Annotated in this window: 45 protein-coding genes and 1 pseudogene (1 of these 46 running past the window's edge); 30 read left to right on the top strand and 16 right to left on the bottom strand. The window is 63.1% G+C overall.

The genetic code is table 11. The features are described 5' to 3' along the window. Positions 1-198 precede the first annotated feature (198 nt). The 12 genes from ACTJKT_RS02245 to ACTJKT_RS02190 all read left to right on the top strand — a co-directional run bounded on the left by ACTJKT_RS02245 (position 199) and on the right by ACTJKT_RS02190 (position 20378). On the top strand, positions 199-1563 hold the full coding sequence (locus ACTJKT_RS02245) for an APC family permease (protein ID WP_440786039.1): 1365 nt from the start codon (positions 199-201) through the stop codon (positions 1561-1563). 9 nt (positions 1564-1572) lie between these two features. Beyond that, entirely contained in the window at positions 1573-2673 is a 1101-nt protein-coding gene (locus ACTJKT_RS02240; RefSeq protein WP_440786038.1) for a DmpA family aminopeptidase, read from the top strand. A gap of 299 nt (positions 2674-2972) precedes the next feature. Further along, the gene (locus ACTJKT_RS02235) at positions 2973-4421 is read left to right on the top strand and encodes a serralysin family metalloprotease (protein ID WP_440786037.1); all 1449 of its coding nucleotides are present in this window, start codon (positions 2973-2975) and stop codon (positions 4419-4421) included. A 106-nt stretch (positions 4422-4527) separates the two neighbouring features. After that, positions 4528-4911, top strand: a complete 384-nt coding sequence (locus tag ACTJKT_RS02230) for an AprI/Inh family metalloprotease inhibitor (protein ID WP_440786036.1) — start codon at positions 4528-4530, stop codon at positions 4909-4911. 239 nt (positions 4912-5150) lie between these two features. After that, positions 5151-6968, top strand: a complete 1818-nt coding sequence (locus ACTJKT_RS02225; protein WP_440786035.1) for a type I secretion system permease/ATPase — start codon at positions 5151-5153, stop codon at positions 6966-6968. A gap of 14 nt (positions 6969-6982) precedes the next feature. After that, on the top strand, positions 6983-8299 hold the full coding sequence (locus ACTJKT_RS02220) for an HlyD family type I secretion periplasmic adaptor subunit (RefSeq protein WP_440786064.1): 1317 nt from the start codon (positions 6983-6985) through the stop codon (positions 8297-8299). A gap of 2 nt (positions 8300-8301) precedes the next feature. Continuing rightward, positions 8302-9657: a TolC family outer membrane protein gene (locus tag ACTJKT_RS02215; protein ID WP_440786034.1), complete on the top strand. Its 1356-nt coding sequence runs from the start codon at positions 8302-8304 to the stop codon at positions 9655-9657. Positions 9658-9729: 72 nt separating this feature from the next. Then, positions 9730-12717: an autotransporter serine peptidase EprS gene (gene eprS, locus ACTJKT_RS02210; RefSeq protein WP_440786033.1), complete on the top strand. Its 2988-nt coding sequence runs from the start codon at positions 9730-9732 to the stop codon at positions 12715-12717. Positions 12718-12893: 176 nt separating this feature from the next. Next, positions 12894-15977 (top strand): autotransporter domain-containing protein, encoded by a 3084-nt coding sequence (locus tag ACTJKT_RS02205; protein WP_440786032.1) that lies wholly within the window; start codon positions 12894-12896, stop codon positions 15975-15977. A 37-nt stretch (positions 15978-16014) separates the two neighbouring features. Then, on the top strand, positions 16015-17715 hold the full coding sequence (locus ACTJKT_RS02200) for a polyurethane esterase (protein ID WP_440786031.1): 1701 nt from the start codon (positions 16015-16017) through the stop codon (positions 17713-17715). Positions 17716-17822: 107 nt separating this feature from the next. Next, positions 17823-19676, top strand: a complete 1854-nt coding sequence (locus ACTJKT_RS02195) for a polyurethane esterase (RefSeq protein ID WP_440786030.1) — start codon at positions 17823-17825, stop codon at positions 19674-19676. Positions 19677-19997: 321 nt separating this feature from the next. Continuing rightward, the gene (locus tag ACTJKT_RS02190; RefSeq protein ID WP_440786029.1) at positions 19998-20378 is read left to right on the top strand and encodes a hypothetical protein; all 381 of its coding nucleotides are present in this window, start codon (positions 19998-20000) and stop codon (positions 20376-20378) included. Positions 20379-20398: 20 nt separating this feature from the next. Here ACTJKT_RS02190 and ACTJKT_RS02185 read toward each other — a convergent pair whose 3' ends face one another. Beyond that, positions 20399-20623 carry a YgdI/YgdR family lipoprotein gene (locus tag ACTJKT_RS02185; RefSeq protein ID WP_097303666.1) on the bottom strand — a complete coding sequence of 75 codons (225 nt, stop codon included), beginning with the start codon at positions 20621-20623 and terminating at the stop codon, positions 20399-20401. 218 nt (positions 20624-20841) lie between these two features. Between ACTJKT_RS02185 and ACTJKT_RS02180 the strand changes: the two genes are divergently transcribed. Together ACTJKT_RS02180 and ACTJKT_RS02175 are read left to right on the top strand one after the other, a co-directional pair. Beyond that, positions 20842-22494, top strand: coding sequence for a VRR-NUC domain-containing protein (locus tag ACTJKT_RS02180; protein WP_440786028.1), 1653 nt, complete (start codon positions 20842-20844; stop codon positions 22492-22494). Next, on the top strand, positions 22491-24779 hold the full coding sequence (locus tag ACTJKT_RS02175; protein ID WP_440786027.1) for an ATP-dependent DNA helicase: 2289 nt from the start codon (positions 22491-22493) through the stop codon (positions 24777-24779). The genes ACTJKT_RS02180 and ACTJKT_RS02175 overlap by 4 nt, the downstream gene beginning before the upstream one ends. On the opposite strand, the gene ACTJKT_RS02170 is transcribed toward ACTJKT_RS02175, so the two are convergent. After that, positions 24764-25972: a serine hydrolase domain-containing protein gene (locus ACTJKT_RS02170; protein ID WP_440786026.1), complete on the bottom strand. Its 1209-nt coding sequence runs from the start codon at positions 25970-25972 to the stop codon at positions 24764-24766. The genes ACTJKT_RS02175 and ACTJKT_RS02170 overlap by 16 nt on opposite strands. Positions 25973-26044: 72 nt before the next feature. Here ACTJKT_RS02170 and ACTJKT_RS02165 point away from each other — a divergent pair, with 72 nt between their 5' ends. Continuing rightward, a complete protein-coding gene (locus ACTJKT_RS02165; protein WP_440786025.1) occupies positions 26045-26671 on the top strand; it encodes a TetR/AcrR family transcriptional regulator in 627 nt (208 codons plus the stop codon). 26 nt (positions 26672-26697) lie between these two features. Here ACTJKT_RS02165 and ACTJKT_RS02160 read toward each other — a convergent pair whose 3' ends face one another. From ACTJKT_RS02160 to ACTJKT_RS02135, 6 genes are all read right to left on the bottom strand, one after another. Then, entirely contained in the window at positions 26698-27111 is a 414-nt protein-coding gene (locus tag ACTJKT_RS02160) for a TIGR03067 domain-containing protein (protein WP_440786024.1), read from the bottom strand. Positions 27112-27151: 40 nt separating this feature from the next. Then, the gene (locus ACTJKT_RS02155; protein ID WP_440786023.1) at positions 27152-27799 is read right to left on the bottom strand and encodes a response regulator; all 648 of its coding nucleotides are present in this window, start codon (positions 27797-27799) and stop codon (positions 27152-27154) included. Positions 27800-27873: 74 nt separating this feature from the next. Next, a complete protein-coding gene (locus tag ACTJKT_RS02150; protein WP_440786022.1) occupies positions 27874-31089 on the bottom strand; it encodes a response regulator in 3216 nt (1071 codons plus the stop codon). A 112-nt stretch (positions 31090-31201) separates the two neighbouring features. After that, positions 31202-32392, bottom strand: coding sequence for an EAL domain-containing response regulator (locus ACTJKT_RS02145; protein WP_440786021.1), 1191 nt, complete (start codon positions 32390-32392; stop codon positions 31202-31204). Further along, a complete protein-coding gene (locus tag ACTJKT_RS02140) occupies positions 32379-35207 on the bottom strand; it encodes a response regulator (protein WP_440786020.1) in 2829 nt (942 codons plus the stop codon). Before ACTJKT_RS02140 ends, ACTJKT_RS02145 begins: the two co-directional genes overlap by 14 nt. A gap of 150 nt (positions 35208-35357) precedes the next feature. Further along, on the bottom strand, positions 35358-36179 hold the full coding sequence (locus tag ACTJKT_RS02135; protein ID WP_440786019.1) for an aldo/keto reductase: 822 nt from the start codon (positions 36177-36179) through the stop codon (positions 35358-35360). Between the two features lie 207 nt (positions 36180-36386). Here ACTJKT_RS02135 and ACTJKT_RS02130 point away from each other — a divergent pair, with 207 nt between their 5' ends. Next, entirely contained in the window at positions 36387-36602 is a 216-nt protein-coding gene (locus tag ACTJKT_RS02130) for a TOBE domain-containing protein (RefSeq protein ID WP_009044054.1), read from the top strand. A gap of 380 nt (positions 36603-36982) precedes the next feature. Then, positions 36983-37492, top strand: coding sequence for a hypothetical protein (locus tag ACTJKT_RS02125; RefSeq protein WP_016705135.1), 510 nt, complete (start codon positions 36983-36985; stop codon positions 37490-37492). Positions 37493-37572: 80 nt separating this feature from the next. Here ACTJKT_RS02125 and ACTJKT_RS02120 read toward each other — a convergent pair whose 3' ends face one another. Next, complete coding sequence (locus tag ACTJKT_RS02120) at positions 37573-38163, bottom strand: helix-turn-helix domain-containing protein (RefSeq protein ID WP_440786063.1); 591 nt, start codon at positions 38161-38163, stop codon at positions 37573-37575. A 53-nt stretch (positions 38164-38216) separates the two neighbouring features. Further along, on the bottom strand, positions 38217-38378 hold the full coding sequence (locus tag ACTJKT_RS02115) for a hypothetical protein (RefSeq protein ID WP_189635865.1): 162 nt from the start codon (positions 38376-38378) through the stop codon (positions 38217-38219). Positions 38379-38506: 128 nt separating this feature from the next. Between ACTJKT_RS02115 and ACTJKT_RS02110 the strand changes: the two are divergent. After that, positions 38507-38976: pseudogene (locus ACTJKT_RS02110) on the top strand (IS5 family transposase); the annotation flags it as partial. Positions 38977-39091: 115 nt separating this feature from the next. Here ACTJKT_RS02110 and ACTJKT_RS02105 read toward each other — a convergent pair. The 5 genes from ACTJKT_RS02105 to ACTJKT_RS02085 all read right to left on the bottom strand — a co-directional run bounded on the left by ACTJKT_RS02105 (position 39092) and on the right by ACTJKT_RS02085 (position 45945). Next, positions 39092-39271, bottom strand: a complete 180-nt coding sequence (locus tag ACTJKT_RS02105) for a transposase (RefSeq protein ID WP_440786018.1) — start codon at positions 39269-39271, stop codon at positions 39092-39094. Positions 39272-39322: 51 nt separating this feature from the next. Then, positions 39323-43174, bottom strand: coding sequence for a hypothetical protein (locus tag ACTJKT_RS02100; RefSeq protein WP_440786017.1), 3852 nt, complete (start codon positions 43172-43174; stop codon positions 39323-39325). A 140-nt stretch (positions 43175-43314) separates the two neighbouring features. Then, positions 43315-43890 carry an N-acetylmuramidase family protein gene (locus tag ACTJKT_RS02095; protein WP_440786016.1) on the bottom strand — a complete coding sequence of 192 codons (576 nt, stop codon included), beginning with the start codon at positions 43888-43890 and terminating at the stop codon, positions 43315-43317. Between the two features lie 11 nt (positions 43891-43901). Beyond that, a complete protein-coding gene (locus ACTJKT_RS02090; RefSeq protein ID WP_440786015.1) occupies positions 43902-44576 on the bottom strand; it encodes a hypothetical protein in 675 nt (224 codons plus the stop codon). A gap of 649 nt (positions 44577-45225) precedes the next feature. Then, positions 45226-45945, bottom strand: a complete 720-nt coding sequence (locus ACTJKT_RS02085; RefSeq protein WP_440786014.1) for a hypothetical protein — start codon at positions 45943-45945, stop codon at positions 45226-45228. A 503-nt stretch (positions 45946-46448) separates the two neighbouring features. Between ACTJKT_RS02085 and ACTJKT_RS02080 the strand changes: the two genes are divergently transcribed. Continuing rightward, positions 46449-46676 carry a transposase gene (locus ACTJKT_RS02080; protein WP_440786013.1) on the top strand — a complete coding sequence of 76 codons (228 nt, stop codon included), beginning with the start codon at positions 46449-46451 and terminating at the stop codon, positions 46674-46676. A gap of 28 nt (positions 46677-46704) precedes the next feature. Here ACTJKT_RS02080 and ACTJKT_RS02075 read toward each other — a convergent pair whose 3' ends face one another. Further along, complete coding sequence (locus ACTJKT_RS02075; protein WP_440786012.1) at positions 46705-47616, bottom strand: cupin domain-containing protein; 912 nt, start codon at positions 47614-47616, stop codon at positions 46705-46707. A 104-nt stretch (positions 47617-47720) separates the two neighbouring features. Here ACTJKT_RS02075 and ACTJKT_RS02070 point away from each other — a divergent pair, with 104 nt between their 5' ends. The 11 genes from ACTJKT_RS02070 to ACTJKT_RS02020 all read left to right on the top strand — a co-directional run. After that, entirely contained in the window at positions 47721-48281 is a 561-nt protein-coding gene (locus tag ACTJKT_RS02070; RefSeq protein WP_440786011.1) for a carboxymuconolactone decarboxylase family protein, read from the top strand. A gap of 63 nt (positions 48282-48344) precedes the next feature. Next, positions 48345-49415, top strand: a complete 1071-nt coding sequence (locus tag ACTJKT_RS02065; protein ID WP_440786010.1) for an acyl-CoA dehydrogenase family protein — start codon at positions 48345-48347, stop codon at positions 49413-49415. Further along, positions 49412-50212 (top strand): ABC transporter ATP-binding protein, encoded by an 801-nt coding sequence (locus ACTJKT_RS02060; protein ID WP_440786009.1) that lies wholly within the window; start codon positions 49412-49414, stop codon positions 50210-50212. The genes ACTJKT_RS02065 and ACTJKT_RS02060 overlap by 4 nt, the downstream gene beginning before the upstream one ends. 153 nt (positions 50213-50365) lie before the next feature. Beyond that, positions 50366-51565 (top strand): ABC transporter substrate-binding protein, encoded by a 1200-nt coding sequence (locus tag ACTJKT_RS02055; protein WP_440786008.1) that lies wholly within the window; start codon positions 50366-50368, stop codon positions 51563-51565. Then, positions 51565-52332, top strand: a complete 768-nt coding sequence (locus ACTJKT_RS02050; RefSeq protein ID WP_440786007.1) for an ABC transporter permease — start codon at positions 51565-51567, stop codon at positions 52330-52332. The genes ACTJKT_RS02055 and ACTJKT_RS02050 overlap by 1 nt, the downstream gene beginning before the upstream one ends. Before the next feature lie 132 nt (positions 52333-52464). After that, positions 52465-53355, top strand: coding sequence for a universal stress protein (locus tag ACTJKT_RS02045; protein ID WP_440786006.1), 891 nt, complete (start codon positions 52465-52467; stop codon positions 53353-53355). A 24-nt stretch (positions 53356-53379) separates the two neighbouring features. Then, positions 53380-54066 carry a phosphoribosyltransferase gene (locus ACTJKT_RS02040; RefSeq protein ID WP_440786005.1) on the top strand — a complete coding sequence of 229 codons (687 nt, stop codon included), beginning with the start codon at positions 53380-53382 and terminating at the stop codon, positions 54064-54066. Positions 54067-54223: 157 nt separating this feature from the next. Further along, complete coding sequence (locus ACTJKT_RS02035) at positions 54224-55123, top strand: polysaccharide deacetylase family protein (RefSeq protein WP_440786004.1); 900 nt, start codon at positions 54224-54226, stop codon at positions 55121-55123. Positions 55124-55316: 193 nt separating this feature from the next. Beyond that, positions 55317-55565, top strand: coding sequence for a hypothetical protein (locus tag ACTJKT_RS02030; RefSeq protein WP_440786003.1), 249 nt, complete (start codon positions 55317-55319; stop codon positions 55563-55565). Between the two features lie 578 nt (positions 55566-56143). After that, positions 56144-57343, top strand: a complete 1200-nt coding sequence (locus ACTJKT_RS02025) for a DUF1624 domain-containing protein (RefSeq protein WP_440786002.1) — start codon at positions 56144-56146, stop codon at positions 57341-57343. An 80-nt stretch (positions 57344-57423) separates the two neighbouring features. Beyond that, positions 57424-57671, top strand: partial view of an OprD family porin gene (locus ACTJKT_RS02020; RefSeq protein WP_440786001.1) — the 5' portion only. 1096 nt of this gene lie beyond the right edge of the window; only the first 248 of its 1344 coding nucleotides appear in the window; its start codon is at positions 57424-57426; its stop codon lies off the right edge, out of view.

Below are 57671 nucleotides of genomic sequence, written 5' to 3'. Positions count from 1 at the left end.
TGGCGTGCTGCTTTGCGCCAGCTGGAAGCACGGTTTCGGCGATTTGCCCGGCCACGTCAAGGGGGAGTACTCCAATAGGGGAATTGGCCCTGTGCCCCCGGCTGCCTAAAGTGGCCTCCATCAAGTGCGACCCAGAGCGCATCCGCCTGACGTTCTTCGTTTCTGCCTCAAACCAAAAATAACCACGAGGATAACGACATGAGCTCTCCCTGCGCGCCGGAAGGCGCCCTGAAACCCACGCTGAGCGTGTTCGATGTAGTGGCCATTACCGTGTCGGGCGTGACCCCGGCCAGTTCGGTCTTCGTCATCGCGCCGTTCGCCATTCACCAGGCCGGCAGCGGGGTGTTCCTGGCCTTTGTCATGGCGGGGCTGCTGGCCTTGATGTTCGCCTTCTGCTACGCCGAACTGGGGCGCGCCCACAACAGCGCCGGCGGCGAATATGTGTACGCCAAGCGGGTGTTCGGCGGCATGGCCGGGTACGCGACCTTTCTCACGGTGCTGGTGATGCTACTGTTCATTCCGCCGGTGCTGGCCACTGGCGCTGCGACTTACCTGAACAATGCCCTGGGCACGCGCTTCGATTCGCAGACCGTGGCCCTGGTGATAGTGATCTGCAGCTATGCGCTGGGCATCCTCAATATCAAGCTCAACGCCTGGATCACCGGCACCTGTCTGCTGCTGGAGATTGCCGCCTTGCTGGTGATCGTCTTCCTGGGCTTCGGCAATGCCTCGCAGCCGGCGAGCATCCTGCTGCAGCCGCAGATCGTCGAGAACGGCGTGCTGCAGTTGGCGCCCTGGGCCCTGGTGATCGGCGCGGTGGGCATCGGCCTGTTTTCCTACAACGGTTACGGCCCGGCGGTGCTGCTGGCCGAAGACATGAAATGCAAGGGGCAGGGCGTGCACAAGGCGGTGCTCTGGTCGCTGGCGCTGGTGGTGATCATCGAGCTGGTGCCGCTGACCGCGCTGCTGATCGGCGCGCCGTCCCTCAGCGCCATGCTCGCCAGTCCCGATCCCATCGGCTACCTGCTCACCAGCCACGGCAATGAAACCCTGGCGCGGGTGGTCAGCGCCGGGATCTTCCTCTCGGTGTTCAACGCCATTGTCGCCATCGTGATCCAGATCGGCCGGGTGGTGTTCTCCAGCGGCCGCGATGCCTTGTGGACGCCGGGCATCAATCGCCTGTTCACGCGGATTCATCCGCGCTGGGACTCGCCGTGGCTGGCCACGCTGTTCCTCGCCGTTCCCTCGGCGGTACTCAGCTTCAGCTCGAACCTGGCCGACCTGACCTCGTTCAGTGTGCTGCTGATCATGCTGGTGTACCTGATCGTCGCCCTCTGTGCGCTGATGAGCCGGGTGCTGCTGCACAATCGCGAGCATCCGTACCGCATGCCGCTGTGGCCGTTGCCGGCGCTGCTGGCGGTGATCGGCGCCGGTTATCTGTTGTTCAATCTGTTCCTGGACGCTTCGCTCAGGGACATCATGGTGATCGTCGGCCTGCTGGCGCTGTCGGTGATCCTGTATGGCACCAACGGCCGGTTCAGCCCGGCGTTCCAGAAACTCTAAGGAGAAGTCATGCGCGCACGTCAATTGGGGATCAGCCTGGGCCTGGGTACTCCCGGCCCCTTCAATGCCATCACCGATGTTCCGGGGGTACGGGTGGGCCACAGCACCCTCAGGACGACGGTCGACGGCAAGCAGGTGCGTACCGGGGTGACCCTGATCCAGCCCCGCGAAGGGTTTGCCCGGCTGCAACCCTGTTTCGCCGGCTGCCATGTGCTCAACGGCAACGGCGATGCCACCGGGCTGGAGTGGATCCGCGAGGCGGGCCTGCTGACCACGCCGCTGGCCATCACCAACACCCACAGCGTCGGCGTGGTGCGCGATGCGCTGATCGCCGAGGAACACCGGAGCCTGGCGGACCCCTCGGAGTACTGGTGCATGCCGGTGGTGATGGAGACCTACGACGGTCTGCTCAACGATATCTGGGGCCAGCATGTCGGCCCGCAGCAGGTGCGCGAGGCCCTGGACAATGCCGAGTCCGGGCCGGTGCGCGAGGGCGCGGTGGGCGGCGGCACTGGAATGATCTGCCATGAGTTCAAGGGCGGGATCGGCACGGCCTCGCGCCGGGTGCCGGGGGAGCAGGGCGGCTACACGGTCGGCGCGCTGGTCCAGGCCAACCACGGCAAGCGCGAGGAGTTGCGGGTCGACGGCTATCCGGTGGGACGGCAATTGACCGGTATCCCGTCGCCCTTCGCCCAGCGCGGCACGCCGGGCATGGGCTCGATCGTGGTGATCCTGGCCACCGACGCGCCCTTGCTGCCGCACCAGTGCCAGCGCCTGGCGCAGCGCGCGTCGATCGGTATCGCCCGCACCGGCGGCGGCACCGAGGATTCCAGCGGCGATATCTTCCTGGCCTTCGCCACCGGCAACCGCGACCTGCCGCCTGCCGCCTACGGGCGCCAGGGCGTGCCGTTCAGCACGCCCCTGGCGATGCTCAACAACGATTACATCTCGGCCCTGTTCAGCGCCGCCGCCGAGGCGGTGGAGGAGGCCATCGTCAACGCCTTGCTGGCGGGCGAGCCGATGACTGCCGACAGTGGCGCGAGCGTTCCGGCACTGACCGGGGAAACCTTGTTGGAAGCCATGAAACTAACTGGATGGAACAAACCCTGATCAACTAAAAACTGCGACGCAGTCTACAAAACTATCTGTACTGTTATTTAATATTTAAATTCGAGATTGTCCGACAATTACCAGCGAGTATTGAGGCTTAAAGAATATTTCGACTCACCAGTCATTGTTTTCGGGAGTTTGCTGGAACAGCGAAAATCAGGCGTCAAAAAGTAGTGGACGCCTGATTTCAAATTGTGTCAGGTTGCTTACGCCCGGATAGGGCGAGTGATAGGACGATCTCGCCAGGGATTGTCGCTATCGGACAAAAACTGTTCCATTGATTACAAGGAAGTGTGTTTATGTCGAAAGTTAAAGCGAAAGCTATTGTGACCGCCGAACAAGAACTCGTGCCCTTGGCCGCGGCAAGTTCAGCGTACAACCAGATCAATAGCTTCAGCCATCAGTATGACCGGGGTGGCAATCTGACGGTCAATGGCAAACCCTCCTACACAGTCGATCAAGCAGCTACCCAGATACTGCGTGACGGTGCCTCCTATAAGGACCTCAACGGCAGCGGCAAGATCGAACTGACCTATACCTTCCTCACCTCGGCCTCCTCGAGCACCATGTACAAGCATGGCATCTCCGGGTTCAGCCAGTTCAGCACCCAGCAGAAAGCCCAGGCCGTGCTCTCCATGCAATCCTGGGCCGATGTGGCCAACGTCACCTTCACCGAAAAGGCTTCCGGTGGTGACGGTCACATGACCTTCGGCAACTACAGCGGCGGTCAGGACGGCGCGGCGGCCTTCGCCTACCTGCCGGGCACCGGCGCTGGTTACGACGGTACGTCCTGGTACCTGATCAACAGCAGCTACACCCAGAACAAGAACCCCGATCTGAACAACTACGGCCGGCAGACGCTGACCCACGAGATCGGGCACTCTCTGGGCCTGGCCCACCCTGGCGACTACAACGCCGGGAACGGCAACCCGACCTATAACGACGCGGAATATGGACAGGACACCCGCGGTTACAGCGTCATGAGCTACTGGAGCGAAAGCAATACCAGCCAGAACTTCAGCAAGGCCGGCGTCGAAGCCTATTCGTCCGGCCCGCTGATGGACGATATCGCGGCGATCCAGAAGCTCTACGGGGCCAACACCACCACCCGTACCGGTGACACCACCTACGGCTTCAACTCCAACACCGGTCGCGATTTCCTCAGCGCGACCTCGTCGGCGGACAAGCTGGTGTTCTCGGTGTGGGACGCGGGCGGCAAGGACACCCTGGACTTCTCCGGTTTTACCCAAAACCAGAAGATCAACCTCAATGAGACCTCGTTCTCCGACGTTGGCGGCCTGGTGGGCAACGTGTCCATCGCCAAGGGCGTCACCGTCGAGAACGCCATCGGCGGTTCCGGCAGCGATCTGCTGATCGGCAACCAGGTGGCCAACGAGCTCAAGGGCGGTGCCGGCAACGACATCCTCTACGGCGCTGGCGGGGCGGACAAACTCTGGGGCGGCGCGGGTGCCGATACCTTCGTCTTCGGTGCCAGCTCGGACTCCGCTCCGGGCGCGGCCGACCAGATCCTGGATTTTGTCAGCGGCCTGGACAAGATCGATCTGACCGGCATCACCAAGGGCGCTGGGCTGCACTTCGTGAGCGCGTTCACCGGTAATGCCGGCGACGCGATCCTCAGCACCTCGGCTGGCAACAGCACCTTGTCGGTGGACTTCTCCGGGCACGGCGTGGCGGACTTCCTGGTCAGCACCGTCGGCCAGGCGGCCTACACCGACATCGTCGCCTGAGTCCTTGCGGTAAGATAAAAGGAGGAGGGTGGCGCTCAGGCGCCGCCCTCTGACCTTGCATTGACTGGCGAACTGCCTGAGGCTGTGGCCCGGAGTGACCCCCCCTATGATTCGAACTGCCTTGATCGCTAAGGCCGGCGCGTACCTGATCGCGACGCTGATGATGTTTTATGGAGAGACAAGCATGGCAAGCAGCCTGAGATTGGCGGACCCCGCGGAACTGGCCGGACACTGGCAACTGTCGCAGCCGGCACAACCTGCCAACCACTGTGCCCTGGACCTCGAGCTGAACGGCACCCTGGGCGCCGGCGCCGAGTGTTTTTCCGCCTGGTTGGGCGATTCGGCCATCGGCTGGTTTCCCGAGCCGGATGGTATTGCCGTGACCGGCAAAGAAGGCTCGAAGATCATCTTTCTAAGTCGCCAGAAAGAAGGCTTATATCAAGGCACTTTGAAATCAGGCATCACCATTATATTGCAGCGTGCACCCTGAATAATCGCGGCTGTATGCATCTTTAAATGTATCTGTATGGATAAGCGTATAAGGCAGTGCCATATACGCGATGTCCTTCGTTCGATTAAAGACAACTAAATAACTAGAACTCCGTTTCGTCTGGCGGTAGAGTCCTTTCGCCTGTCCGCCACAATTAATCCAATAATGTCCCGACTCAAGTACGGGCGGTTTATTTGTCCTGCGCCCCTGGCACGGGATATACAGCTCAGGAAAGACCAATGAAGATGGCGAAGACCACTGCACCGCTGTTCAAGGCACTGGGCGATTACAAAGGCATTCTGATCAGCGTCGGGTGTTTCACCGCCCTGATCAACGTGCTGATGCTGGTCCCCTCGATCTACATGCTCCAGGTCTACGACCGGGTACTTTCCTCGCAGAACGAAACCACCCTGGCGATGCTGTCGCTGATGGTGGTCGGGTTCTTCGCGTTCATCGGCCTGCTGGAGGTGGTGCGCAGCTTCATCGTCATCCGCATCGGCAGCCAGCTGGAGCGGCGTTTCAACCTGCGGGTCTACCAGGCGGCGTTCGAGCGCAACCTGTTTCGCGGCGAAGGGCATGCCGGGCAGTCCCTGGGCGACCTGACCCATATCCGCCAGTTCGTCACCGGGCCTGCGCTGTTCGCCTTCTTCGATGCGCCCTGGTTCCCCATCTACCTGTTCGTGATCTTCCTGTTCAATACCTGGCTGGGGGTGTTCGCCACCGCGGGCGCGGTCTTGTTGATCGCCCTGGCGTACCTCAACGAGGCGATGACCAAGAAGCCTTTGGGCGAGGCCAGCGGTTATTCGCAGAAGTCCACGCAACTGGCCACCAGCCATCTGCACAACGCCGAGACCATCCAGGCCATGGGCATGCTCGGCGCGCTGCGCAAGCGCTGGTTCGAGGTGCACTCGCGTTTTCTTGGCCAGCAGAACCAGGCCAGCGACACCGGCGCGGTCATCAGCTCGCTGAGCAAGACCCTGCGCCTGTGCCTGCAATCGCTGGTGCTGGGCCTGGGGGCCTTGCTGGTGATCAAGGGCGACATGACCGCCGGGATGATGATCGCCGGCTCGATCCTGATGGGCCGGGTGCTGAGCCCGATCGACCAGTTGATCGCCGTGTGGAAGCAGTGGAGTTCGGCCAAGCTGGCCTACCAGCGCCTGGACTCGCTATTGCAGGAATTCCCGCCGAGCGACACCGCCATGTCGCTGCCCGCGCCCAAGGGCCAGGTGAGCTTCGAGCAGGTCAGCGCCGGCCCGCCGGGCAAGCGCATGGCGACCTTGCAGCAGGTCAGTTTCAACCTCGGGGCGGGGGAGGTGCTGGGGGTGCTCGGCGCTTCCGGCTCCGGCAAGTCGACACTGGCGCGGGTACTGGTGGGCGTATGGCCGACCCTGGCCGGCACGGTGCGCCTGGACGGCGCCGATATCCATCGCTGGAACCGCAACGAGCTGGGGCCTTACATCGGTTATCTGCCCCAGGACATCGAGCTGTTTTCCGGGAGCATCGCCGAGAACATCGCGCGCTTTCAGGAGGCCGACCCGCAGAAGGTGGTGCAGGCCGCGCAACAGGCCGGCGTGCACGAGCTGATCCTGCGCCTGCCCCAGGGCTACGACACCTTGCTGGGCGATGACGGCAGCGGCCTGTCTGGCGGCCAGAAGCAGCGTGTGGCCCTGGCCCGGGCGCTGTATGGCCAGCCGCGCCTGGTGGTGCTCGACGAACCGAACTCCAACCTCGATACCGTGGGCGAAAGCGCCCTGGCGTCCGCCATCGCGCAGATGAAGGCCCAGGGCACCAGCGTGATCCTGGTGACCCACAGATCCTCGGCGCTGGCCCAGGCCGACAAGCTGCTGGTGTTGAACGAAGGGCGCCTGCAGGCCTTCGGCCCGAGCCAGGAAGTGCTCAAGGCGCTGTCCAGCGGTGCCCAGGCTCAGGCGCAAACCCAAAACCAGGCTCAGCCCCAGGAACAGCAGCAGCGGGAAAAAACCTCGGCCCCGACGGCCCCGGGCGGCTTGAGCATGAGCCGCCAGTATCAGGCCCCGACACGGAACCCAGGCGCATGAGCAAGGACAGCGAAATGATGATCGAACAAGGTTACGCGCCGGAGCGTCCCGAGCGCGATGCGCGGTTTTTTGCGCGTATGGGTTGGGTGCTGGCGCTGGCCGGCGCCGGCAGCTTTTTTCTCTGGGCGGCCCTGGCGCCGCTGGACCAGGGCATCCCGGTGCAAGGCACGGTGGTGGTCTCGGGCAAGCGCAAGGCCGTGCAATCCATGAGCGGCGGGGTGGTCAGCCGGATCCTGGTGCGTGAAGGCGAGGCGGTGAAGCAGGGCCAGCCGCTGTTCCGCCTGGACCAGACCCAGGTCGAGGCCGATGTGCAGTCGCTGCAAGCGCAGTACCGCATGGCCTGGGCCAGCCTGGCGCGCTGGCAGAGCGAGCGCGACAACCTCAAGCAGGTGAACTTTCCCGAGGCCCTGAGTGCCGATCCAGACCCACGCCTGGCCCTGGTGCTGGAAGGCCAGCGGCAACTGTTCAGCAGCCGGCGCGAAGCCTTCGCCCGCGAGCAGGCGGGGATCCGCGCCAGTATCGAAGGCGCCACCGCGCAACTGGCCGGGATGCGCCGGGCGCGCACCGACCTCAACAACCAGGCCGAGTCCCTGCGCCAGCAACTGGCCAACCTGCAGCCCCTGGCGGACAACGGCTACATCCCGCGCAACCGCCTGATGGAGTACCAGCGCCAGCTGTCCCAGGTGCAGCAGGAACAGGCGCAGAACACCGGCGAAAGCGGGCGGGTGGAGCAGGGCATTCTCGAGTCGCGGCTCAAGTTGCAGCAGCACAGCGAGGAGTACCAGAAGGAAGTGCGCAGCCAGCTGGCCGACGCCCAGCTGAAAAGCCTGACCCTGGAGCAACAGCTGACCTCGGCCGGTTTCGACCTGCAGCACAGCGAGATCCTCGCGCCGGCCGACGGCATTGCGGTCAACCTCGGGGTGCACACCGAAGGCGCCGTGGTCCGCCCCGGGGAGAACCTGCTGGAGATCGTGCCCCAGGGCGAACGCCTGGAAGTGGAAGGGCACCTGCCGGTGAACCTGATCGACAAGGTCGGCAGCCACTTGCCGGTGGACATTCTCTTCACCGCCTTCAACCAGAGCCGCACGCCGCGGGTGTCCGGCGAGGTCAGCCTGATCTCCGCCGACCAGATGGTCGATGAAAAGACCGGCGTGCCTTATTACGTGCTGCGCAGCAGCGTCAGCGACCAGGCCATGGAAAAGCTCAACGGCCTGGTGATCAAGCCGGGCATGCCGGCGGAGATGTTCGTCCGCACCGGCGAGCGCTCGCTGCTCAACTATCTGTTCAAACCCCTGCTCGACCGGGCGGGTTCCGCATTGACCGAGGAATAAGGATGTTCCGTCGCATGAGTCAGCTTTCCATCTTCGGAGCCACAGTCGCTTTGCTGGTATGCACCAACGCCCAGGCCATGGGGCCGTTCCAGGTCTACGAACAGGCCCTGCGCAACGACCCGGTGTTCCTCGGGGCGATCAAGGAGCGCGATGCGGGCCTGGAGAACCGCATCATCGGCCGCGCCGGGCTGCTGCCGAAACTCAACTACAGCTACAACAAGGGCCGCAACAACTCCCAGGCCACCGTGCCCGACGGTCGCGGCGGCACCAGCCACGATGACCGCAACTACGACAGCTACGGCTCCACCTTCACCCTGCAACAGCCGCTGATCGACTACGAGGCCTATGCCTCCTACCGCAAGGGCGTGGCCCAGGCGCTGTTCGCCGACGAGAACTTTCGCGGCAAGAGCCAGGAGCTGCTGGTGCGGGTGCTGACCTTCTACACCCAGGCGCTGTTCGCTCAGGATCAGATCGAGATCGCCCAGGCCAAGAAGAAGGCCTTCGAGCAGCAGTTCCAGCAGAACGAGCACATGTTTCGCCAGGGCGAGGGCACCCGCACCGACATTCTCGAAGCGGAATCGCGCTACGAGCTGGCCACCGCCGAGGAGATCGAGGCCCGCGACGAGCAGGACGCGGCGCTGCGCGAGCTGGGCGCGTTGATCGGCGTGCCGACCGTGGACATCCGCGACCTCGACCCGCTGCGCGATCGTTTCGAGTCCTTCACCCTGTCGCCGGCCAACTACGACGCCTGGCATGAGCTGGCGATCAGCAACAACCCGAACCTGGCCTCCCAGCGCCACGCCGTGGAAGCGGCGCGTTACGAGATCGAGCGCAACCGCGCCGGCCACCTGCCGCGGCTCAGTGCCTATGCCACCTCGCGCCGGGTCGAGTCGGAAAGCGGCAACACCTACAACCAGCGCTACGACACCAACACCATCGGCATCGAAATCAGCATGCCGCTGTACGCCGGTGGCGGCGTCTCGGCGGCCACCCGCCAGGCCAGCCGGACCATGGAGCAGGCCGAGTACGAGCTGGACTCGCAGACCCGCACCACCCTGATCGAGCTGCGGCGCCAGTTCAGCGCCTGCCTGTCCGGGGTCAGCAAGCTGCGGGCTTATCAGAAGGCGCTGACCTCGGCCGAGGCGCTGGTGATCTCGACCAAGCAGAGCATCCTCGGCGGCGAACGGGTCAACCTCGACGCGCTGAACGCCGAGCAACAGCTGTACACCACACGCCGCGACCTGGCGCAGGCCCGTTACGACTACCTGATGGCCTGGACCAAGTTGCACTACTACGCAGGCACCCTGCGTGAAGATGACCTGGCCCGGGTCGACGAAGCCTTCAGGCCCGGCTCATGAACTGACAAAAAGGCGGCCGCGGGCGGCCCGACCTGACATTTTCGACAAAAACAAAAAACGAGAAGTCATCACATGGATAGACGTTTTTATCAGCTCAAGGCGCTGAGTCGCCGCTCGTTGCTCGCACGCTCGATCTTATTGGCCGCGGCACTGCCCGGCATGGTCCAGGCGCAGTACCAGGAAACCGGCCAGTTGGGGCTGCCGGCCAGCTGGCAATCGGCCGAATACACCCAGGACTGGGGCCTGGAACGCATGCGCGCCAGTTCCGCCTATGCCGCCGGCATCACCGGCAGCGGGGTGAAGATCGGCGCCCTCGACTCGGGTTTCGACGCCAGCCATGGCGAAGCATCGCCCGAGCGCTTCCACGGGGTCACCGCCAGCGGCACCTACGTCGACGGCACGCCGTTCAGCGTCTCCGGGGTGCTCAACGGCAACAACGACAGCCATGGCACCCATGTCACCGGCACCATGGGCGCGGCCCGCGACGGCGTTGGCATGCACGGCGTGGCCTTCAATGCCCAGGTCTACGTGGGCAACACCAACAAGAACGACAGCTTCCTGTTCGGCCCGACCCCGGACCCGCAGTATTTCAAGGCGGTGTACGGTGCCCTGGCGGATGCCGGGGTGCGTGCCATCAACAACAGCTGGGGCAGCCAGCCGCCGGGTATCAGCTACCAGACCCTGGGCGACCTGCACGCGGCCTATGCCCAGCACTATGGCCAGGTCACCTGGCTGGACGCGGCGGCCGAGGTATCGCGCCAGGGCGTGATCAACGTGTTCAGCGCCGGCAACAGCGGTTACGCCAATGCCAGCGTGCGCGCGGCGCTGCCGTACTTCCAGCCGGAGCTGGAAGGGCACTGGCTGGCGGTGTCCGGCCTGGATGCCAATAACCAGCAGCGCTACAACCAGTGCGGCGTCGCCAAGTACTGGTGCGTGGCCGCGCCCGGGCGGCTGATTTCCAGCACCGTGCCCGGCGGCGGTTACGCCACCAAATCCGGCACCTCGATGGCCGCGCCCCATGCCACGGGCGCGCTGGCCCTGGTGATGGAGCGTTATCCCTACCTGAACAACCAGCAGGCCCTGGAGGTGCTGCTGACCACCGCCACCCAGCTGGACGGTTCGATCACCGAGGCGCCCACCCGCCTGGTCGGCTGGGGCGTGCCCAACCTGGAGCGGGCAATGCGCGGCCCCGGGCAGTTGCTGGGGGCGTTCGACGCCAACCTGGGCGCCGGGCAGGGCGATGTCTGGAGCAACGACATCTCGGACAAGGCGCTGCTGCAACGCCAGGGCGAAGACGCCGCCGAGCACGCGGCCTGGCAACAGACCCTGAAGGACAAGGGCTGGGAGAACGGCCTGGGCGCCGGCGCCAGCCAGCAGGACAAGACCGACTACGCCGTCGGCATGGCCCGCGACGCGGCCGCGGCGCAACGGCTGTACGAAGGCAGCCTGATCAAGTCCGGCGCCGGCTGGCTGGTGCTCAGCGGCAACAACAGCTATCGCGGGGCGACCACAGTCAATGGCGGCTTGCTGACAGTCAATGGCTCGCTGGCCTCCAGCGTCACGGTCAATGACGGCGGCACCCTCGGCGGTTCCGGCCGCATCGGCTCGCTGCTGGCCAACAGCGGCGCCACCGTGGCTCCGGGCAATTCCATCGGCACCTTGCAGGTGGCGGGGGACGTGACCTTCCAGCCGGGCTCGACCTATGCCGTGGAACTGTCGCCCACCAGCAGCGACCGCATCGTTGCCGGCGGCAAGGCCACCCTCAACGGCGCCGGGGTCACCCTGGCCCTGGAAAACAGCCCGCAACTGCTCAGCCTCGAACAGACCCAAAGCCTGATCGGCAGCCAGTACCAGATCCTCCAGGCGGCGAACGGGATCGACGGCCGCTTCGGCTCGGTGGAACCCAACTACCTGTTCCTCGGCGGCAGCCTCGATTATTCCGCCAGCGGCGTACAGCTGAGCATCGGGCGTAACGACACCTCGTTCGCCAGTGTCGGCCTGACCCCGAACCAGCGGTCGGTGGCGGCCGCCGCCGAACAGCTGGGGGCCGGTAACCCGGTGTATGAAAGCCTGCTGCGCTCGCCGAGTGCCGGCGCGGCGCAACAGGCGTTCCAGCAGCTGTCCGGGGAAATCTATCCGGCGCTGGGCTCGATGCTGCTCAACGACAGCCGTCAGCTGCGCGATGCGGTCGGCGAGCGCCTGCAGGTTCCGGGCGCGGTGGTGCAAAGCGAGGGCAACCTGTGGCTCAAGGTATTGGGCGCCTGGGGCAAGAACGACGGCGACCACGACACCGAGTCCTACAACACGTCCATCGGCGGGTTGCTGCTGGGGGCCGACGGCGCGCTCAGCGACAGCACGCGCCTGGGCGCCTTCGCCGGCTACAGCGACAGCTCCCTGAGCATGGGCGGCGGCACCCATTCCAAGGCCTCGGTGGACAGCTATCACCTGGGCACCTACCTCGGCCACGAGTTGGGCGCCTGGCGCCTGAGCGCGGGCGCGGCCCACAGCTGGCACCGCGCCGACGTCAAGCGCGACCTGCAGTTCGTCGAAGTCAGCGGCAAGCAGAAAGCCAAGGTCGACGCCCGCACCAGCCAGGTCTTCGGCGAGGCAGCTTATCGCCTGGACCTGCCGGCGCTGGCCCTGGAACCCTTCGCCAACCTGGCTTACGTGCACCTGCACCGCGACAGCTTCAGCGAGAAGGGCGATGCCGCCGCGTTGAAAGGCGGCAGCGACAGCCGCGAAGCCGCACTCAGCACCCTCGGCCTGCGCGCCCTGAAAAGCCTCGAGCTGTCCGGGCAAACCCGCCTGGACCTTTCCGGCTCCCTGGGCTGGCAGCACAACCTGAGCAACACCCGGGCCGAAGAGCACCTGGCCTTTGCTTCCGGCGGCACGCCGTTCAGCGTCGAAAGCACCTCGCTGCCGCGCAATGCCGCGCTGGTCGGTGCCCATGCCAGCCTGGCGCTGAGCCGCGACCTGCGCCTGAGCCTGGACTACAACGGCCAACTGGCCAGTCGCGAGAAGATCCACGGGGCAGGGCTGAGCCTGAACTGGCAGTTCTGACCCGGCTTGTGACAGCGCCGTGCTGACGCAAGGTCGCGTCGGCACGGCAGCAGCTATCGGCACAGCAGGGGTCGCCGTTGGCGGGCCGGCTGTTCGGTAAAACCACCCGCGTCGGGTCTGACGTGGTGTTTCTAGCAAGGCAACTATTTCCAGCAAGGCAACTAAGGAAGGTACCGATGAAATACAGCTTTACGGGGGCTGCTCCGGCAGCCAATAGCCTGGTGCGCGCCTCCTGTGGCGCTTTGATCTGTGGCCTGGCCGCGGCGGGTAGCGCCCAGGCCGCGCCTTATGTGGAAAGCGGCCAGCCGGGCGATCCCGGCAGTTGGCGCAGTGCCGAGTTCAATGCCGAGTGGGGCCTGGGGGCGATCCATGCCGAGCAGGCCTATGCCGCCGGTTATACCGGCAAGGGCGTCAAACTGGGGATCTTCGATCAGCCGGTGTATGCCCAGCACCCGGAATTCAGCGGCAGCGACAAGGTGATCACCCTGGTCACCAGCGGCATCCGCGAATACACCGACCCCTACATTCCGGTCAAAGCCGGCGATGCCTTCCGTTATGACGGCACGCCCTCGGTGGGTTCCGACGGCAAGCTCGGCTCCCACGGCACCCACGTCGGCGGCATCGCCGCCGGCAGCCGCGACGGCGGGCCTATGCATGGCGTGGCCTTCGACGCGCAGATCATCACTGCCGAGAATGGCGACCCGGGCCCCGAGGACGGGATCATTCTCGGCAACGACGGCGCGGTCTACCGGGCTGGCTGGGACGCCCTGGTGAACAGTGGCGCGCGGATCATCAACAACAGCTGGGGCATCGGCATCACCGACCGCTTCGACCAGGGCGGTCGCGACCCGGCCTTTCCGCACTTCACCGTGCAGGACGCCCAGTTGCAGTTCGACCAGATCCAGCCGCTGCTGGGCACCCGCCAGGGTGGCGCCTACAGCGGGGCGATCGACGCAGCTCGCGGTGGCGTGCTGACCATCTTCGCCGCGGGTAACGACTACAACCTGAACAACCCGGATGCCATCGCCGGCCTGGCCTATTTCGTGCCGGAGATCGCGCCGAACTGGATGACGGTAGCGGCCCTGCAGAAGAACCCGGACACCGCCAGCCCCAATTCCTACACCCTCAGCACCTTCTCCTCGCGCTGCGGCTACACCGCGAGCTTCTGCGTCTCGGCGCCGGGTACGCGGATCTACAGTGCGGTGATCGGCGGCACCAACCTGGACGACATGACCATCGGCTACGCCAACAAGAGCGGTACCTCCATGGCCGCGCCCCACGTGGCGGGCGCGGCGGCGGTGCTGATGGAGCGCTTTCCCTACATGAGCGCTTCGCAGATCGCCACGGTGCTGAGAACCACCGCCACCGACATGGGCGATCCGGGCATCGACGCGCTGTACGGCTGGGGCATGATCAACCTGCAAAAGGGCATCGACGGCCCGGGCATGTTCGTCACCGAAGCGGACATTCCCCAGGAGTTCCGTGTCGAAGGCGCCTACGGCTCCGGCCAGTTCGTCGTCGACCTGCCTGGCATCGGCGCCGTGGTGGATGCCGGCAAACCCACCCAGCGCCTGTGCAACGGCCTGTCTTGCGGCCTGGATGTCTGGAGTAACGACATTTCCGGACACGGCGGCCTGACCAAGCAGGGCATCGGTACCCTGGTGCTCACCGGCAACAACAGCTACAGCGGCCCGACCCTGGTCAATCAGGGACGCCTGGCCATCAATGGTTCGCTGGCGTCCGCGGTGACGGTCAATGACAGCGGCATTCTCGGCGGCAACGGCAGCATCGCCGCCCTGACCGCCAACCGCGGCGGTACCGTGGCGCCGGGCAACTCCATCGGCACCTTGCAGGTGGCCGGCGACGTGACCCTGCAGCCAGGTTCGACCTACGCGGTGGAGCTGTCGCCGACCAGCAGCGACCAGATAGTCGCTGGCGGCAAGGCCACCGTCGAAGGGGCCAACGTGACCCTGGCCCTGGAGAATAGCCCGACCCTGCTCAGTGCCAGCGAGGCGCGCAGCCTGCTGGGCCGGCAATACAACATCCTGCAGGCGGCCGGTGGCATCGACGGTCGTTTCGCTTCGATCGCGCCGAACTACCTGTTCCTCGGCGGCAACCTCGATTACACCGCCGGCGGCGTGCAGTTGCAGGTGGTGCGTAACGCAACCGCCTTCAGCGATGTCGGCCTGACCCCGAACCAACGCTCCGTGGGTGCCGCCGCCGAGCAACTGGGGGCGGGCAATCCGGTGTACGAAAGCCTGTTGCTGTCGGAGAACGCCGCCAGTGCGCAACAAGCCTTGCAGCAACTGACCGGGGAGATTCATCCGGCCATCGGCACGCTGCTGATCAACGACAGCCGCCAGCTGCGCGATGCGGTGGGCGACCGTCTGCGTCAGGACGGCCTGCTCGATTCATCGGCACCCTCGGCCAGCGACAACAACCTATGGTTCAAGGCGCTGGGGGCCTGGGGCAAATCCGACGGCGGTTATGACCATGCCGACTACACCAGTTCGATCGGCGGTCTGCTGATCGGTGTCGATGGCCTGGTCGCCGAGGACACCCGTCTCGGCCTGTTCACCGGTTACAGTGACAGCTCCCTGAGCATGGGCGATGGCACCCATTCCTCGGCCTCGGTGGACAGCTATCACCTGGGGGCCTACCTGGGTCACCAGCTGGATGCCCTGCGCCTGAGCGTCGGCGGTTCCTACAGCTGGCATCGCATCGATGTGAAGCGCGACCTGCAATACGGCCAGTTCTCGGATCGGCAGAAGGTCAAGCGTGACGCCCAGACCGCCCAGCTGTTCACCGAAGCGGCGTGGCAAGTGACACTGCCAGGCGTGGCCCTGGAGCCCTTCGTCAACCTGGCCTACGTGCATGTGGGCAGCGACAGCTTCCGCGAAAAAGGCGGGGCCACCGCTCTGCGCAGTGGCGATGACAACCGCGACGCGGTGCTCTCGACCCTCGGCCTGCGGGCCAGCAAACGCTTCGCCCTGTCCGATGCCCGCCAGCTGGAACTGGCCGGTACCCTCGGCTGGCAGCACAACCTGAGCGACACCAGTTCGGACCAGCACCTGGCTTTTGCCAATGGTGGTTCGTTCAACATACAGAGCGTTGCGCTGGATCGTAACGCTGCTGTGGTCGGGGCGCGCGCCGGCCTGTTGCTGGGGCGCGATACCCGGGTAAACCTGGACTACAACGGCCTGCTGGGTTCTCGGGACAAGAGTCACGGGGTCGGCCTGACCCTGGACTGGCAGTTCTGAGGCCTGCGGGCCAATGACCATAAGAGTGAGACACAACATGGGTGTATTCGATTACCGGAATTTCAAGGGCGAGGCGGGCAAAGCGTTGTACAGCGATGCCCTGGCGTTGACCCTCTATGCCTACACGCCCACCGGGCAGCCGCTGGCGTCGGGCTGGACGGCGATTGGTGCCGAGCGGCTGGGCTACCAGGGCAAGGTCGGGCCCCAGGGCACCTTCTTCGGTGAGCAACCAGGCTTTACCAGCGCCGAAGTGGAAGTGCTGGGGCGTTACGACGAGGCCGGCAAGCTGCTGTCGGTCGGCATCGCCTTTCGCGGCACTGGCGGGCTGGGCTTCAGCGATACCCTGGGCGACATCAAGAACAACCTGCTGGCGGCGGTCGGGCCGGTGGGCTACGCGACGAACTACAGCAAGAATGCCTTCGACAAGCTGTTCGCCAGCGTCGCCGAGTTCGCCAAGGCCCAGGGCCTGAGCGGCCAGGATGTGCTGGTCAGCGGCCACAGCCTGGGCGGCCTGGGGGTCAACAGCCTGGCCGAGCTGAGCGGCGAGCACTGGGGCGGTTTCTACGCCGACGCCCGCTATGTGGCGTTCGCCTCGCCGACCCAGAGCCCGGGGGACAAGGTGCTGAACATCGGCTACGAAAACGACCCGGTGTTCAGGGTGCTCGACGGCACCACCTTCAACGCCTCGTCCCTGGGCAGCCATGACAAGGTCCAGGCGTCGGCGACCAACAACATCGTCAACTTCAACGAGCACTACGCCTCGACCCTGGAGAACCTGCTGCCGCAGAGCATCCTCAACCCGCTGTCGTGGAAGGCCCACGGTTCCGCGGGTTATGCCGATGGCTTGAACCGGGTGGTGGAATCCAAGTTCTACGACCTGACCAGCAAGGACTCGACCCTGATCGTCTCCACCTTGTCCGAGGGCAGCCGAGGCACGACCTGGGTCGAGGACCTCAACCGCAACGCCGAGCCGCACAAGGGCAGTACCTTTATCTTCGGTACTGACAGTAACGATCTGCTCAAGGGCGGGCGCGGCAACGACTTCATCGAGGGCCGCGACGGCAACGACACTTTCCGCGACGACGGCGGCTACAACATCCTGCTGGGCGGCAAGGGGCATAACGTCTTCGACCTGCAGCAGTCGCTCGGCAAGTTCAGCGTGGTCAACGACGGCGACGGCAGCCTGTATGTGCGCGATGCCTATGGCGGCATCAGCATGACTCGCGACATCGGCGCGCTGGTGAGCAAGGAGCCGGGTTTCGCCTGGGGCCTGTTCAGCAAGGAGGTGACCCACAGCGTGACCGACCAGGGCCTGCTGGCCGGCAACCAGCTGACCCACTACAACCACTCGCTCAATGGCGATGCCTATGGCAATGCGCTGGTGGCCAGCGTCGATGGCGACTGGCTGTTCGGGCATGGGGGCGACGACGTGCTGCGCAGTGACAAGAACGACGTGACCTTTGTCGGCGGCGCCGGCAACGATGTCATGTACTCCAGCGGCGGCGGGGCCAACACCTTCCTGTTCAGCGGCGCCTTCGGCTTCGATGCGATCCATGGCTACCAGGGCAGCGACAAGCTGGTGTTCATGGGCGTGGCGGGCGCGGGGCAGGGCTACGACTACACGCAGCACCTGTCGCAGAGCGGCCAGGACACCTTGCTCAGCGTCGGCGACTACGCCGTGACGCTGGTCGGGGTCGCGCCGGACAGCCTTTCCGCAGGGGGGATCGTCTTCGCCTAGATAAAAAACAGAAGCAGGCATTGCACTAAGGGCGGGGCGCCAGCGGAAGGCGCTCCGTCCGCGTGAGCTATCTCGAATAAGGTTCAACAACAAAGAGAGGCAATACCATGGGTGTGTATGACTACAAAAACCTCGGCACAGAAGACTCAAAGGCGCTGTTTTCCGATGCGCTGGCGATCACGCTGTATTCCTACCACAACCTCGACAACGGCTTTTCCGCCGGTTATCAGCAGTACGGTTTCGGCCTCGGCCTACCGGCGACCCTGGTCACGGCGCTGATCGGCAGCAGCGATTCGCAAGGGGTGACTCCCGGACTGCCGTGGAACCCCGACTCGGAGAAAGCCGCACTGGAGGCGGTGCAAAAGGCCGGCTGGACGCCGATCGGCGCTTCCCAGCTGGGCTACGACGGCAAGACCGACTTCAGGGGCACCTACTACGGGGAAAAGGCCGGCTACACCACGGCCCAGGCCGAAGTCCTCGGCAAGTACGACGACCAGGGCCACCTGACCTCCATCGGCATTGCCTTTCGCGGCACCAGCGGGCCGCGCGAGGTGCTGATCAGCGATTCCATCGGCGATGCGATCAACGATCTGATGGCGGCGCTCGGGCCAAAGGACTACGCGAAAAACTACGCTGGCGAAGCCTTCGGCAAGCTGCTCGCCGATGTCGCGGCCTTCGCCCAGGCCAACGGCCTGACGGGCAAGGACATCCTGGTCAGCGGCCACAGCCTGGGCGGCCTGGCGGTCAACAGCCTGGCGGACCTGAGCGGCGATCACTGGTCGGGGTTCTACAAGGACTCCAGTTATGTGGCCTACGCCTCGCCGACCCAGAGCGCGGGGGACAAGGTGCTGAATATCGGCTACGAAAACGACCCGGTGTTCCGCGCCCTCGATGGTTCCTCGTTCAACCTGGCGACCCTCGGCGTGCACGACACGGCGCAGGAGTCGGCGACCAACAACATCGTCAGCTTCAATGACCATTACGCCTCGGCGGCCTGGAACCTGTTGCCGTTCTCCATCCTGAATATTCCGACCTGGCTGTCGCACCTGCCCACCGGTTACGGCGACGGCATGACGCGGATCCTCGAGTCGAAGTTCTACGACCTGACGAGCAAGGACTCGACCATCATAGTCGCCAACCTGTCGGATCCGGCACGGGCCACCACCTGGGTCCAGGACCTCAACCGCAATGCCGAAACCCACAAGGGCAGCACTTTCATTATCGGCACCGACAGCAACGACCTGATCCAGGGCGGCAAGGGCAACGACTACCTGGAAGGCCGCGCCGGCAACGACACCTTCCGCGACGCCGGCGGCTATAACATCCTGCTGGGCGGGCAGGGCAACAACACCCTGGACTTGCAACAGTCGGTGAAGAACTTCAGCTTCGCCAACGACGGCGCCGGCACCCTGTATGTGCGCGATGCCAATGGCGGCATCAGCATTACCCGCGATATCGGTGCGATCACCAGCAAGGAGCCGGGGTTCCTCTGGGGCCTGTTCAAGGACGACGTGACCCACAGCGTCACCGACAAGGGCCTGCAGGCGGGGAGCAGCCTGACCCAGTACGCCTCTTCGGTGAAGGGCGATACCGCGGCCAATACCCTGACCGCCCACGCCAGCGGCGACTGGCTGTTCGGCCTGGACGGCGATGACCACCTGATCGGCGGCAAGGGCAACGATGTGTTGGTCGGTGGCGCGGGCAACGACCTGCTGGAGGCGGGCGGGGGCAGCAATACCTTCCTGTTCAGCGGCGACTTCGGCCAGGACCGCGTGCTGGGCTACCAGAGCAGCGACAAACTGGTGTTCCTCGGCGTCGAAGGCGTGGTCGCCAACGACGACTTCCGCGCCCATGCCAGCACGGTGGGCAACGATACCCTGCTGACCTTCGGCAGCGACTCGGTGACCCTGGTGGGCGTGAGCCTGGACAGCCTCAACGGCGCGAGCATCACCATCGCCTGAAGCCTGGCCGCGCGAGGTGGCGATTTTGCCTCGCGCGGTCACGGGTTTTCCTTTCTGCGTCCCTCGACAGCATTTTTCGCAAAGGTCAGCGGTATTCAGCCGAAGAGTGACCCGTCAGTCGAAAAACCACTCCAATACCTACCCTCTGTGCACGGAGCTCGATAAAACATCGGCCTGTCGCCAGGCGGGGCGATGGCGCGCGTGCGCTCCAGGGCGATTAAAGTCCGCGGGGGCTGGCGCGTTATCAAGGCAGGCGACTGCTGCCCAGGCAGCGGCCGATGCTCATTCAACGGCAACAGTGAACAGCAGGAGAAACACAAGGTGAGTGATAACCAGAGGTATGGCATCGGTCTGGCGCTGGTCCTGATAGCAGGCAGCGTTATGGCCGAGGACTTGCCTCAGCAATCGATCCTGAAGCGCTACGGCGTGCTACCGGCCGCTGCGCCGGCCACCAGCAAAGAGGTGGAGCCCGAACCGAGCAGCCGCTTTCATATCGACGCGGAACGGCCTTGGGCGAACGTGACCTTGGGGGAGGGTAAAAAGCCTGAAACCACCGGCAATATCAGCATCGATAATGCGGAGGCCCGGGAATTCGAGCGGTGTCGGCGGGTGCGCAGCGAGCTGCAGAAACGTGGGGAACAGCACTACATTTCCTGCGATAACAGCGTGCCGGGGCAGAGTTCGGCACCCTGGTCGCCCTGAGGGCGACCAGGTTCGACCGGTCAGTCCTCTTGGCGGACGGTGGCGACATCGGCCGCCTTGATGCGGATTTTCTTGCCGGCGATGTCTTCGAATTCGTAGAACCCGTCATCGGTCTTGGCGTTAGGCATGTCCTTGGTCAGGTATTGCGTGCCGTTCTGCAGCGTCACCACGGTCGGCGAGGCGCAGCCGCCCAGTGCCAGGAAGGCTGCAACGGCCAACGGCAGGCCCAGGTATTTGACGTTCATAGACAAACCTCTCTTCATCAATCTTTGTGAGTCCACCCACGACTGGCGGCTCGCGACTATATGGCTATCCGCCCTTGGTGTGATTAACCGCAAGAAAGTTCTGCGGCCCCGTAAAAAAACCTGTAACGCCACTTATCCAATAGTGTTTGCCAGGGCAGGCTGGCAGCTGTTATCTGTATGCATAACCAGTATCAACCTCTTTGCGGCGCGCCTGTCCTGTGACTTCCAACCCTCTGGAAAACCCTCTTTACTACCTGCACAACTTCCAGCAGGTGCTGGCCTGGCTCGAACTGCGCTACGCCGATGTGCTGTCACCTGAAGAGCATAGCTTCATCGGCGACTTCGCGGCCCTGGCCCAGCCATCCCAGGCCCTGCTGGTGCGCATGATCATGCGCAAAGGCTGTCATTTTCGCATGTCCCGGCTGGTCTATGAAGAAATCGGTGATACCCGCGCGGCCGTCGCGCCGCTGGTGCGCCTGGGCTGGGTCGACGAACAGGCGCCGCTGACCCTGGAAGAGCTGTTCAACCTGTTGCAGAAGGCGGAAATCCTCCACGGCTTTCGCGCGGCGATCGAGCAGCCCAAGGCCCGCAAGTCCGACTGGCTGGCGGCGCTGGCGCCGCTGTTCGACGAACCGCGGAGCCTGGGCCAATGGTGCCCGGGGCTGGAAGACGGGGTGTGCAGCCTGACCATCATGGCGCTGTGCGATCGCTTGCGCCTGATGTTCTTCGGCAACCTGTATCAGGACTGGTCGGAGTTCGTCCTGGCCGACCTGGGCATCTTCACCTACGAGAAGGTCGAGTTCCGCGACGACGCCCGGGCGCTGCGCAGCCGCGCCGACGTCGAGGGTTTCGTCTACCTGGAGGACTGTCGGCAGCGCTTCGAAAGCGGTGAGGCGCTGGACGAGGTGCTGGCCAGCATCCAGGCGTTCGCCAGCGACAATCCCTGGCTGCAGCGGCGCCGGGCCAAGCTGCTGTTCCTGCTGGGGCAGCACTGCGAGCGGCTAGCCGAATGGCCGCTGGCGGCCGCCATCTACCAGGCCTGCGCCGACCCCGGGGCGAGAGCGCGGCTGATCCGCGTCTTCGAGCGCAGCGGCGATTACCCGCAGGCGTTGGCCCTGGCCGAGGCGGCGGCGCTGGCCCCGCACAACGCGGCCGAGCAACAACAACTGCTGCGGCTGCTGCCCAGGTTGCGGCGCAAGCTCGGTGGCCCGGCCACGCCACGTGGCGGCAGCCAGCCGATGCTGCGCCTGGACCTCAGCCTGCCGCGGGCCGATCCGGAGCTGTCGGTGGAATTCCATGTGCAGGCCCATCTCCACGAAGAGCAGGCGCCGGTGCACTACGTGGAGAACAGCCTGATCAATTCGCTGTTCGGGCTGCTCTGCTGGCCGGCGATCTTCGCGCCGCTGCCCGGGGCGTTTTTCCACCCGTTCCAGCGCGGGCCGGCCGACCTGTTGAGCGAGGACTTCCACAGCCGGCGCGCCGAGCTGTTCCAGGCCTGCCTGGCGGAGCTGGATGACGGGCGTTATGCGCAGAGCATCCGCCAGCGCTACCTCGACAAGTGGGGCGTGCAATCGCCATTCGTGTTCTGGGGCGCCCTCAGCGAAGAACTGCTGGAGCAGGCGTTGGCCTGCCTGCCGGCCGAGCACCTCAAGCACTGGTTCGATCGCCTGCTGCAAGACATCAAGGCCAACCGCGCCGGCATGCCGGACCTGATCCAGTTCTGGCCGCAGCAGAAAACCTACCGGATGATCGAGGTCAAGGGCCCTGGCGACCGCCTGCAGGACAACCAGCTGCGCTGGCTGGAGTTCTGCCGGCAGCACCAGATGCCGGTGGCGGTCTGCTACGTGCAATGGGCGGAGCAGGACGGGTGAACTACCGCATCGCGGTACGGGCGCTGTGCGAATTCACCGCCAAGGTCGGCGATCTCGACCTGCGCTTCACCCCGTCGCCCACTGCGCTGGAAGGCATCCAGGGCCACCGCACGGTGGCGGCGCGGCGCAGCGCGAACTACCGGAGCGAGGTGTCCCTCGAAGGCTGCTTCGGCGCGTTGACCGTCAAGGGCAGGGCGGACGGCTACGACCCGGACGCCAACCTGCTGGAGGAGGTCAAGACCTACCGCGGCGATCTGCAACGCATGCCGGCCAACCATCGCCAGCTGCATTGGGCCCAGGCGAAGATCTATGGCTGGCTGCTGTGCCAGCAGTTGCAGTTGAGCAGCATCCGCCTGGCGCTGGTGTATTTCGACATCCTCAGCGAGCGCGAGACTTCGCTGGTGGAAGAGCATGAGGCCGAGGCCCTGGAGCAGTTCTTCAACCGCCAATGCAGCCTGTTCCTGCAATGGGCCGAGCAGGAACTGGCCCACCGGCATGCCCGCGACCAGGCCATGACGACGCTGGGTTTCCCCCATCCCGACTTCCGTCCGGGGCAGCGCAGTCTGGCCGAGTCGGTGTACAAGGCGGTGAGCACCGGGCGTTGCCTGATGGCCCAGGCGCCGACCGGGATCGGCAAGACCCTGGGCACGGTATTCCCCATGCTCAAGGCGATGCCGGGGCAGCAGCTGGACAAGCTGTTCTTCCTCACCGCCAAGACTCCGGGACGCAAACTGGCGCTGGACGCCGCCGGGGTCTTGTTCGAGCGCAGCCCCGGGCTGCCGTTGCGGGTACTGGAGCTGGTGGCCCGGGACAAGGCCTGTGAGCACCCGGAGCTGGCCTGCCATGGCGAGTCCTGCCCGTTGGCCAAGGGGTTCTATGACCGTCTGCCGGCGGCGCGGCAGGCGGCGAGCCAGGTATCCCTTTTGGATCAGCAGGCAGTGCGCGAGATCGCCCTGGCACATGGGCTGTGCCCGTATTACCTGAGCCAGGAAATGGCCCGCTGGAGCGATCTGCTGGTGGCGGACTACAACTACTATTTCGATTTCAGCGCCTTGCTGTTCGGCCTGGCGCAGGCCAACCAATGGAAGGTCGCCGCCCTGGTGGACGAAGCCCATAACCTGGTAGAACGCGGGCGCTCGATGTACAGCGCCAGCCTCGACCAGTACCAGTTGCACAACGTGCGCCAGCTAGCCCCGGAGCCGCTGAAAAAACCGCTGCAACGACTCAACCGGGAGTGGAATGCCTTGCACAAGGAGCAGCTGCGACCGTACCAGGCCTATGACCAGGCACCGACCCCCTTGCTCAAGGCGCTGTCGCTATGCATCTCGGCGATCGGCGATTACCTCAACGACCACCCGCAAGGGCTGGACAGCCGGCTGCAGGGCTTCTATTTCGATGCCCTGCAATTCGCCCGGGTGGCCGAACTGTTCGACGGGCAGTTCCTGTTCGATATCAGCAAGCGCGAACTCAATGCCCGCCGCAGCCTGTCCGAACTGTGCCTGCGCAATGTGGTGCCGGCGGGATTCCTGGCGCCGCGACTGAGCGCGGCGCGCACTACGGTGTTGTTCTCGGCGACGCTCAACCCCTGGCATTACTACCGCGACCTGCTGGGGCTGCCGGAGAGCACGGTGTGGGTGGATGTGGAGTCGCCGTTCAGTGCCGCGCAGTTGGACGTGCACATCGTCAGCCGGATCTCCACCCGTTTCGCCCATCGCCAGGCGTCCCTGGCGCCCATCGTCGAGCTGATCGCCAGCCAGTTCCGCCAGCGCCCCGGCAACTACCTGGCGTTCTTCAGCAGCTTCGATTACCTGCAGCAGGTGGCCAGCCTGCTGGCTGAGCAGCACCCGGATATCCCGTTATGGCAACAGTCCCGCGGGATGGATGAGGGGCAACGCCAGGCGTTTCTCGAACGCTTCGACGCCGATGGCCAGGGGGTGGGTTTTGCCGTGCTGGGCGGGGCGTTCGGCGAGGGCATCGACCTGCCGGGCTCGCGGCTGATCGGCGCCTTTATCGCCACCCTCGGCCTGGCCCAGCTGAACCCGGTGAACGAGCAGTTGAAACAGCGCATGGCGGCGATTTTCGGCGCCGGCTACGACTACACCTACCTGTACCCCGGCCTGCAGAAGGTGGTGCAGGCCGCGGGCCGGGTGATTCGCAGCCAGCAGGACCGCGGCGTGGTGATGCTGATCGACGACCGCTTCGCCGAGCCCCGGGTCCGGCAATTGCTGCCGGGCTGGTGGTCGCTCGACGCCCCGGGCGGCGAGGTGCTTCAGGGCGCCGGGTAGGCGGCGTCGCGGATGTCCCGGGTGAAGGCCCCCGACATGCCCTCGAAGGCGGTGTTGGTCAGTGCCACCACCGTCAGCCTGGCCTGGGGGTCGACAAACCAGCTGTGGCCGTAGACGCCGCCCCATTGCAGGGTGCCCCTGGATTGTGGGGTGCCGGCCAGGGCCGGGTCGTCCAGCACCGCCCAGCCGTAACCGAAGCCCCAGCCCGGCCCCTGGGTCTGGGCCTGGGCGCCGACCTGGTCGGTCATCATCGCCTGCACGCTAGGGGCTGAAAGCACTGGGCCGCCACCCTGGCGCAAGGTGTCGAGAAAACGCGCCACATCGATGGCGGTACCGGCCATGCCGGCGCCACCGGAGGGATAGGAGCGCGGGTCGAAAATCCGCTGGAGGGAGAACAGGGTGGTGCTTTCGTCGACCCTGATCGCCGTCTCGTCCTGCATCCGGCTCGGCCGTGGATGGTCATCGCGGTAAGCGGCGCCAAGACGGGCAGGGTCCTTGACCGAGAACCCGGTGTCGTGCATTTCCAGCGGCCCGGTCACCAGTTCTTCGGTCAGGGCCGGCAGGCTTTTGCCGCTGGCTTTTTCCAGCACGGCGCCGAGCACGTCGAGGGCCAGGGAGTAGCACCACTGCGTGCCCGGCGGATAACTCAAGGGCACGCTGGCAATGCGTTCGAGGTTGTCTTCCAGGCTCATGCCCGGTTCGGCCAGGCCATCCGAAACCCCCGCCGTGCGATACGCCCCGTGCTCGGTCTCGAGAAAACCGTAGCTCAGGCCGGCGGTGTGGGTCAGTAGCTGCTTGAGGGTGATCGGCGGTTGGGTGCCATCGGCCAGTTTTGGCTGGAAGTCCGGCAGCCATTGGCTGACCCTGTCGTCCAGGGACAGCTTGCCCTGTTCCACCAGGCGCATGGCGACCGCGGACACCATGGGCTTGGTGACCGAGGACAGGCGCAGGATGGTGTCGCCGGTCATGGGTCGGGCGGTTTCCCGGTCAGCGAAACCGGCCGCGCGCTGGTAGACCACCTGGCCATCGCGCATCACTACCACCACGGTGCCGACGATCCGCTGTTGGTCGATGGCCCGTCCGATGGCGGTGTCCATGCGTTTGCCGAGTTCCTCGTCCGACGTGGCGGCGCTGGCCAGCGAAGCGCCTAGGGTGGCTGCAAGAGCAACCAGGCCTTTATTGGGTAGATCCATGGGGGCAGCCTCTATAATCACAGTGTCCGTTATGATTAACCGGCATTCGTTCTAATTTCAATAGTGATCATTATGATAAATAACCCTGCTGCCGTGGTGCGTCGTCGCGGACGGCCGATTGCCTTCGATCGCGACCAGGTCCTGACCCTTGCGGCCGAGGTGTTCTGGCGCCTGGGTTATGAAGGCGCCTCGATGCCGGAGTTGTCGGCGGCCATGGGCATCACGGTGCAAAGCCTGTATGCCGCGTTCAGGTCCAAGGCCGAGCTTTACCAGCAGGCGCTGGCGCACTACCAGCGCAGCACCGGGGCCTTTGCCGAGCGGGCACTGCGCGAGGAGGCGGATGTGGTGGATGGCTTCCTCCGCCTGCTGCGCGAGGCGGCCCATGAATACAGCCTGCCGGATCGGCCACGGGGCTGCATGATCTCCACCGCGACCCTGACCTGCGCGGTGGAAAACGATGGGATTCGTGAGTTTGTCAGCACCTTGCGGGCCAACACCCTCAAGGCCTTCGAAGCGCATATCGAGCAGGGCATCGCCAGTGGGCAACTGCGCGCCGATACCCAGGCCGCGGCGCTGGCCCGCTATATTGGGGCGATCATTCAAGGCATGTCGGTACAGGCCCAGGATGGCGCGGATTGCGAGACCTTGCTGGCGATCGGCGAGCTGGCGGGGCGGGAAATAGTTCGGGCCAGGGCCTGACGGGCATGCCGGCCAATGCGCGAACCTCAGCGGCTGCCGAGGTCTGCTCCAGCCTGTGAAACGCGGACGAACCGGCGCAGGGTTTCACCTGGCCCGGTGCGGAACTCGGTGGGCCTGGGCTGGCCCTCGTCCGCGGCGATGAAAACGAAGTCATCGCCGTCCAGTCGATAGCTGGCCGGCAAGTGCTTGCCGGTGTCGGCGCCCATGGAATCGACCCAGGTAATGGACTTCGGCGTGGTCCGGGTATCGAGGGTAAAACTACCCGCGAGCAACAACTCGCCCTCAAGCGTCACGACGCGGAACCCTTGCCCCTGGATCAGGGTAAGAGCTCCTGGGGCGCCATGTTCGTCAGGTGGGTTGCTGACCCCGTTGTCCTCGTACTCCACCTGTTCCCAGGCACCTTGAAGCTGTTGCAGGTCGAACTGGTCGTCGCAGGTCATCGTCGTTCGGGCCTTCTGTCTTCGCTGGATAAGAGGGGGGTCAGTTGAAGATGTTGCGACCGATGCAGTACGTCAGCAGGTCCTGGTCGCTCTCGACTTCCAGCTTGCGCATGGCGGAGATTTTCTGCGCGCTGATGGTCTTCGAACTGCGGTTCTGGCTGCGGGCAATGTCACTGACGCTCTTGCCGGAAACGAACAGCCGCAAGATTTCAAACTCCTTGGGCGAGAGCATGGAAATCCGGTCGTCGATGCTCGCGCTGGATTCGATGACCGAGCTCGGCGCAGGTTCCAGACTCTGATAGGAGCCTCTCTCGACGATGGTCTTGAGCGCCACTTGGATTTCATTGTGCAGCTGGCTTTTCTGGATCACCCCGACCACCCCCAGCTCATGCAGGCGCGTGAGGATCAACTGGTTGGAGATCATGGTCAGGATCAGTATCTGCAGGCGCGGGAAGTGGCGCTTGAGGTACTCGACCAGCTTGAGGCCGTCGCCGTAGGGAGAGTCCCCGGGCATGTTGTAGTCGGTGATGACGATATCGACCGGCTGTTGTTCGAGGATCTCGATCAAGCCCTGTGAACTGGTGGCTTCACCGACTATTTCAAAGTCGCTTTCCCGCTCCATCAACTCGCGAACGCCGAGCAGAACAATCGGATGATCGTCGGCGATGACTACTTTAAATTTTTCCATGACTAGCCACTCGTAATACGCCGGTTGGTAGGGAGAAAGAGTAAAGGATTGCGTTCATCAAATCTTGTCGCGTCTCATTCAAGTGCATTAAGAATATCCGTCAAGTTTTGTATCAGGCTTTTCACCTCCAGGGTCACGGAAGAAGTCATCGCGCCTTGCAGTATCCGCGACTCCAGTTCGGCGCAGTTTTTCGCCAGCCCGCTCAACTGCACGGCACCCAGCGCCCCGGCGGCGCTGTGCAGCCGCTCGGCGAGCCGCTTGGCATCTTGGGCGTCGAGGGCGTCCGTCACACTCTGGACATCCTGGCGCATGGTGCTGATGAACAGCTCACGCATTTTCGGGGACAGCTCGATCATTGTGTCGCCGGTTGTGGCAGGAGGCGTTGCATCGATCATCGGTTGCGGTTCCTGGGCAGGCGCATTGGCGCAGAGATTCGACAGGTATTGGTACAGGGTCTGCAGGCTCAAGGGTTTGACCAGCCAGGCACTCATGCCGACGGCCATGCAGCGGGCGCCTTCTTCGCGCATGGCATTGGCCGTGACCCCGACGATCGGAATCTCCCGGTCACGCTCACGCAGGGCACGGGTCAATTCATAGCCGTTGATCAGCGGCATGTTCACATCGGTCAGCACCAGGTCGAACACCTGCGGCTGCCAGAGCTGCAAGGCTTCTTCGCCATTGGAGGCGGCCGTCACCCTGCAGCCCAGGGTTTCGAGTTGTTCCTTGATGATCGCCTGATTGATCGCGTTGTCCTCGGCCACCAGGATATGCAGGCCGAGCTTGCTGCTCAGATCGCATTCGGGAGTGGCGGGGGCGATGGTTTTTCCGTGCAGGGTCAGGGAGACGGCCCTGGCAATGGCCCGCACATCATGCACATCCACGGCGCAAGCTTGCAGTGGCTGGGCGGGAGGGTGCTCGCCGCTGACGCACAGGATTCGGGGGCCGGCCCAGGCGGGCAGGCTGTCGGAGGGTAGAACATCCACCAGCAGGCTGGCCTGGCGCGACTCCTCGACAAAGGCCGGCAATGGCTTGGCGACCACGCCGAGACGATTCAGCCAGTCACAGGTGCTCTGCGTCAGTTCCACGGCGGGAGCCCGCACATACACCGCCTGGGTGGTCGGCAGGATGTCCGCGCAGTCTTCCAGCGCGCCCGGCATGACTTTCAGCCCCAGCCGCAGCGAGAAACTGCTGCCCAGGCCGGGCTCGCTGACCACGCGCATCTGGCCGTCCATCATTTCCGTCAACCAGCGGCAGATCGCCAGGCCGAGCCCGGCACCGGCCTCGCTGGAAGCGTCGCGTACCTGGTAGAAGGTGTCGAACAGGCGTTCCTGTTGCGCCGGCGAAATGCCGATGCCGGAGTCGGTGACCTGCCATTCCAGGCTGGCCTGGCCATCCACGCACTCCAGGGCCCTGACCCGCAGCACGACACGCCCGGTGTCGGTGAACTTGATGGCATTGCTGAGCAGGTTGTTGAGGATCTGCCGGATCCGCACCGGGTCGCCCAGCAGTTGGTCGGGCAATGTCGCATCGACACAGGCGTACAGCAGCAAGCCTTTGTTTTCGGCGAAGACGCTGTAGGCGTGCAGGGCGTCCTCGATCATCTGCAACGGGCAGAACTCCTGGGACTCGATCGCCATCTGCCCGGATTCGATCTTGGAAATGTCCAGGACATCGCTGATCAATTGGAACAGGGTGCTGGACGAGCGCTGGATGGTTTGCAGGTGCTCGCGCTGCCGGGCATCCAGGCGCGTCAGCCCGAGCAGTTCCAGGGTGCCCAGTACGCCGTAGAGCGGGGTGCGTATTTCGTGGCTCATGGTGGCGAGGAACAGGGTCTTGGCTTCGCTCGCCGCAGCGGCGGAGCGTCGGGCCTGCTCCAGCATGGCCGCGCCCTCGATGTGGCTGGTCACGTCGTGGAAGGCACAGAGCAAGGCATCCTCGCCCTGGTAACGGGTGGGCACGAAGCCTACCTGCAGGTGAGTGCCGTCGATGTCCAGGCGGGTTTCACCGGCGACGGACAGATCCTGCCGGCTCTCCAGGGCCGTCCGCAGTTTGGTGCTGCCTTGCCACTGCTGGGCTTTCTGGTTTTCCAGCAGGACCTTGAAGTCCGAGCGGCGCACCACGCACAGGCCAGTGGGCGCGCTATCGATCACGGCCCGGCTGAAGGCCTCGCTTTCGGCGGTGCGTTGATAAGCCTCATAGACCGGTTTGACGATCCGCGACTGATACCGCCGACTGACCAGCCAGCCACAGCCAATGCCGCCGATCAACAGGGCCAGCAGGACTGGCAAGGGCCACAGTGTGTAGTTGAAATAGCTCTTGAAACCGACGGTGTAGAGGGCGGTCCAGGGCTCGGCGGAACCGCTTGTCACTTTGAAGACCATGCCGTCGCCGGTGATGTTCAGCCCGTCATGCAGCGCGACGCCCGGTTGCAGCGAGCCGCTCAGGACCTTTCCGGAGGGGGCGACCAGGGTGACATGGTCATAGGTCGACCATGGCATGAGTCGCTTGATGTCATTGACCAGGTCCATGCTGAACAGCGAGGCAATGCCGACCTGGTTGCCGGCGCCCTGTACGCCTGACCATTGCGGCCCGAGGTGGGCGCTGACATAGGCCAGCAGCCGGACGGGGGCCTCATTGTCTTGCTGTGGGGCAAGGGGTTGCCAATCGACCGCGCCATCGGCCCTCGCTGAATCTTTCGCCAGCAGAAGCTTGAGTGTTTGCAGGACGAGTGCCTTGTTGGGGGTGTCGTTTTTCCAGAGCGGGTCTCGTGAATGCCCGGCTGCTGGAATGCCGATATTGAAGTTGTCCTCGGCGTCGAATAGAAAAAACGGCGGTGACTGGTAATGGGACGTGGACCAGAAAGCGCTGTAATAGTCGGTCAGGTGCGTTCCCAGCTCGGATAGCCTGGCCAAGGTGTCAGGCTCGAGCCTCTGGTGATTGACCGACAGGCTGAAGGGCGTGGAGAAGGCAAACTCCTGGCCCAGGTAGTTGTGCGGCCCCTCTTCGGGCAAGGCGCTTTTCAGGTACGAACCCGAGTCGTTGGCGTGGAGGGGAACCTGGGTGCCTTGCACGGCGACGCCGCGGAGGAAGTCTTGATGTTCGCGGATGTCTTCCATCATCCGCGCAAAGTGCGCCTTGAACCTGTCGTGTTGTTCTTCGAGCAGTTTGTGCGACGACCAGTAACTGATGGCGATCAACAGCAGGGTCAAGCCGAGAAAAATCAACAATCCCTTGTTCAGGCGAGTCGAGTATCGCTTCAGATTCTCGAGAAGCGTGTCCTGGTGGTTCATCACTGGTATCCAAAAAAGCATGAAAAAGTCGAAGCCTTGAGGATTTTACCTTTAAACAACGACTTGTCAGTGATGTGGGGCATGTAATCCTGAAGGGGTGGATGTCCTCGGTTCAGTAACTGGCGGCTGGACCGTCGTTCACCAGCAACTGTTGAAACTGTTCTGAGGGGACCGCGCGCGAGATCAGGAAACCCTGGACCTGGCTACAGTCGATCTTGCGCAACAGCGCCAGCTCTTCGGCGCTTTCCACGCCTTCGGCCACCACGGTCAGGCCCAACTGGCGACCCAGGGCAATGATGCTGGTCAGGGCCTTGGTCAGTTCTTCGCTGGCGTGGCAGCCCTGGACCAGGGCGCGATCGATCTTCAGTTCGGTGAACGGGGTCGAAACCAGGTTCATGTACGAGCTGTAGCCCTTGCCGAAGTCGTCCTGGGACAGGCCGAAGCCCTTGATGCGCAAACGACAGGCACCGGCATAGAAGTTACTGATGTCCTGGGGCACCGAACATTCCATGAGTTCGAAACAGATCTGCCCCGGTACGCCCTGATGCTCCATCACAAAGTCGTACAGGCGGTCCGCCAGGTCGTGGCTGTTGAGCAGGTGGGTCGGCAGATTGATCGACACCGGAATGTCGTAGTCCTGCTGGCGCCAGCGTGCCTGGGCCTGGATTGCCTGGCGCAGGACCAGCCACAGCAGGTCCTCCTCGAGATCGAAGGACTTGAGGGCGGGCAGGAAAGTGTCGGGCAGCTGCATGCCTTGGGTCGGGTGCATCCAGCGGACCAGGGCTTCGGCGGCGACGATGCGGCCGTTGAACAGCGACTTCTTGGGTTGGAACCAGGCCTCGAACTGCTCTTCCTGGATGGCCTGGGCCAGCGCGGCCCGACTGAGCATGGAGGCCGGCAAGGGGCGCGGCGAACTCGGTTGCGAAATGCTCAATTGGGTGGTCAGGGTCTGCAGGGCGGCAAGGTTCACCGGTTTCGAAATCAGGCCGATGACTTTCACCCCGAGGTTCTTGGCAACCAGGCTGGCGCTCATCAGCATGCGCCGCGAAGCCGAGCTCATGATCGCCAGCGCCGGCTTGGAGTGCAGGGCCGCCAGCCTCTGGATGAACTGCACGCCATCCATTCCCGGCATCAGCAGGTCGGTGAGCACCAGGTCGAACTTGCGCCATTTCAAGCGTTCCAGCGCCTCTTCGCCATCCCGTGCGCCTTCCAGGTAATAGGGGCCCAGCTCACCGAACAGATGCTGCAGGTACATGTGCTGGAAGGGATGGTCTTCAACGATCAATATGCTACAAGGCTTCATTCTTCGCTCTTTCATAGGGCGCTAGGTAATTGAACAGGGCGCGTAATGCAAAAGGTTTGACCAGGCAATGGTTCATTCCGGCCGCCAGACATTGTTCTTCTTCTCCACGCATCGCATTGGCCGTGGCGCCGATGATCGGGGCCGTGCAGCCACGGCGTCGCAGCTCCTTGGCCAGTTCATAGCCATTCATCACGGGCATGTTGACGTCGGTGAGGACCAGATCGAACCGCTCGGGATTCCACATCGACAGGGCTTCCTCGCCGTTTGACGCAAGCTCCACGCTGCAGCCCAGCTCTTCCAGCTGATCCCTGAGGATCAGCTGGTTGATGACGTTGTCTTCGGCCACCAGCACGTTCAGGTCCAGTTGTTTCAACGTCCAGTGTTCGTTGTGGTTCTCGGCCTTGGCCACCCACAGCCCCTGGGCCTGGCTGACCGCCTGATGAATGGAGCGCAGGTGGTTCAGGTTCACGTGCCAGCACCCGGTACGAACCTGGGGTTCGTTATTGCCGGTGCCGGTGGCGAGGATCAGCGGACCCGGCCAGTCGGGTTGCAGGCGTTGTTCCAGTTCGCCGGGGTGAACCTCGACCAGCAGGCAGTCGCTGGTCGGGGCGATCTTCGAGGGATGACAGAGTTGCACCCGCGCGCCCCACTGGCGCAGCCAGCCGCCGATGGATTCCGCCAGTTCCCGCACGCTGGACATCACATAGATGGTTTCCGGCAGCAGCTGCGTGGCAGGCAGAGCGACCGGTCCATCGATCGCCGCTTCCAGGGGCAGGGTGAGGGAGAAGCTGCTGCCCAGCCCCAGTTCGCTGACCATGCGCAGGCTGCCGTTCATCAATTGGGTGAGGCGCTGGCAGATCGGCAGGCCCAGGCCGGTGCCCGCCACCACGTTGGCGTTGCCGCCGGTTTGATAGAAGGGTTCGAAGATCAACGGCTGATGATCCAGGGCAATGCCTTTGCCGGTGTCGGAGACCTGCCACAGGATGCTGGAGCGCTCGCCGTCGCGGCTCAGCAGGTTGACCCGCAGCACGATGCGCCCCAGGTCGGTGAACTTCACCGCGTTGTTCAGCAGGTTGCTGAGGATCTGCCGGATGCGGGTGACGTCGCCGATCAGTCGCTCGGGGATTTTCGGGTCCACGCAGGAGTAGAGCAGCAGGCCCTTGTTCGACGCTGCCGCGGAATAGCCCTGGATCAGCTCGTGGACCAGGTCCAGTGGCGAGAACTCATTCAGCTCCAGGGCCAGTTGCCCGGCTTCGATCTTCGACACGTCCAGCACATCGCAGATCAACTGCAACAGGGTCGAGGAGGAGTATTCGATAGCGCGCAGGTAGTCGCGCTGCTGGGTATCCAGCCGGGTGCGGGCGAGCAGCTCCAGGGTCCCCAGCACGCCATACAGCGGCGTGCGTATTTCATGGCTCATGGTGGCGAGGAACAGGGTCTTGGCTTCGTTGGCCGCGTCGGCCATCTGCCGGGCTTCTTCCAGCGCGGCTTCCACCTGCTTGCGCGCGCTGATGTCGCTGAAGGCGCAGAACAACACGTCCTCGCCCTTGTAGCGGGTAGGCGCGGAGCTCAGGTAAAGGTGGCGCCCGTCGGTGGTCTCGAAGTAGTCGAAGCGGTTCGGTTCGTGGCTCTTGAAGGCTTGCTGGATCCAGCCGGCGCAGAGTATTTCCCGTTCGATGCCGTCGCCCAGCCACTGCTGCGCCAGGGTGTTTTCCAGGACCACCTGGCCATCGGTACGGCGCAGCACGCACAGGGCCACGGGCGCGGTCTGGATCACGTCGCGGCTGAACAGCTCGCTCTCGACCAGGGCCTGGATACGGCTCAGCGCGGGGGTGATGAAGCGGTGCTCGATGCGCCGGGTCAGCAGGCAGATCAGGCTGATGCTGAACAGGCAGAACACCAGGGCGCCGGCCAGCTGGGGCCAGAGCGCGCTCAGCAGGGCCCGCAGGCTGAAGGAATAGACCAGTTGCCAGTCCGAGGTCATCAGTTGCTTGCGGATCACCAGGTGATCGGGCCACCAGCCACTGCCGACAAACCCGAAGAAGTTGCTGCCTTGCAGTTGCTGCAGGGCCTGGCCCAGGCGCCCGGCCGGGGTGTTGGTGAACAGCAGCGCGCCTTCGGAGTTGAACATCATGAACTCGCCGGCGCTCTGGTCGCTGAGGGCCTTGAGCACTTCCCGTCCATCCATTTCCAGGCCCAGCCAGCCGGAGTCATCGGAGCGCTCGTCGAGCCGGGTGAAAATGTACAGCTGCGAAGTCTGGGTGGACTGGTCGGTGAGCCACAGCTCGTTGGTGTCCGGACGCTCCCCATGGTTGAGCGCCTCCAGCTTGGAGAGGATGGTCCTGGGCAGGTTGGGGGAGGTCGGGTTGCTGCTGTAGAGGCGCATGACCCGGGCCTCGGGGCCGGAGCTTACATAGAGCAGGTTGACCTGCTTGGCCTTGAAGTATTCGCGCATGCGCTGGCTCAGCCAGATGCTCCAGGGGTCATCGACGTCGCCCAGTTGCAGGTGCAGTTCTTCGCTGGAGGGCAGGTACACCAGGGCCTGGGCCTGCTTGGAGCGGCGCACCGCGGACAGGCTGAGGCTTTCCAGCAAGGCCTCGCGGCTGGTGAAAAAGGTCTGTGCTTCGGCGATGGCGCTGCTCATGTAGCCGCGGCGCCGGGAAATGTCGTTGCTGAGGGTGGAGTTGAGGAAGTTGTAGACGGCACCGAGGATGCCGACCAAAAGAATGAGCGCGAAAAGACGCAGTAACCTGCTGGCGGCTTCTGGACTGGAAAATAGAGGACTGATCTGATGAAGGTAGGTCTTTAATCTCATAGACCCACTCTAAATAAAGCCTCAAAAATCCGGGATAGGACGATCCTTAAAGTCGCTGGTATTTCGCCGCCTCCAGCCCTGTTCAGGGCGAAAAAAAACCTGGCATGGGCGCCAGGTTTTTTTGCTGTGGTGCGGCTCGCGACAGCAGGCTCAGACCATCGCCAGTCGTTGCTTGTGCAGTGGCGCAGAGAAGGCCTGGTCGATGGCCGCCAGGTCTTCGTCGTTCAGGCGCAACTCGGCCGCCTCGGCGTTCAGCCGGACATGTTCGGGGTGCACCGCCTTGGGAATGGCGATCACGCCGTCCTGGCGCAGGACCCAGGCCAGGGAAATCTGGGCGGTGGTCACGCCATGGCGTTCGGCGACCTGCTGTAGCGTGGGGTGACGCAGCAGCTTGCCGGCCTGGGCGATAGGGCAGTAAGCCATGAGCGGCAAAGGCTGCTGTTGCGCGGCGGGCAGCAGGTCGAATTCGATGCCGCGTTCTTCGATGTTGTACAGCACCTGGTTGGTGGCGCAGGCCGGGCTCGCCAGCTCCTCGAGGTCATCGAGGTCGAAATTGGACACGCCCCAGCGGCCGATCTTGCCGTCTTCGCGCAGGCGCTCGAAGGCCTCCACGGTTTCCTCCAGGGGGTACTGCCCACGCCAGTGCAGCAGGTACAGATCGATGTAGTCGGTGCCCAGGCGGCGCAGGCTGCGGTCGCAGGCTTGGGGAATGCCTTTGCGGCTGGCGTTGTGCGGGTACACCTTGCTGACCAGGAACACCCGGTCGCGCTGGCCGGTGATGGCGGCGCCGACCACTTCCTCCGCGCCGCCCTCGGCGTACATCTCGGCGGTGTCGATCAGGCTCATGCCTCGTTCGATACCGGCCTGCAGTGCGGCAATCTCGGCGTTGCGCTGGTGGCGCTCCTCGCCCATGCGCCAGGTTCCCTGGCCAATCACCGGGACGGGCACGCCCGCCAGCTCGAGTGTTCGCATGACAATCTCCTGAAAGGGTTAGCAAGGACCCAGAGAAGCAAAGGCAAGGGTGTCGGTCAAGGTAACGAAAAGAGGGAGGGAATCTTTTATATTCATTTAAGGAATAAAATAACTACTATTTATTCCTTTTAATATCAAAAGGCACAGAGCACCTTAGAGCCCTGCACGGCGATGCGCCAGTGCCCACCCCAGACAGGAAGGCCCACCATGACCATCAAGGCAATCAACGTTCGCAACCAGTTCAAGGGCATCATCAAGGAGATCCATGAAGGCCAGGTGGTCTCGGAAATCGATGTGCAGACCGCCTCGGGCATCGTCACTTCGGTGATCACCACGCGCTCGGTGCGCGACCTGGAATTGAAGGTCGGCAGCGAGGTCATCGCCTTCGTCAAATCCACCGAAGTGTCGATCGCCAAGCTCTGAGACCTTTGGTCCCGACCCCGCGTCATGCCCCGCACCGCGCCTGCGACCCTCGCCGAACCCCGCCACAGGGCTCGGGCGAGGGTGGCAAGCCGCCTTTCCCGAGAAAAGTCGGGCCTCCTTAGAATGATTATTTCTTTGGGTTATTGAATGCGCTGATTCGCGCATATCCATCGCAGCGGAAAACATGCTCTTGTCATGAGCTTGTACGTCATGAAATCCATCCTGCTGCTAAAGCGGAAAATCCCGCATGAGCGGCTGCGCTGAAGCTGCCCCGGCAGTCGCTGTTGCTGTTCGATCGGCATCTTGTGCGGCGTTCGCCACTCCCTAGAATCCGCCCCATCAGCTTCGTCCAACTATCGAATCGCTTAGGGAGTCTCACCATGATGAATGCCATGCAGATGCAAATGCCGATGAACGCCAACATGCCGATGATGCCGATGATGGGCATGCCGATGATGATGGCGACCATGAGCTGCGAAATGATGGACGACGGCATGCTGTGCAAGATGATGCCGGCCGCGGGTATGGACATGGCCATGTTCAAGAACAGCGCGCAAATGATGCAGATGATGATGAACTGCGGCATGCCGATGATGATGCACTGCGCCAACATGAGCATGATGTGCATGTCCCAGGCGAGCATGGCCATGCCGATGATGGGCGCCATGATGCCAATGCCGATGATGGGCATGCCGATGCCGTCGATGAAGTGCGTGATGGAATGCACCCTCGAAGCCGACTGCATGATGTGCAAGATCATGCCGATGGCCGGCATGAACATGGACATGATGAAAAGCTGCTGCGCCCTGATGATGAAGATGATGAACGACTGCGGCATGCCGATGATGATGAGCTGCAACGGCATGCCGATGATGTGCTGCACCTGCTGACTTCTAGCAGCGGCACAAAAAAGCCCGGCCGGGATAATCCCGCCGGGCTTTTTCATTGGGGTTTTATATTGCGGCTGGCATCAGTCCAGGCGCTCCGGATAGGTCACCACCAGGTAGGCCACCGCTTCGCTGTCGGCCGGGTTGCGGTAGCGGTGCGGCTGGTCGGCGTAGAACAGGATCGAGTCGCCGGTGGAGAGCAGGTAGCGTTCTTCATTGACGCTGATTTCCAGCACGCCCTGGGACACCACCAGGTTTTCCTGGACCCCCGGTCCGTGTCCTTCGGACTGGTCTTCGCCGAGCGGGCTCAGGCGCAGTTCGTAGAATTCCGACTGGCGCGCCACGTCGAAGGGGAACAGGGCACGGCTGACAAAGGCGCCGCTGGCGCTGACCAGGCGTTTGCTCTGGCTCGACGGCAGTACCGCCACGCCTTCGAAGGCGCGGTGTTCGAGAAAGGCCGCGACCGACACCTTCAGGCCCTTGGCGATCTTGCACAGCACCTTGATCGACGGCACGCTGCGCCCGGATTCGATCTGCGCCAGCATCGCCCGGCTGACCCCGCACTGGCGGGCCAGGGCATCCAGGGACAGATGACGCTTGCTGCGCAGGCGTTGCAGGTTCTGCGCGACCCGTTGGCTGATGGGGTCTTCTTCCTGAGTTTCCAGGTGGGTCAAGTCAAGGCTGGGTTCGTCGGCGCTCGCCAGAAAGCGCGAGGGTTCCTGGGCGCTCACGCGTTGTATGTCCTGGTCGGCCGGGCCGCCTGAACCCACTGGAACGCCTGGTAACCGGCATTGCGCGCATACATCTCCCACATCGCCCGGGCCAGCTGCTGGGCCTGCTTGCGTTTGCGGAACTGGGCGAAGTCGATAAGGTTGTCAGTCGGTTTCATAAGGCACTTCACTGTCGTGACCAATGGGCGGGATGAGCTGAGAGTACGTGGTTATTTTTATAACCATAAATACTGATTATTTATTTATTAATTCATTTTGGTTCTTGAGAGCGCTTCTGCAGAAGTGACGCAGTCGGGGCGGCCTGATGACCAAGATTCACATGCTGTGCGATGCCAATGGCGTGCCTTAGCACTTCCTACTTTCAGGCGGGCAGGTCAGCGATATCGCGTATGCCCAGCCGCTGCTGGATGAGGCTTACATTTCAAGCCTGCGCGGCCGTCCCTGCAAACGCTGTCGATGGCTACTGGCTGACAAGGGTTATGACGCAGAGGCCTTGCGCCGTTACTGCGATCGTTATCGGATGCAGCCAGTGATCCCGTTGCGAAGCATGAAGCGAAAGCCTCGACCGGGTTTGCCCAGGTTGTTTGATCGGCCCAAATACCGGCAGCGCAATATTATCGAGCGCATGTTCGGATGGCTGAAGGAGAACCGCCGTATCGTTACGCGCTTCGACAAGCTCGCGAAAAGTTTGCCGCGATGGTCTCATTGGCCTGTGCCATGTGGTGTTTGCGACATTACTTTTCGTACAGAGCCTAGTCCAATAGGTTGCGAAGCGCCGGGGAGGTAGTTCTTGAGTACATAGTTATCCATCTTGAACTGACGGTTTTCCTGCTCCAACTGCCGGATACGCTGCTGCTCAGAGGTCAACGGCTTACCCATCCCCGACCAGCCCTAACTGCTCGGCTTCGTACTGTTGTCCCCAGCACCGAACGGCCGTATCACCAATATCAAGGTCACGACAAACCTGTGAAACGCCCAGGCCCTTGTCCTTGATCATCCTCATGACTTCCAGCTTGAAGCTGTCGTCGAATGTTCTGCGTTTGTCGGTCATGAAAAACTCCTCGATAGATGCATTCTCCATCTATCGAGGAGTTCCGTTTCATCAAGGCGCTGGAAACAGGTTTGGTCCAAAAATATCCGCATCATCAATGGGGCCTTGGCCCCAGATGTTCGTCATCACTGGAGGGACCAAGGACTGAACCTGAGTCGACAGGATATTCCAAACGGAGAGTCCGGTCGCCGCTTGCAGGTACCCAGCTTGTTGAACACCAGACCAGTTAGATCCGTTAGAGGAGGTGACGTACAGAAGTTGCCCATCCGGCTGGCTATTGCTACCAACGCCCTGGAAGAAGACGTAAAGCTGGTTGTTGTAAACGATCGCCGCCGGACTCGAACTCGCTATCTCGTTTGAGCCCGAACTGGGAATAATATAATGAACGCTTGGGCTGTAGCTGCTGCCATTAAATATGACATAGCTGAGCGTATGGTTCGGTGACGCGAAGAAGCAATAGATGTTGCTGTTAAACACCACCGCAGAAGGCGACTGGTTAGCCATCAGCCCCATAGCTTGCCCTGTGGCCCCGTTCACAAGTTGCTTGTCGCCGGACCAGGTCAGTGGGCCGGCAGGGTTGCAGGGCGCGCTGTTGCACCAAAGCTGACTGTCGGTGCCAGATGAGGTGCCACTGGTGCCCGTGTGGAAGAGGTAGATCGTATTGTTAAACACGACGGTCGATGGGGAATCCCAAATGCCCGTACCGGGGACCTTGTACAGGGTGCTCCAACTGCTTCCGTCGGCAGACCATAGGTAGTAGGGGACATCTGCCTCTTTCGATGCGGGCATGAATACATAGAGGAGCTTGTCCGAGACCAACAGATTCGGACACCACGACAGAATGGCATTCTGACCGGAGTAATAGGTTGAGGAGACGGCGGGGACCACCTGGTGTTGCGTGCTCCAGCTGAGTTGGCCGTTGTAGGCTACGTAGCACAGCTCGCCGTTATTGCCGGCCCCCTCATACAGCACCCAGAGGGCGTAGTTGTTGAGCAGGACCGCCGCTGGCGATCCGGACATGGAGACACCGGTCACCTGAGCGATAGAACCCCAAGTGCTTCCGTTGAGCACGGAGTAGCAGAGCCCGCCACTATTGTTCGAGGTCTGGTAAAAGACATAAAGCTCACCCCCATAGACCGCGGCTGATGGCGAAGCGGAGATGACGGGATAGCCTGGTATAGGAGCGTTAGGAGTCCAACTGCTACCATCGAATATATTGTAATACACCCCCCAGTCATCACCGCCCTGGTAGAAGAGATAGAGCTGATCGTTGTACACGACGGCAGACGGTGAAGCCTCCCCTCCACCAATGGACGGTTTGACCTGTCCTTCCCACGTCGACCCGTTACCGGAGGTGTTGTAGCACCAACTTGCGCCAACACCCTGATAGAAAACATACAGTTCATTGTTGAAAACCACTGCGGACGGCGAGTTTTCCATCAGTACTTCGCCCGCAGAGTTTATCCAAACTGGCGAGGCCCAACTGCTCGTGCTCGGATTGTAGGTCACATAGCAGAGCTGCCCGTTATTGCTGGCCCCCTGGTAGAAAACGTAGATCTCGTTATTAAACACGACCGCGGACGGCGTCCCGGAGAGCGTGACACCGGGGATCTGGGTCTCAGGCAACCAGACGGCCGCCCCACCGGCGTTGCCGTTACACCACAATTGACCACCTTGATTGTAGAAGCTGTAGATCACATTGCCGAAGTTCACCGCACACGGCGATGCCGACAGTACCTGCGGATTCACCTGGATGTCACCGGTCCAAGTGGTGCCGTTAAACGTGTCGAACCAGAACTGCCCATTAGCGTTGCCCCCCTGGTGAAGGGCGTAGAGTTTGTTGTTGCTCACAGCGACCGCAGGTGAGTAGGTGATATTCAGGTTTGGCACCTGAGTGTCCCCGGACCAGCTTCCAGAGCTCGACAGGCAGTCGTAGAAAAGGTCATAGCCGGGCTGTCCACCTCCTTCGCCCTGGTGGAAGACATAGAGTTGGTTGTTGTACACGACAGCTGCCGGTGAGTAGGAGATACCAACGCCGGGGACCTGGGTATCTCCAGACCAGGTTCCAGCGCTCGACAGGCAGTCATAGAACAGATAACTATCGGGTTGTCCGCTTCCTTCGCCTTGGTGGAAAACGTAGAGTTGGTTGTTGTATGCGACGGACGCCGGCGCGAACGAGATACCCACACCGGGAACTTGGGTATTGCCGGACCAGGCTCCAGCAGTCGACAGACAGTCATAGTACAGCCCGCTATTGCCCTGCCCACCCGCGCCGCCTTGGTAAAAGACGTAGAGCTGGTTATTGAAAACAACTGCCGAAGGTGAGTACGACAGGCTAACGTTGGCTACCTGAATCGGGGACGAACAGGTTCCCGTGGCGGTATCGAAGATCACATACCAAAGCTGCCCGGAGACGGTGTTATCGGCGGTCTGGTAAAAGATGTAGAGCTGGGCCGAGGTGGCCCCGCTCGGTGTGAACATGACGGCCGAGGGGGTGTACATGAGGCCGATGGTGTTGAGCTGGGTGGCCGATGACCACCACCCGACAAGGTAGGACGATGTCCACGCATTGGTGGTGGTGGTACAGGTGGTATAGCAGAGCTGCCCCTCCTGCTGGAAGAAGGAGTAAAGCAGCGTGTCGGAGACGGCGACCACAGAAGGTGACGCGGACAGGCTAATCGGGCTTGCGGTGCTTGGCGAAGACCAAGTCGACTGGACAGTGCCAACACTTTGGTAAAGGTAGCCACTTTGCCACGAGCCCTGATACATGCAATACAGCTGATTGTTGAATTCCGTGGCGCTCGGGCTGCACGACATTTGGGCGCCGCTCAGCGTCGTAGTTGGCATCCAGTTGCTGCCATCACTTCCACTATACTGCAGTTGTCCATTTGATCCTGGGCCTTGCCAGAAGCAATACAGTTCATCGTTGAAAATGACGGGGGCGGGGGAGTTTGAGAGCCTTATCGGGGCCATTTGGGTGTCGCCGGCCCAGCTGCTGCCATTGAAAGCGTTGACATAGATATTCCGAGAGTTTCCGGAGCCCTGATGGAGCACAAGCAGTTCACCGTCGTACACGATGGCGCATGGCTCGGCACTAATGCCCCCGCTGCTGTCGGTGTTATTGGAGCTGCTCCAGTTTCCGTTATACGTGCTGTACCACAGTTGCCCATCGTTACCACTGCCCTGGTACAGGACATACAGCTCGCCGTTGTACACCGCGGCGGCCGGCGAAACAGACATACCAACGCCCGCTACCTGCTTGTCGGCCGCCCAACTGGTGCCATTGAACACGCTGTACCACAGTTGTCCATTATTACCCCCGCCCTGGTGGAACACGTAGAGCTGGTAGTTGAACACGACGGCGCACGGCGAACAGGAAATACCCACATTATCAACCTGAATGGCGTCAGACCAGGTTGTTCCATTGAACACACTGTAATAGAGCCCGGTGGTGGTGCTCCCGAGAGGCGTGCCCTGGTAGAAGACATACAACAGATCGTTGAACACGACTGCGGAGGGCCCGAACTCTGGGGTGAATTTGGTGGGTTCTGGCGTATCGGTGAGGCAGAGGCCAGACTGAACCAACGTCGTGCTTGCGGACCAGCCGCTCCCACTGCAAGTAGAATACTGGAGTATTCCCCCGCTCTGGGTGAAAACATAACTCACGTTGTTGTAGTTGACGGCTGACGGGGCATCCGTTATCGCGTTAGCCAACTCTAGGCCCTCCAGTGCTGGGCCAATACCCCATGTTTTAGCGGCATCCGTGCCTTCGGATTTCACTATGCCAAAACTAATTTTCCCTGCTGTCACTGCCGCAGTTTCCCCACCATCAATAAATACGAAACCCAGGTCTGCGGCCACCATTTCCGCCACAGTGACTGTCGCCGTGATACCAAATGCCATGATATTTCTCCTTGTTTTCGCGAAAGCCAATGGACTTTGCGTCGCCCGTCCGTGGCCGTCATATTGCCGACACCTAAATGCCGGAGAGCCATACACGTTTATCGCCGAGATGTAGAGGTTTTCAGGTCGTTGCACCGGGACTATCCGCAGTGTTGCGAATAAGCAGTGGCCAGCCGTATGTCGTATTGATTCTTTGCGTAATCGGGTCCGTTGTAGGCAGCTGCAAAAACGGCCCAGTCCTTCGTCCTCAACGCGTCACGGAACGGAGGTCGATCGATGAACTGCACGAATGCCGCCAGCTGTTCATCTGCTCCCGCACGATGTGCTTCGGCGAAGTCGCGCACTGTCGAAAAGCCGCATGTGGGATAGTTGAAGCCCATTAGCTGGAACGTCCCCCAACTGGCGGACTTCAATGCCGCGTCGTGGTCCAGGGCCATAGCGGCATTAAGTCTGGCCCATTCTCCTTCCAGCGAACCGGCATACTTGGACTTGTCCCAGTGCGGATAACTCAGGTCGGGAGCAGTGGCATCGAAGCGCCCGTTCGTAAGTCGGTGAAAGATGTGCCCCTCGAAGAGCACCTTCGGTTCATTGGACGGCGATGGAAGGAAGCCACTGCCAGCCGACTCAACGCTGGCGACGGCCTGCAAGCATGCGACTTCTACACCAAGATTTTGTGCCGATGCGGTCCATGCCTGATCTGAGATAATTAGACTCATGCTCGTTTCCTCTAAGGTAATGGTGCAGGTGAACTCGTGCCGTTGCCGGTGGAGTCGCTCGGCGCAGTGGCAACTGGCAGATGAAGGGTGGCTGACGTCTGTGGAGTCCCTGAGGGTATTGACAGCGTGTACTGGGCCGGCGGCAGGTACACGGTCTTGTCGGGCAGGTTGAACTGATAGTGATGGAAGAGCGTGGCGCAGATCAGTCCTGCTCCAAGCACAACCAGAACGATGCCGGGAGAGGACGTGTTCAGCGCTACCTTCAATTGCGGTGTTTCTCCGCTGAGGGAGGTGGCTGGCTCTTGTAATCGACCCAGCACGAAGACCGCACCGACCAGACACAGCACCATTCCGGTCAAGAAGCCGAGGTTCAGCAACGAGGCTTGGCGCAGAATCACCGCGTTGGTGGCCTGCTCTCTTGCTCGAAGCGTTTCACGCTCGAGAGTCACCAGGGCATTCCATCGCATCAGCTCGGCCTTGGCTGTGCTTTCTAAGTCGTCAAAGGACGCCGATGCTTCCTCGACTTCAGGGGCAGTTTGCAGCTCGACGCGCATCAGGTGTATCTGGATAAAGCTGCTCAGAAAGAACAGAAGCCCCATCACAGCAATGGCTCGAGTCATAAAGGGGAGGACCTTCAATTGCCATTGGTCGTTGGTCGCCGGCAGTGTTTCGATGGGAGCGTTCATGGTCCGTTTCTCTCCTCGCAATTGAGACGTTGCACTGCGAACCTCTCGGTGTGGTGTCATGCAGATAGCCAGCTGTAACATCAGCTCCGTTGCTATCGACTTTCAGCCGCCTTTCCCCTGCACCTGGAGCCAGTGGATGACGGCATACCGCGGGGCGGTAATGAGCTCGCCAGAGGATTTGGTTCGACGATCAGGAGGCTAGTTCGAGCGTTTGGAACCTCGCTAGTACCAACGACGTTTCCACTGCTCTCGTATCCTGAACCGCAGACATCGACGTCGGCGCCAACACTGCAAAACAGTGCGCCGGGATGTCGACGTGGCGATCAAGTTGGGAAAGCCTTTGGCTCGGATGGTGGATCCACGCCAAACAGCGGACTCGGTAGGGGGACTTTCTTGTCGTCTGACTTGCAGAGCCCTGTATTATCGGTCGCTGAATCACCGTGGTGCTCAAGGGGGGGAGGGCGAGGCCCAAACGCCAGCACCAGAACACTGCTACAGACACCGAGTCAGTTCAGCGGCATTCAACAAGTGGTGTAACAGACTCACCGGGATTGAGTCGTCGCTGATTGCTCGGTTCAAGGAGCTGTAGAACGAGAACCAGCGATGGGGCGACTCGATGTGGCAGAGTGCAGGATTCAGTGCCCGAGCATTAGCTCAAGACTTCCGCCGCTTTGGGCAGTTTACCTGCGATGCCAAGATTGCGGCACAGGACATCACTGGCCAACTGGATTGCCTGCTCACATAATTTCAATGCCCATTCGAACGGGGCTTTCCACGCCTTGGCATAGGCATGCCAAGTAATCCCCAGGGTATGAGCGCGAGCCAAATCTGAACAAGGGCGACGACCACTGCCCTGGCACTTTTGACAGGGCCCGGAACGTCCATGAACAAGCTGATACCCGGCTCCCCGACATATCGAGCAAATCACCGCGGTACTCAATTCGCCCAACACGCCACGAGTAAGGCGTTGATAGACGGAGCTGGGAGAGGGCCATCGTTGTTCTTTAGCCACTTCCATTGCGCTTCGATAGGAAGTAAGGCTACTTGCCGGGCTTTGCGAGCGATGCTTAAACGCGGTCAGCTCGAGTTCCGCTATGTCATGAGTCAGCTGGGTAGTTAAAGCCTGAATTGCACGTACCTTGCATTGGTCCAGAACTTGCCGCAACAACATTCGCTCTATATCTCGTTTGTTGTGGGATGCGCTATCCGGCCACCAAACGTAGCAGAACAACTCTCGAGAGAATTCATCGTTGATCATCCTCAATGCAGCTGATACTTCTCGTGAGGATAATCCTGAATAGCCTCTCTGAATTACGCTCCATTCTGAACTGTTTTGACCCATGCAGCACTGTAAAGTACGACCGTCCATAGTCCTCTCCATAGAAGTCACAGCAACTCGGATGTCGTCCTGCCGGGCTCACTCACCATGGCGTTCGATAGGTCTCCGCTCGAGCGCTAGACGAAGTCGTTACCCCATAGGCAACCCGCTCAGGGACACAGATGGACATCGTGCTGAGAGCAATGAATGGGAGACCCAAAAGAGTGATTTCAGGCCTCACGCCTGGTGAACTTGCCGGAGGAGCTGGTCCGACGGTGAGGACGCTAGTTCGAGGTTTTGGAACCTTGCCAGTACCAATGCGTTGGCTCTGCGAGCTCGTGGACGTCGCAATCTGTGCGAGTCCAGTAAGCGCAAAGTTGTTGCTGATATTGACCGTGACCAGTTGTGCGCGAGGACCACGCAGGCAGAATGCAGTGGGAGTAAGAAACGCTTCCGTTAATGGCCGACCTCGGTAACTTCAAGAGCCAGGGGGGCTGTCCCGGGCCGGGTGGACACTGACTCAAGGTGGATAATGTCCACCGCAAGGAGTGGTCATGACCCAGGCCAGACGTTTTCCCGAATCCTTCAACCGCGAGGCGGTAGATCAGGTACTCGCCGGTACACCACTTCGTCCTATAGCCGAGGCGCTGGGCATCGCTGAAAGCCTGTTGGGCAAATGGAAGTGCCAGTACGAACAGCAAGGTGACGGTGCTTCTCCGGGTACTGGCAAGCAGCGCGGTGAGAGTGCCGAGCTTCGTCGTCTGCGCCAGCAACTGGCCTAGGTCACCATGGAGCGCGATCGTAGCGCCTTCAGCGCCCTTCGTGCTGGCGGCGATAGGCTCCCGGCTGCACCCCCACGGCCTTGGCGAAGGCCCGGGTAAAGGCCGCGACCGATTGATAACCCACCGCCGCACCGACCTGTTCCACGGTATGGTTGGCCTTGAGCAACTGGCAGGCATGGCGCATGCGCAGCGCCAGCAGGACCTGGCCCGGGGATTGCCCGGCCAGTTCGTTGAAGCGCTTGAAGAAGGCCGAGCGCGACAGCCCGGTGCAGGCCGCCATGCTTTCCAGGGGCCAGGGTTGTTCGGGGTGCTCGATCAACTGCTCCAGCAGCGCGGCGAAGGCCGGATGGCGGGCCAGCGCCACCAGCCCGCCGAGGCCCTGGTTGTCGGCCACTTGCTGGCGCAACACATAGAGGAACAGCAGGTGGCTCAGGCGTTCCAGCAGCGCCGAGGAGGGCGCGGGCGTGCGCTGGCATTCTTCCAGGATCAGCTCGAACAGGGCCCGGGCCGCGCTCAGGGACGGGTCGCCAGCGCGCAGCACTATCCAGTCCGGCAGGCCGTCGATGATCAGCGACGACAGCCCGGACCTGAAGTGGAAGAAGCCGCAGACCAGACCTACGCCATCCTCGGCGCTGACATCCAGCGCCTGCATGGCCATGCGTGGCAGATCAAGAGCGGCGCCATGCTGTTCGGCGCTGGACAGGCGATAGTCCAGGTCGCGCAACAGGAACACCGCGTCCCCGGCATCCAGGCGCTGGGCCTGCTCCTGGCCTTCGACATGCAGCCAGCAATGCCCCTGCACTATCAGGTGGAAGCTGGCCCGGGCCAGGCCGTGGGTGCTGGCGTGCCAGCCGCCGCAGTAGCGGCCGACATGGAACAGGCTGGCGTCGAGTTCGAGGCTTTCTAATAACCAATCAACCAGTGGGCTGGACGAAATCATCTAATGGAAACACTCAGGAGCAAGTAATCGCTACTTTAGAATATGGATCGGAATTCTTATAACCAACAGACTGGCCGGACACCTACACAACAGGAGTCCACCGCATGTCGCGCATCACTCTACACACTCTGCAAAGCGCTCCCGAAGCGGCCCGGCCGTTTTTGCAGAACGCCCAGAACAACTCGGGCTTCATCCCCAACCTGCTGGGGATCCTGGCCAATGCCCCGGCGGCGCTGGAGACCTACATTAGGGTATCGGAGCTCAATGGCAAGGCCGAGCTGAGCCTGGCCGAACGGGAAGTGGTGCAGTTGGTGGCCGCCACCACCCATGGTTGCGATTTCTGCGTGGCCGGGCACAGCGCGGTGGCGCAGAACAAGGCCAAGCTGCCGGACGAGGTGATCAGCGCGTTACGTGAACAGGCCCCTTTGCCGGAGGCAAAACTGCAGGCGCTGGCCGCCTTCGCCGCCGAGGTGATCGCCACCCGCGGCAACGTCAGCGAGCCGACATTCGCGGCGTTCAAGGCCGCCGGCTACAGCGAAGGCAATGCCCTGGAAGTGATTCTTGGGGTGAGCCTGGCGACCCTGTGCAACTTCGCCAATGTGTTCGCCCGCACGCCGCTCAACCCGGAACTGGCCAAATACCGCTGGCAAGCGCCGCAGCAGTGATGCAGCGGCTGGATTCAAGGCAGGGCCCTGTGGCCGATGCCGCGTAGAAAAGGAGAAAACCACATGCTCGACCCCGCATTGAGTCAATGGCTGGACGCCGAGGCCCAGGCCCTGGATCTGGGCCACTGCGACCCACAGCAGGTGCTGGCGCGACTGGCCGAGGCGCAGGTGCTGCGCATCGGTATTCCGGCCGGGCAGGGCGGCAGCGACGGCGACCTGGGCGCGGCCGTGGAAGCGGTGGCCGCGGTGGCCAGCCATTCCCTGGCGGCGGCCTTTGTGTTCTGGGGCCAGCGGGCCTTTATCGAATACCTGCTGCAAAGCCCCAACGCGGCCTTGCGCGAGCGTCTGCTGCCGGACCTGCTCAGCGGCGAACTGGCGGGGGCCACCGGGCTGTCGAACGCCATGAAGTTCCTCTCGGGCATCGAGGCCCTGCAGGTCCGCGCGTTGCCACAAGCCGGCGGCTGGCGTCTGAACGGGCGCCTGCACTGGGTCACCAATCTGCGCAAGAGCGGTTTTGTGGTGGCCGCGGCCATCGAGCACGAGCAGGGCGGCGCACCCTTTATCCTGGCGATCCCCGCGGCCCTGGCTGGCCTGCAACGCTCCGAGGACTTGCAACTGATGGGCTTGCAGTCGAGCAATACCGCGGCGCTGGAACTGCAACAGGTCGAGGTCGGCCACGACTGGTTGCTGCACGAGGACGCCAAGGCCTTTCTGCCGGCGGTGCGCCCGGCGTTTCTCGGCCTGCAATGCGGCATGGCCATCGGCCTGGCGCGGCGCGCGCTGGATGAAGTGCAAAGCCATCTGCACAGCGGTCGTTCGATTCTGCGCGAGCCTTTCGAGGAGCAGCGCCAGCAGTTGGAAGAGAGTGTCGACCAGCTCAAGCGTGGCCTGTTGGACGGACGTTTCCTGAGCCAGCCAGCGGCGCTGTTCCGCCTGCGCATCGCCCTGGCCGAAGCCGCCGCCAACGCCGTGCAGCTGGAGTTGCAGGCCAGCGGCGGCAAGGCCTACCTGAGCGAGCATGGCAGCGGCTTTGCCCGGCGCTGGCGCGAGTCGGCCTTCGTGCCGATCGTCACCCCGAGCCTGGTGCAATTGCGCGCCGAGTTGCGGCGTCAGGCCCGGGACGCGGTGGCATGAGCGCGGCTCTGCTCGAAGCCCGGCAGATCAGCCTTGGCTATCCCGGTGAACACGGCTGGCAGGCGGTGCTGGAAGGTTTCGACCTGCGCTTGCAGCCAGGGGAGGTGGTGTCGATTCTTGGCCCCAGCGGCGTCGGCAAGTCCAGCCTGTTGCGGGTCCTGGCCGGCTTGCAGGTGCCCCAGGGCGGCAGCGTCAGCCTGCTGGGCCAGGCCCTGGACGGGCCGCATCCGAGGGTGGCCGTGGCTTTCCAGGACCCCAGCCTGCTGCCCTGGCTGAATCTGGAACACAACGTCGCCTTCGGCCTCGACTTCGCCCGCCAGCCGGCGCTGAGCGCCCGGCAACGCCAGGTGCGGATCGACCAGGCGATCGCCGAGGTCGGCTTGCAGCATGCCCGCGGGCATTACCCGGCGCAGCTGTCCGGCGGCATGGCGCAACGTACCGCGTTGGCCCGTTGCCTGGCGCGCCAGCCGCAGGTGCTGTTGCTCGACGAACCCTTCGGCGCGCTGGACGAAGTGACCCGCGCCGACATGCAGCAACTGCTGCTCAAGGTGATTGCCGAGCACCGCACCGCGGCGCTGTTGATCACCCACGACATCGACGAAGCCCTGCTGCTTTCCGAGCGGATCCTGCTACTGGGTAACAGCCCGGCGCGGACCCTCGGCGAATGGCGCATCGACCTGCCTCAGCCGCGCGCCGAGCTGGTGGAAGAACTGGGCGCCCTGCGGATCGAGATTCTCAAAACCCTTCGGCGGGCGAGCCGCGCTCCACAGCCCCAAGCCTTACCGCAGCCTGTGTAGGAGCGAGGCTTGCCCGCGAAAAATCTCAACGTTGACGGGGTGTCTGGAGCCCTGCGCCGCACTGACGTTTTTATCGCGAGCAAGCTTCGCTCCTACAGGAAGCGGTGTTGAAGGCTGGGTTCAACCCCTTGCCCGAATTGTCGGAGATACACCATGTGCCTGGATGACTTCACCCATAGCCGTCGCGACTTCCTCAAACTCAGTGCCTTGCTCACCGCTGGCGGCGCCTTGCCGTTGCTCAACAGCCTGCAGGCCCGCGCCGCCGCAGAGCCGGACGCGCCGGTGCGCATCGGCTACCTGCCGATCACCGACGCCACGCCACTGCTGGTGGCCCATAACAACGGCCTGTTCGAGGCCGAGGGCATCCGCTCCGAGCGCCCGGTGCTGTTGCGCAGTTGGGCGCAGGTGATCGAGGCCTTTATTTCCGGGCAGGTCAATGTGATCCACCTGCTGTCGCCAATGACCGTCTGGGCCCGCTACGGCAGCAAGGTGCCGGCCAAGGTGGTGGCCTGGAACCACGTCGGCGGCTCCGGTCTGACCGTGGCGCCAGGCATCACCGAGGTCCGGCAACTGGGCGGGCAGGCGCTGGCGATTCCGTTCTGGTATTCGATCCATAACGTGGTGGTGCAGCAGCTGTTGCGCGACAACGGCCTGACCCTGGTCAGCCGGCCGGCCAGCAGCCCGCTGGCGGCCAACGAGGTCAACCTGCTGGTGCTGCCGCCGTCGGACATGCCGCCGGCCCTGGCCAGCAAGCGCATCGCCGGCTACATAGTCGCCGAGCCCTTCAATGCCCTGGCCGAGGAGCTCAAGGTCGGCCGGGTGCAGCGCTTTACCGGGGATATCTGGCGCAACCACGCCTGCTGCGTGGTGTTCATGCACGAGCAGGATTTAAATAACCGCCCCGAATGGTCGCAGAAGGTGGTCAACGCCATCGTCAAGGCGCAGCTGTGGACCCGCGACAACCGCGCCGAGGCGGCCAAACTGCTGTCCCGGGACGGCGCCAACCGCTACACCCCGCACGCGCCCCAGGTGCTGAGCCGGGTCCTGGCGCCGAGTGCCAGCGAGCGCCAGCAGTACCTGGCCGACGGCGCGATCCAGCACGCGCAGTGGGACGAGCAGCGCATCGACTTTCAGCCGTACCCGTTCCCCAGCTACACCGAGGAACTGGTCAAGCGCCTCAAGGACACCCTGATCGAAGGCGACAAAGGCTTCCTGGCCAGCCTCGACCCGCAGCACACCGCCCGCGACCTGGTGGACGAGCGCTTTGTGCGCAACGCTATCGCCGCGGTCGGCGGGCTAAAGGCGTTCGGCTTGCCCGACAGCTTTGAACGCAGCGAGGAGTTCAGCCTCTGATGGCCAAGCGATCCGCATCGAGCCGGCCTTGGCTCCTGGGCGTGGCGGGGCTGCTGTGCCTGCTGCTGTTGTGGTGGCTGGGCGTGCGCCTGTTCGGCAGCGCCGACGGGCTGGCGGCGCGCTTTTCGCCGGCGGCGACCCTGGCCAGCCTGCTGGAGCTGCTGGGCCGTGCCGAGCTGTATGAGCATGTGCTGGTCAGCCTCAAGCGCATCCTGGTCGGCCTGGCCCTGGCCTTGCTGGTCGGCGTGCCCCTGGGCCTGCTGATCGGCAGCTACCGCCACCTGGAGGCGGCCACCACCCCGGCGTTCCAGTTCCTGCGGATGATCTCGCCGCTGTCGTGGATGCCGGTGGTGGTGATGCTGATGGGGGTAGGGGACCAGCCGATCTACTTCCTGCTGGCCTTCGCCGCGATCTGGCCGATCCTGCTCAACACCGCGGCCGGGGTGCGCCAGCTCGACCCGCGCTGGCTGCAACTGAGCCGCAGCCTCAGCGCCACCCGCTGGGAAACCCTGCGCAAGGTGATCCTGCCCGGGGTGCTGGGCCATGTGCTGACCGGCGTGCGCCTGGCCATCGGCATTTTGTGGATTGTCCTGGTGCCCTGCGAAATGCTCGGCGTCAGCGCCGGCCTGGGCTATTTCATCCTCGATACCCGCGACCGCCTGGCCTATTCGGAACTGATGGCCATGGTGCTGCTGATCGGTGCCCTGGGCTTTGTCCTGGACAGCCTGGCCCGTGGTCTGCACCGACGCTGGACGCACTTGCCGTAACGCCGCGACGGGCGCATTGTCAGTGGGAAGTCTGAAGTCATGCTGGCGTTCGATCCGGCGTTGACGCACCGGCGTATGGAAAAGCAGGCGCCGGTGGCCGGCGTGGGCGTCCAGCCTATCTGGAGGTGCGCCATGAGCCAGTACCAACGCTTGTTGCTGGTCATCGACCCGGCAATGCGCCAATCCCCCGCGATCCCGCGTGCAGCGGCCCTGGCCAAGGCCAGCGGCGCGACCCTGCATATCGCGGCCTTGCTGAAACCGGCGTCGATTCTTTCCCTGTTCGAGCACAACGTGCGCAATGAGGCGCGCGAACGTTATCGCCTGGAACATCAGCACTGGTTGCAGGAGGAGGTGCATCGGTTGCGGGGCCATGGCGTCACGGTCAACGGCGAGGTGACCTGGGCCGACGACCTGCTGGAGGAAATCCTGCAGCACGTCGCGGAAATCCAGCCCGACCTGCTGATCAAGGACGTGCAGCACGAACCGGCGCTGAAACGCGCCTTTCTTACGCCCATGGACTGGCACCTGCTGCGCCAGTGCCCGGTGCCGCTGTACCTGATGGGCCGCCACGGCCATACCTTGCCGCAAATGGTAGTGGCGGCGGTCGACCCGTCGCGGCCGGAGTACCAGCACAACGGGCTCAACGACCGGATCATCCACGAAGCCAACAGCCTGGCGCTGCAATGCGATGCCGAGCTGCACCTGCTGCACGCCTATGACGTGTCGTCGGTCTACCTGGGCGATGCCGGGGGCGGTGGCCTGGTGCTGGCGGACCTGACCCGGGAACTGCGGGTCACCCTGGAAAAAGCCTTTCTGGAACTGGCCGAGCGTTATGGCGTGCCCGAGGAACGGCGGCATTTCATCCTCGGGCAGCCGGTCACGGTGCTGGCCAATTTCGTCACCGAGAACCAGGCCGACGTGCTGGTCATGGGCCGGGTGCATCGCGAGGGCCTGGAGAAACTGGTGGGCAGCACCACCGAGCACGCGCTGTATCAGGTGCCCTGCAGCCTGCTGGCGCTGTAGCCGGGCCGCCTTGGGAGGTGAGACATGAGCGAATATCCGTCATTGCAGATGACCCTGCGCAACCGTCAGGCCGCCGGGCAAGGGCTGGTCGCGCCGTTGCAGAAATACAGTCGCCGGCCCGAGGTGATAGTGCTGGCGTTGCCCCGGGGCGGGGTGCCGGTGGCCTGGGAAATCGCCCGGGCCTTGGAGGTGCGGCTGGACCTGATGCTGGTGCGCAAGCTCGGCGTGCCCGGTCACGAAGAGCTGGCAATGGGCGCCATCGCCAGCGGCGGCATCCGCATCCTCAATCAGGACGTCCTGAGCAGCCATTACATCGGTGACGCCGAGTTGCAAGCGGTAACCCAGCGGGAAACCCAGGAATTGCAGCGCCGCGATCGGGTCTACCGCGGCGAGCGGGCCGCGCCCGACCTGCGCGGCCAGACAGTGATCCTGGTGGACGACGGGCTGGCCACCGGCGCCTCGATGCACGCCGCGGTCCAGGCAACGCGCCTGCAGCACCCGGCGCGGATAGTGGTGGCGGTGCCCCTGGCGCCGCAGGAAACCGTGGATACCCTGAGTTTCGAGGTCGACGAGCTGATCTGCCCGATCACCCCGCTGTGGTTCGTGTCGATCGGCAACGGCTATGCGGACTTTGCCCAGACCTCGGACGAGGAGGTGATCGAGTTGTTGCAGCGTGCCTGGCAGCGGCCGTGCGAAGGCGCTGCGGCATGAACCTCTCGGCGGCCTGAAACCGGGGGCCTCGGAACCAAAACCTGTGTTGCCCCTCCAAGCTGTGCCCGGCGCTGCGTGCAGGCCGGGCGAGGGATCCATGGGCGAGGGAATTTTGCCATTGAGGTGACGACCGCAACGGTCCGACACAGGGCAAAACATGAAACGAGGCTTCAAGCTTCTCTGCACATTGCTGCTGGCCGCTGGCCTGGCCGGTTGCATAGGCGCCCCCATCGAAATGACCGCGCAGACCGAGCAACGCCTGAGTGCCCAGGCGCCGATCCGCTTTCTGCTGACCTTCGACGACGGCCCCAGCGCTTCCAGCATTTATAACCCGACCGAACGGGTGCTCGACGACCTGCTCGACAACCCGCTGCAACCGGCGATCAAGGCGGTGTTCTTCGTCCAGACCCGCGCCTCGCGGGCCGGTGGCAGCGACATAGGGCGGCGGCTGATGGCCCGCGAGCATGCCGAGGGCCATGTGCTGGGCTTTCATACCGCCACGCCGAGGCATACCAACCATCGCTCGCTCGACCCGCCGGAACTGGAGCAGTCCCTGAGCGACGGCAGCGCCGATATCGCGCTGATCACTGGCGTGTCGCCGAGCCTGGTGCGCCCGCCATTCTGGAACTACGACAAGCGCACCTTCGCCGCCTACCAGCGGCATGGCCTGCATGTGTTGCTGACCGACCTCAGCGCCAACGACGGCAAGGTCTGGGGTTTCAACGCCAGCCCACGGCGCCGGGCCAATATGCTGCGCCAGCTGTCGGAGGTGCGCGAACGCATTGCTCTGGGCCAGTTGCCGACGGTGGACGGAGCGATTCCGGTGGTGGTGACCTTCCACGACCTCAATCGCTACACCGCCCGGCATACCCAGGAATACTTGCAGATCCTGCTCGACAGCGCCCGGGCCACTGGCCTCAAGACCGCGCCCAAACCGTTCTACGGCGATACCGCGGCGTTGCAACGGGCGGTCATGGCCCGTACCGTCGCCAGCAGCGAGCAGCCGGTGCGGTTGCCGGGGCTGTGGAACTGGCTGTGGGACAGGAATTCCCATTGAGCAGGCGTGACCGTTCGCATTGGCCAAGACATGACCGTCGGTCCGCCAGTGTCATGCCAGGTTCGAATAAATCTCTGGTTTTACAGTCACATGGGTGGTTGCAGGTGCCGGCGCCGCCGGTTCGCTCAGGGCCCGCTGCGTTGCCGGGCAGCTTTGCCAAAAATCGTTCTGACCCAGGTTCTAGGACACTCCCATGAAGCGACTCGCGACACTCACCCTGACCCTTTGCTCCACGCTGCTGCTGGGGGGCTGCTACCCCCATTGGGACGACGGCCGGCGCTACGATCGCGACCATGACCGCTGGCGCGACCACAGTCGTTATGACCGCGGTTACGACCGCGACTGGGATCGCGACGACGACCGTTACGACCGTCGCTACGACCGCCGGGACAGGGACGGGCGCTATCGTCGCGACCGTGACGATGACGACGATGATGATTGAGTCGCAGGGCGGTTTTCGCCCAGCATGACAACGGCGCCCTTGGGCGCCGTTGTCGTTTCGGAAAGGGCGCAATCCGCTCGCCGATCCCGAAAGACCGCAGGCCGCGGGGTAAATTGTTTCGCAGCGCTTCGTTCCACTCTCAATATGAAATGTTATCTGATAACATTTTGTCGTCTGATTGTTCACTCCCGCGCGCGCCTCAAAAGGGCGCGCTTGCGTCTGGGCCGGCCGTTTGCCGGGCCCGGGCGATAACGGCCCACGAAGCTTCGATCGACAGCGGGTTGCGTGCACACAAGGTAAAGCCCTGTGCATGGCAGCCCCCATCAGACAACCCACGCACCGCGCAGCAATGCCCGCCAGAGGCAGGCGCGCGGCGTTTCCCCGAGCAATTGCAACGCCATCAGAGCCTGGGGAGGCGATTCGTTGAATGAGAGTCCAAAGGAGCACACGACAATGCCAATGAGCATGGCAAACACCCCCACAGGGCCAGCCCCTGTACCGCGAATAAGCATCCTGAGCCCGCGTTCCGCCGCGACCGTCCTGCCCCGATCAAACGACCTTCCACACAAGGGAGCGATATGAGTCTTTCTACTGGATTGGCAGGGCAGGCGGGCGTCGTGTCCCCTGCGCTGGCCGTGGCCAAGGCCAACACACGGATGCTGGCGATCGATGCCCTGCGCGGTTTTGTCATGCTGTGCATGCTGGTGGACCACGTGCGCGAGACCTTCCTCCTGCATCGCCAGGTCAGCGACCCGATCGACGCCCTGAGCGTGAGCCCGGAGCTGTTTTTCACCCGCCTGCTCAGCGAGATCTGCGCGCCGGTGTTCATTTTCCTCACCGGCCTGTCGGCCTGGCTCTACAGCCAGAAACACACGCTGAGCGAAACCTCGGTGTTCCTGCTCAAGCGCGGCCTGTTCCTGGTGTTCCTCGAACTGACCTTCGTGTGTTTTGCCTGGAACGCCGAGTTCCCGCCCAAGACCCTGTGGCTGCAGGTGATCTGGTGCATCGGCATCTGCATGATCGTGCTGGCCGGCTTGCTGCATTTCAAGCGCGGCTGGCTGATCGTGCTGGGGGTGGCCATAGTCGCCGGGCACAACCTGCTGGATGACGTGGTGCTGGGCCCCGAGTCGCCGTTCTTCGTGCCCTGGTCGATCCTGCACCAGCGGGTGTTCATCGACCTCACCGAGTTCACCCGGGCCCGCACCACCTACCCGGTGCTGCCGTGGATCGGCGTGATCCTGCTGGGCTGGGCCATAGGCCCGTGGTTCGGCAAGGACGTGCAGCCGGCGGCGCGCATTTCGCGGCTGCTCAAGGTTGGCGTCGGCCTGCTGCTGGCCTTCGTGTTCATTCGCTACCTGAACGTCTACGGCGAGAAGCCCTGGGTCCAGACCGGCGATGGGCTGCGCACCTTCATGAGCTTCATGAGCGCCAAGAAGTACCCGCCGTCGTTGATGTTCCTGATGCCGACCCTGGGCCTGGGGCTGATCCTCCTGGCGTACTTCGAGAAGGTCCAGGAACGCTGGTCGACCGCGCAACTGGCGATCTACGGCGGCGCGCCGATGTTCTTCTACCTGCTGCACCTGTACGTGCTCAAGGCCCTGTACCTGGTGGCGGTGGCCATCTGGGGCACCAACCAGGGCACTTACTACGGCTTCGACAACCTGTCCGGGGTCTGGCTGTGGAGCCTGATCCTCGGCGTGCTGCTGTTCTTCCCGACGCGCTGGTTCGCCGGCCTCAAGCAGCGTCGCCGCGATATCGCGATCCTCAAATACCTCTGAGTGGGGTCCCGGTGGTGCGCCCGTACAGCGGCGCACTGCCGGACATCGCCCGCCATTTATCGATTTCCGGGAGTTCGACAGTGAAGCGCTTGACCCGACACACCCTGCTGTTGGCATTGGGGGGCCAGAGCCTGCTCGCGCTGGCCGCGGAGCAGGACCATGTCAAGGGCTTTATCGAAGACAGCCAGTGGAACCTGTTCAACCGCAGCCTCTACGACCGTCGCGACTATCGGCACGGTTCCTTGAGCAACGGCGCGCGCAACGCCTACAAACCCCGCGCCGAACGCAGCGACCTGGCGGAGGAGTGGGCCTATGGCCTGATGGCCGA

The sequence above is a fragment of the Pseudomonas sp. 22526 genome (assembly GCF_052044735.1).
In the GTDB taxonomy this organism is placed as follows: Bacteria; Pseudomonadota; Gammaproteobacteria; order Pseudomonadales; family Pseudomonadaceae; genus Aquipseudomonas; species Aquipseudomonas piscium.
This window is presented reverse-complemented; position numbering and strand designations above follow the sequence as displayed.

Coding starts and splice junctions, on each gene's coding strand:
- ACTJKT_RS02170 (WP_440786026.1), bottom strand. CDS start 25,972: ATGGATCTACCCAATAAAGGCCTGGTTGCTCTTGCAGCCACCCTAGGC.
- ACTJKT_RS02125 (WP_016705135.1), top strand. CDS start 36,983: ATGATGAATGCCATGCAGATGCAAATGCCGATGAACGCCAACATGCCG.
- ACTJKT_RS02080 (WP_440786013.1), top strand. CDS start 46,449: ATGACCCAGGCCAGACGTTTTCCCGAATCCTTCAACCGCGAGGCGGTA.
- ACTJKT_RS02030 (WP_440786003.1), top strand. CDS start 55,317: ATGAAGCGACTCGCGACACTCACCCTGACCCTTTGCTCCACGCTGCTG.
- ACTJKT_RS02090 (WP_440786015.1), bottom strand. CDS start 44,576: ATGAACGCTCCCATCGAAACACTGCCGGCGACCAACGACCAATGGCAA.
- ACTJKT_RS02130 (WP_009044054.1), top strand. CDS start 36,387: ATGACCATCAAGGCAATCAACGTTCGCAACCAGTTCAAGGGCATCATC.
- ACTJKT_RS02050 (WP_440786007.1), top strand. CDS start 51,565: ATGGCCAAGCGATCCGCATCGAGCCGGCCTTGGCTCCTGGGCGTGGCG.
- ACTJKT_RS02040 (WP_440786005.1), top strand. CDS start 53,380: ATGAGCGAATATCCGTCATTGCAGATGACCCTGCGCAACCGTCAGGCC.
- ACTJKT_RS02220 (WP_440786064.1), top strand. CDS start 6,983: ATGATGATCGAACAAGGTTACGCGCCGGAGCGTCCCGAGCGCGATGCG.
- ACTJKT_RS02200 (WP_440786031.1), top strand. CDS start 16,015: ATGGGTGTATTCGATTACCGGAATTTCAAGGGCGAGGCGGGCAAAGCG.
- ACTJKT_RS02215 (WP_440786034.1), top strand. CDS start 8,302: ATGTTCCGTCGCATGAGTCAGCTTTCCATCTTCGGAGCCACAGTCGCT.
- ACTJKT_RS02235 (WP_440786037.1), top strand. CDS start 2,973: ATGTCGAAAGTTAAAGCGAAAGCTATTGTGACCGCCGAACAAGAACTC.
- ACTJKT_RS02165 (WP_440786025.1), top strand. CDS start 26,045: ATGATAAATAACCCTGCTGCCGTGGTGCGTCGTCGCGGACGGCCGATT.
- eprS (WP_440786033.1), top strand. CDS start 9,730: ATGGATAGACGTTTTTATCAGCTCAAGGCGCTGAGTCGCCGCTCGTTG.
- ACTJKT_RS02135 (WP_440786019.1), bottom strand. CDS start 36,179: ATGCGAACACTCGAGCTGGCGGGCGTGCCCGTCCCGGTGATTGGCCAG.
- ACTJKT_RS02075 (WP_440786012.1), bottom strand. CDS start 47,616: ATGATTTCGTCCAGCCCACTGGTTGATTGGTTATTAGAAAGCCTCGAA.
- ACTJKT_RS02085 (WP_440786014.1), bottom strand. CDS start 45,945: ATGGACGGTCGTACTTTACAGTGCTGCATGGGTCAAAACAGTTCAGAA.
- ACTJKT_RS02240 (WP_440786038.1), top strand. CDS start 1,573: ATGCGCGCACGTCAATTGGGGATCAGCCTGGGCCTGGGTACTCCCGGC.
- ACTJKT_RS02225 (WP_440786035.1), top strand. CDS start 5,151: ATGAAGATGGCGAAGACCACTGCACCGCTGTTCAAGGCACTGGGCGAT.
- ACTJKT_RS02195 (WP_440786030.1), top strand. CDS start 17,823: ATGGGTGTGTATGACTACAAAAACCTCGGCACAGAAGACTCAAAGGCG.
- ACTJKT_RS02115 (WP_189635865.1), bottom strand. CDS start 38,378: ATGAAACCGACTGACAACCTTATCGACTTCGCCCAGTTCCGCAAACGC.
- ACTJKT_RS02095 (WP_440786016.1), bottom strand. CDS start 43,890: ATGAGTCTAATTATCTCAGATCAGGCATGGACCGCATCGGCACAAAAT.
- ACTJKT_RS02160 (WP_440786024.1), bottom strand. CDS start 27,111: ATGACCTGCGACGACCAGTTCGACCTGCAACAGCTTCAAGGTGCCTGG.
- ACTJKT_RS02055 (WP_440786008.1), top strand. CDS start 50,366: ATGTGCCTGGATGACTTCACCCATAGCCGTCGCGACTTCCTCAAACTC.
- ACTJKT_RS02140 (WP_440786020.1), bottom strand. CDS start 35,207: ATGAGATTAAAGACCTACCTTCATCAGATCAGTCCTCTATTTTCCAGT.
- ACTJKT_RS02245 (WP_440786039.1), top strand. CDS start 199: ATGAGCTCTCCCTGCGCGCCGGAAGGCGCCCTGAAACCCACGCTGAGC.
- ACTJKT_RS02150 (WP_440786022.1), bottom strand. CDS start 31,089: ATGAACCACCAGGACACGCTTCTCGAGAATCTGAAGCGATACTCGACT.
- ACTJKT_RS02025 (WP_440786002.1), top strand. CDS start 56,144: ATGAGTCTTTCTACTGGATTGGCAGGGCAGGCGGGCGTCGTGTCCCCT.
- ACTJKT_RS02070 (WP_440786011.1), top strand. CDS start 47,721: ATGTCGCGCATCACTCTACACACTCTGCAAAGCGCTCCCGAAGCGGCC.
- ACTJKT_RS02045 (WP_440786006.1), top strand. CDS start 52,465: ATGAGCCAGTACCAACGCTTGTTGCTGGTCATCGACCCGGCAATGCGC.
- ACTJKT_RS02230 (WP_440786036.1), top strand. CDS start 4,528: ATGATTCGAACTGCCTTGATCGCTAAGGCCGGCGCGTACCTGATCGCG.
- ACTJKT_RS02145 (WP_440786021.1), bottom strand. CDS start 32,392: ATGAAGCCTTGTAGCATATTGATCGTTGAAGACCATCCCTTCCAGCAC.
- ACTJKT_RS02035 (WP_440786004.1), top strand. CDS start 54,224: ATGAAACGAGGCTTCAAGCTTCTCTGCACATTGCTGCTGGCCGCTGGC.
- ACTJKT_RS02100 (WP_440786017.1), bottom strand. CDS start 43,174: ATGGCATTTGGTATCACGGCGACAGTCACTGTGGCGGAAATGGTGGCC.
- ACTJKT_RS02065 (WP_440786010.1), top strand. CDS start 48,345: ATGCTCGACCCCGCATTGAGTCAATGGCTGGACGCCGAGGCCCAGGCC.
- ACTJKT_RS02185 (WP_097303666.1), bottom strand. CDS start 20,623: ATGAACGTCAAATACCTGGGCCTGCCGTTGGCCGTTGCAGCCTTCCTG.
- ACTJKT_RS02205 (WP_440786032.1), top strand. CDS start 12,894: ATGAAATACAGCTTTACGGGGGCTGCTCCGGCAGCCAATAGCCTGGTG.
- ACTJKT_RS02060 (WP_440786009.1), top strand. CDS start 49,412: ATGAGCGCGGCTCTGCTCGAAGCCCGGCAGATCAGCCTTGGCTATCCC.
- ACTJKT_RS02155 (WP_440786023.1), bottom strand. CDS start 27,799: ATGGAAAAATTTAAAGTAGTCATCGCCGACGATCATCCGATTGTTCTG.
- ACTJKT_RS02105 (WP_440786018.1), bottom strand. CDS start 39,271: ATGACCGACAAACGCAGAACATTCGACGACAGCTTCAAGCTGGAAGTC.